The following is a 49,552-nucleotide window of genomic DNA, read 5'->3' on the forward strand; positions in this document are numbered from 1 at the left end:
AGACAGCTCAAAACTGGCTCGAAGCCTTCGCCGTCTACCACAATTCACGCCAAACTTAACGCGACCGTGGAATAACGGCGTCTCGGGGGCATCCCCCCGGACCGCGGCGACCGATTCCCGCCTTCGTTCGTCAGGAGTCGGGCGGTTTCGCGGGCCCTCGCCTACTCGCCGAACCGCGTTTTCAGCGCCGTGCGGTCGATCTTCGAGGGCCCCGAGGTGGGCATCTCGTCGACGAACGCCAGCTGCTTCGGGACCGCGTAGCGGGCGACGCGCGAGGCGAGGTGCGACTCGACCTCGTCGAGCGTGAGCGACTCGTCGCCGACGAGGATCGCCTTCCCGACCGTCCCCCACCGCTCGCTCGGGACGCCGATCACGACCGCCTCCTCGATATCGGGGTGATCGGTGAGCGCGTCCTCGACGCGGGGCGGGTAGACGTTCTCGCCGCCGGAGACGAACATGTTCTTCTTGCGCCCCTCGATGTGGTAGTAGCCGTCCTCGTCGACGCGCGCGAGGTCGCCGGTCGACACCCAGTCGCCGAAGGTCGCCGCCGTCTCTTCGGGCTCGTTCCAGTAGCGGTCGGCCGCTGCCGGGCCCGCGAGTTCGAGTTCGCCGACCGCCCCGTCGGGAACGGGGCCGTCCGCGTCGACGACGCGCGCGTCGACCGCGAGCGCCGGGACGCCGACGCTGCCGGTCTTCTCCGGCGGGAAGTCGTCGGGCATCGCGAAGTTGTTCGGCCCGCACTCGGTGAGTCCGTACCCCTGTGATATCTCCACGCCGCGGTCGCGCCACGCCGCGATGACGCTCTCGCGGCAGGGGCCGCCGCCGCTCTTCACGAACCGGAGCGAGGAGAGGTCGGTGTCGTCCCAGTCGTCGTGGCGAGCCATCATCCGCAACACCGCGGGGACCGCGACGAGCGTCGTCGCGGACTCGCGCTCGATGTCGCGCAGGACCCGCTCCGGGTCGACCTCGGGACTCAACAGGATGCGACCGCCAATCTGGAAGACCGGCAGCGTGATGACGTTCCACCCGCCGGTGTGGAACATCGGGAACACCATCGGCGTCACGTCGTCCGCGCGGAGCCCCCACGCGGTGATCGTGTTGAACGCGTTCCACCGGATCGCGCCGTGGCTGATCACGGTCTCTTTCGGCGTCCCCGTCGAGCCCCCGGTGTGTAAGAGGAGGTGCGGGTCGGCTAGCGAGACGTCCGCGGTCTCGACGGGCGAACCGTCCGCGGGGAGGTCCTGGGTGTACGGCCGCCACGCGTCGTCGCCGTCCGTCGGGATCGCTCGGACCGCCGGCTCCACGTCGGCCCGCTCCAACGCGTCGACGACGTCGCCCTCGAACGGCGTCTCGACGAGGAGCAACTCGGGACCGGCGGTCCCCAACACGGCGGCGAGGTCGCGCTCCGCGAGTCGATGGGAGAGGGGCGCCAACACGGCACCGACCTTGCCCGTCGCGAAGAACAGGTCGACCAGTTCGACGCGGTTCCGCGAGACGACGGCGACCCGATCGCCGGCCTCCACTCCGGCGTCCCGGAGGAACCGCGCGGTCCGGTTGGCGCGTTCGTCCAACTCGGCGTAGGTGTACTCGGCGTTCGCCGCGGTGTCGGTGACGGCGACGCGATCCGGGGAGAGCTCGGCGCGCCGGGCGGACAGCGATCCCACCCACTCGTAGCCGCGGTCGCCGTGCGGGTGCGGTCGCCGGTCGGATTCGGCGTCGGAACCGTCGTCGCGGCCGTCGGCCCGCGGGTCGTTCTCGGTCGCCATCTCAGGCGACCTCGCCGAGGAACGTCCGGACGCGGTCGTTGACGCGCTCGCGCTCCTCGATGAAGAAGAGGTGCGGCCCGTCCTCGATCCGCTCGACCGTCGCATGCGGGAGGTGCTCGGCGAGCAGCGCGGCGTTCTCGACCGGGAGAACGCGGTCCGCCGTGCCGTGGAGGACGAGCGTCGGCACGCTTAGTTCGCCGAGCCGGTCGGTCGCGTCGAACGCCGCCACCGCGCCCGCCTGCGCCTCCCGGCCCGTCGGCGTCGCGTCGCCGGCCAGCCGCCAGTCGACGATGCGGTCGACGAGGTCCGGTTCGCGCTCGTAGAACCCCTCGGAGACGGCCGGCTCCATCAGGTACCGAATCCGCTCCCGCGGACCGACATCTTCCGGAGGGGAGAAGATGTGCTCTTGGACCTCCGGGGGCGTCTGCGCCGCGTCATCCCCGCCCGGAGAGGTACACAGTAGCGTCAGCGAGGCGACCCGGTCGTCGGCCAGCGCGAGCTCCTGCGCGATCATCCCGCCCATCGACGCGCCGCAGACGTGGACCGCGTCGATCCCGTGGTCGTCGAGGACCGCGCTCGCGTCCGCCGCCATCTCGGACGCGGTGTAGGGGCCGTCCGGCACGTCCGAGTCGCCGGTGCCGCGGTTGTCCGGCCTGAGAACCTCGTAGTCGTCGGCCAGCGCGTCGGTGAGCCACCGCCACATCCACCGGCCGTACCCGAGCCCTTCGAGCAGTAGTACCGTCGGCCCCGCCGGGTCCCCGTCGACGGCGTAATCGATCGTCACGCCGTCGCGTGTCACAGTTGGCATGAACAGAGAGACCACGCCGCCCTCCATCAACCCGGGTGTTAACTTTTCAACCGTGCCGGGGGTCGCGGGGGTATCGGACCGCCGGACGGGTCCGATCTCCCGGCCGGCACGCACACTCAAGTTCCTCCCTCGTGACGGCCAGGGCATGGACACCGCGAACTTCCTCTTCGTCTCCGCCGACGCCGCACTTATCACCGATCTGGCCTGGCAAGTTCACCGCGAAGGCCACGAGGTGAGATACTACATCGAGGCCGAGAGCGACCAGGAGATCGGCGACGGGTTCGTCCCCAAGACGGACGACTGGCGCGCAGAAGTGGATTGGGCGGACGTCATCATCTTCGACGATATCTGGGTCGGTTCCGACGTCGGCACGGGTGAACTCGCCGAGGAGCTCCGTGGGAAAGGGAAAGCCGTCGTCGGCGGGACGCCGAACACCGATCACCTCGAAGAGGACCGCGGCTACGCGATGGAGGTCCTCGAAGAACACGGCGTGAACACTGTCGAACACCATATCTTCGACAGTTTCGACGCAGGGATACAACACGTCCAGGAGAACCCCGCCCCGTATGTCATCAAACCGCTCGGCGAAGTCCAGAACGTCAAGCGCTTACTGTACGTTGGAAACGAGGACGACGGAAGCGACGTCGTAGACGTGTTGAGGGCGTACAAGAAAGCGTGGGGTCACCGGATGAAGGGCTTCCAGCTACAGCGCAAAGTAGCGGGCGTCGAAATCGCCATCTGCGGGTTCTTCAACGGGAACGAGTTCATTGACCGGGTCAACTTTAATTTTGAGCATAAGAAATTATTCCCGGGCAACATCGGCCCCTCGACCGGCGAGATGGGGACCTCGATGTTCTGGGCGGGCCAGAACAAACTGTTCAAAGAGACCTTCGGAAAGATCGAGGGCTGGCTCGCCGACGAGGGCTACGTCGGAAGCATCGACATCAACTGTATCGTCAACGAGAGCGGCATCTATCCCTTGGAGTTCACGCCGCGGTTCGGGTACCCGACCATCGCCCTCCAAGAGGAGTCGATCGAGTCGTCGACGGCGGAGTTCTTCTACGACCTCGCCCACGGGAACGACCCCGACCCGACGGTCCACGGCGGCTACCAGATCGCCGTCAGAGTCGTCCTCCCGCCGTTCCCGTTCGACGACGAGAAGACGTACGACGAGAACTCGCGGAACGCGGCGGTCGTCTTCCAGACGGAGAGCCGGGAGGGGAGCCACGCGAGCGGCGAGCGCGTGACGTCGTCGGGGGTCGCCCCTGACGGAATTCATCTGGAGGACACGAAGCAGGTCGACGGGCAGTGGCGCGTCGCGGGCGAGAGCGGGATGCCCATCGTCGTCACCGGGAAAGGCGAGACGATGGGGGCGGCGCGCGAGCAGGCGTACGGTCGCATCGACGACGTCGTGATGCCGAACATGTACTACCGCGACGACATCGGCGAGCGCTGGGTCGACGGCGACGGCGACCGCCTCCAGGCGTGGGGGTACCTCGGTCCCTGACGATCGGGACGGAGCGATCGCGTCTGCGACACCGAGCACGCCCTCCACGACTTTTTAACGGCCCGGACCACTACTCCGAGTATGCCGAAGTATTCGACGGGCGGCGGCGGCGGCGGCGACGACGGCGACGCGTGCGAGCTCTGCGGTCGCGAGACCGCGCAGCTCCAGAAGGCGACGGTCGCCGGCGCGAAGCTGCTCGTGTGTTCGAACTGCCGGCCCCACGACGACGCCGGGAACGCCCCGAGCGGGGGCGACGCTCGCGGCGGAAACACGGGCGGCAGCCCCGGTGGCGCCGGTTCCGGGTCGAGCCCGACCGAGAGCCGCAAGAAGGAGCTCGCACGCAAGCAGGCGGAGATGTACGACTCCGCGACCGGCGACTCGAAGCACTGGGAGGAGGAGGGAACGAACTACGAGGCCGACCGCCTCCCCTACCTCGTCTCCGGCTACGGCGACGTCGTCACCGAGGCGCGGCAGGACGCCGGGCTGACGGTCGAGGAGGTGGCGGCCGAGTTGGAGGTCGACGAGGACGACCTCCACGCGGTCGAGGACGGCCGGGCCGCGACCGCCAACGTTGGCGGGTCCGTCGTCCGCGCGCTCGAAGAGCGGTTCGGGGTCACCCTCGTCGACGAGTGACTTCGACCCGGCGCGCGCGGCCGGGGCGAGCGCGTGACCGTCGAACCGAGCGTCCGCTCGACGGGTCCGGCGAGTCGAAACGACCAATCCGTCGGGCGACGAGGGTCCGGCAATGAAGGCCATCAAGGACAGCGTCCACGGCCACGTCCGGCTGGGCGACCTCGCCGCCGAGCTCGTGGACACGCCCGCCTTCCAGCGGCTGCGACACATCAAACAGCTGTCCACGGTGCGGCTCGTCTACCCCTCCGCGAACCACACCAGGTTCGAACACAGCCTCGGCGTCTACCACCTCGCGCGCAGCGCGATAGACGGGCTCGGAGTCGACGACGACACCGCCGCGCACGTCCGCGCCGCGGCGATGCTCCACGACGTGGGACACGGCCCCTACGGCCACCAGACCGAGGGGATCATCCGGCGCGCCACCGGGCGCGACCACGACGACGTCGGGTGGCTGCTCACCGACGCCGACCGCGAGGTGTGCCAGGTGCTGGAGCGCAACGGGCTCGATCCCGAGCGCGTCGCGTCGCTGATCGACGGGAAGGGGGCGCTCGGCCCGCTCGTCTCCGGCGAACTCGACGTGGACCGCATGGACTACCTCGTGCGCGACGCCCACCACACCGGCGTCCCGTACGGCACCGTCGACACCGGTCGGCTCGTGAACGAGCTCCGGCTCGTCGACGAGGCGGGGAGCGGCGCGGCCGACCTCGTCCTGGAGGAGGGGAACGTCGCGACCGCCGAGAGCCTGCTCGTCGCCCGCTCGCTGATGAACGCGGTCGTCTACCGCCACCACGTCTCTCGGGTCGCGGGCGCCATGCTGGAGCGCGCCTGCGAGCGCTACCTCGACCGCACGGAGACGGACGCCGAGGCGTTCCGTCGGATGGCGGACCACGACCTCCTCGTCGAACTCCGCGAGCGGATCCCGGCGCTCGGCGAGCGCATCGAGCGGCGAGACCTCTACAAGCGCGCCGTCTGGGCCGGTATCGGCGACGTGCCGACCGGGACGGTCGACGCGGGGCGCGCGGAGGAGCGCGCGGCCGAACGCGAGATCGCCGACGCCGTCGGCGTCGACCGCGACGCGGTGATCGTCGACATCCCCTCGCGGCCGACGCTCAAGGAGTCGGGGTCGACCGTCGTCGTCGACGGCGTCCCGCAGCGGTTAGAGGACGCCTCCGAGCTCGTCACCGGCCTCCGAGCAGCGGAGCGCCGTCGCTGGACGCTCGGGGTCTACTGCCCGGAACCCCACGTCGACGCCGTCGCGAGCGCGGCGCGAGACGTCCTCGGACTCCGGGCCCTGGGCCGGCCGTCCGCCTGATCGCCGGGGTCGTCCGCGTCGCCCTCGCGGCCGCTCCGAGTTACTCTCCGTCCGGTCCCGGCACGGTCAACACCGGCCGGTCAGCGTTCAACACGAGCGCCTGCGTCGTGCTGCCGAAGACGGCCTTCCCGGCCGGGCTGCGCTTCCGGCCGGACACGCAGATCGCGTCGGCGTCGACGTCGGCCGCCGCGGCGATCAGTTCGTCGGCGGGGTCGCCGCTGGCCTCGTAATGGACGCAGGTGACGCCCGCGTCCTCTAAGAGCTCGCGGGCGCGCCGCACCGTCCCGAGCTGGTGGACCGACGCGCCTTCCGGATTGTCTCGGAACACGTGACAGAGGTGTGCTCTGACCTGCTCGGCGGCGGCCGGGAGATCGATGAGGGCCTCGGCCTGTGCGATCGCCCGCGGCTCGTCGTCGAGTCCGATTCCGACTAACACGTCGTACATACCCGACGGTTCGCGGAGCCGAGGTATAAATCGCAGCACCGGTTCGCGGGCCGCGAGACCGAGGCTTCGGCGCGCTCGACTCACAGCCTTTTATCTCGTGACGCCGAAGGCGCACGCATGATCACGGTCAAGGACACCGTCCACGACCACATCGAGATCGACGGTGTCGCCGCGGACCTCGTCGACACCCCCGCCGTCCAGCGCCTCCGCCACGTCAAACAGCTCGGTACGGTCCAGCTCGTCTACCCCTCCGCGAACCACACTCGGTTCGAGCACAGCCTCGGCGTCTACCACCTCGCGAGCCGCGCGCTCGACCACCTCGGGATCGAGGGGAAACGCGCCGACCGCATCGAGGCGGCCGCGATGCTCCACGACGTGGGGCACGGCCCCTTCAGCCACAACCTCGAATCGCTCACGCACCGACTGACCGGGAAGTACCACGACGACGTAGACGAGCTGCTCGCGACCGGCGCGGTCGGCGAGGTGTTACGCGACCACGACCTCGACCCGAACCGGATCGCGCGGCTCGTCGCCGGCGAGGGGACCTACGGCCCGCTGATCTCCGGCGAGCTCGACGTGGATCGCATGGACTACCTCGTGCGCGACGCCTACCACACCGGCGTCCCGTACGGGACCATCGACACGGAGCGGTTCGTCCGCGAACTGGCGTTCGTCGACCCGGGCTCGAACGGGGACGACGCCGCGGACGGGGTCGAGGTCGACGGCTCGTCGGAGCGCGCCCTCCAACTGGTCCTAGACGAGGGGAACGTCCAGACCGCTGAGAGCCTGCTGCTCGCCCGCGCGCTGATGAATCCCGTCGTCTACACGCACCACGTCGCGCGCATCTCGAAGGCGATGTTGCGCCGGGGCGCGGTCGACCTCCTCGACGCGACCGCGACGACGGCGTCGGAGCTGCGGCGCATGGACGACCACGACTTCCTCGCGGCGCTCCGGGACTGCGGGGAGACCGCCGAGCTCTCCCGCCGGTACGACGAGCGCGACCTGTACAAGCTGGCGGTGTGGGCCGAGTACGGGGACGTGCCCGAGCGCGTCCACGACGCGGACCGTGCGGCCGAGACCGCGCTCGAACGCGAGATAGCCGAGGAGGCGGGCGTCGCGCGCGACCACGTGATCCTCGACGTGCCGCCCGAGCCGACGATGCGCGAGTCGACCGCGCGCGTCACCGTCAACGGACAGATCCGCCGCCTCGAACGGCAGTCCCCGCTCGTCTCCGCGCTTCGGACCGCCCAGCGGAACCAGTGGCGCCTCGGCGTGTACGCGCCCGCCCCCGCGACCGATCGCGTCGGCCGAGCCGCGGCGGACGTGCTCGGGCTCGATCCCGACGGTCTCGTGACCGAAGTGCGCGGCGCGATGCCGACGACCCTCGACGAGTTCTGACGGCCACCCGGACGGAGCGCCGTCGTCGACGCGTTCCCGTGAGATTTTAACCCCGGCTGGCGAGCCTCAGACATGCATCTCGAAGGGACCATTCTGGTCGGTCCCGACTTCGAGCCGGTCGAGGGCCGGGTCGTCGTCGCGGACGGCGAGATCCTCCGGATCGAAGAGACGGCCGTCGACGGCGACGACGTGATCCTTCCCGCGTTCGTCAACGCGCACACGCACATCGGCGACTCCATCGCCAAGGAGGCGGGCGAGGGGCTCTCGCTCGACGACCTCGTCGCGCCGCCGGACGGACTGAAACACCGGCTCCTCCGAGCGGCGGACCACGACGAGAAGGTGGCCGCGATGGCCCGTACCCTCCGGTACATGGAGTCGACGGGGACGGGCACGTTCCTCGAGTTCCGCGAGGGCGGCGTCGAGGGCGTCTCCGCGCTCCGCGACGCGCTCGCGGGCGAGGGAGTGGAGTTCGACGAGCGCGCGATCGACGCGGTCGTGTTCGGCCGCGACGACCCGGACGTGCTCTCCGTCGCGGACGGGTACGGTGCGTCCGGCGCCCGCGACGCCGACTTCGACGCGGTCCGGACGGAGGCGCGCGACGCCGGCAAGCTGTTCGGCATCCACGCCGGCGAGCGCGACGCCGACGACATCAACGCCGCGATGGACCTCGACCCCGACTTCCTCGTCCACATGGTCCACGCCGAACCGATCCACCTCGAACGGCTCGCCGACCGGGAGACGCCGGTCGTCGTCTGTCCCCGCTCGAACCTCGTGACGAACGTCGGCGTTCCGTCGATCCGCGAACTCTCCGAGCGGACGACCGTCGCGCTCGGCACCGACAACGTGATGACAGACTCGCCGTCGATGTTCCGCGAGATGGAGTTCGCGGCGAAGCTCTCCGATCTCCCCGCCCGAGCGATACTGCGCATGGCGACGGTCAACGGGGCGGAGATAGCCGGCGCGAACCGCGGCGTGGTCGAGCCCGGGGCCGACGCCGACCTGCTCGTCTTAGACGGCGACTCCGACAACCTCAGCGGGGCGCGAGACCTCGTCCGCGCCGTCGTCAGGCGCGCCGGACAGGCCGACGTCTCGCGGGTCGTCATCGGCGGCGAGTCGGTCGTCCCCCGCGACGACTGAGTCGCGCTCCGGCCTTCCGCCGCGACTCCTCGCTCGCTCCGCTCTCCGCCCGATTTCGCGCCACGCCGACGGGATGAAATGGCCTCCGAGCGTACGACCGACCGATGACGACGCTCTCGCTGCTCGCCGGAGTCGCGCTGGGACCGATCGTCGGCCTCGTCGCGACGCTCGCGATGGATCGGGTGATGCCTCGGCTCCCCGAGGGGACGACGGCCCCGAAGGTCGCCGCGGGCGTGCTCACGGACACGCCGGTCGACGACGCCCCGGAGCGGCTGGCGACGTGGGTCCACTACGTCGCCGGCGGCGGTTCGGGCCTGCTGTTCGTCGGACTGGTCGCCGCGACCGGATCGCTGCTCGGCCTCGGTTCCCTCGCGGCCGTCGCGGTCGCCGGCGTCGCACAGCTCGCGCTGATGGTCGGCTTCTTCGCGTTCGTCCCGCTCCCCCGCGCCTCGGGCCTCCCGCGTCAGCGGCTCGGGACGATCCGGCGCGACTGGGCGATTTCGGCGGCGACGTACGTCCTCGTCGCGGCCGTCATCGTCGCCGTCGCGACCGGGGTCTAGCTCGCGCTCGCGGCTGGAGAGAAACGGTTTAGTCGCTGGCTGCGGCCCAATGGAGTATGCACGCCATCACTCGATCCGGCTGGATCGAGGTCATTTCGGGGTCGATGTTCTCCGGCAAAACCGAAGAGCTGCTCCGCCGCCTCCGGCGGTCGGAGATCGCCGGTCAGTCCGTCGCCGTCTACACGCCCGCAGTCGACGACCGCTACGGCGAGACGACGATCGGGAGCCACACGGGGCGGCAGTGGGAGGCGACAGTGGTCGACAACGAGGGCGACGGACCCTTCGAGGTGCTCGACGACGACCCGGCCGAGGTCGTCGCGGTCGACGAGGCGAACTTCTTCTCCGACGCCCTCGTCGAGGTGTGTAACGAGCTCGCGGACCGCGGTAGCCGGGTGATCGTCTCGGGCACCGACCAGACCTTCCGCGGCGAGCCGTTCGAGCCGCTCCCCCAGCTCATGGCGACCGCCGAGTACGTCGACAAGCTTCAGGCCATCTGCTCGGTCTGTGGGGAGCCCGCCTCCCGGAACCAACGACTCATCGAGGGCGAGCCCGCGCACGTCGACGACCCGACGATCCTCGTCGGCGCCGAGGAGTCCTACGAGGCCCGGTGTCGGGACTGTCACGTCCTCCTGACCGGAGACAGGCCCGAAGAAGAGCGACCGTTCGAGCGTCCGGACCCGGACCCCGCGAACGACTGACCGCCCGCCGACTCCCTCTTCTCACGATTCCGCCTCTCGTCCGTAACGCCCGCTAGGCCGGAGTCTCCGTCGCGTCCGCCTCGTCGGCTTCCGACTCCTCGTCGCTCGCGGTCGCGAGTCGGAACAACCCGACGAGCGCGCCCGCCGCGACGAGCGCCCCTTCCGCCTTCGCGGCCGCGTACACCCAGTCCCGAGGCTCCGCCTCGCCGGCGTTTCGGTAGAGCGCGCGCGTCCAGAGGGCGACGGCGCGACGCGGCGCGACGGCCTCGATCAGTCCGCCGATTCCGGCCACCAACAGCAGTAGCGCTTTCATGTCGGCCCTTCGACGGCGACCCTCAAAAGCGGACCGGGGAGTCCGCCCCGTCGACGCCGCTCGGTTCGACCCCGGGAACCGGTCTCAGTCGTCGCCCACCGGCTCCGCGGCGTCGAGGTAGCGGCCACAGGTGGCGGCCGCCCACTCGCGGACCGCCGGCGCGTCGGACCACAGCAGCGCGGCGATCCCGTCTCCGTCGACTAGCCCGACGACCGCCCGGTCGTCGGCGAGGGCGACCGTCACGGGCGACTCCCCGTCGTGACGGTACGCCTCGATCCCGCGCTCGACGAGGAGCCGCCGCACGACCGGACCGGCCGGCCCCGAAAGGCGGTCGCTCGCGGCGTCGGTGAACACGACGCGGAGGTCTCTGGGGGCGTCTCCGTCGCCGTCCGCGGCCTCGACGACCCCGCTCAGCCGTCGGGCGAGACCGGCGTCGAGTCGCGGAACGACGGCGACGACCGCTTCGGCGTCGCCGACGACCTCGGCCAGTCGCTCAGTGAGGTCCGCGTCGACCGGAGCGACCGCGTCGCCGCTCGCCGTCTCGTTCGCGCGCTCGACGACCTCCGTCTGACCGTCGAGGGCAGCGAGGTCCGCGTCGACGGCGCTCGCCACGAGCGATCGGAGGGCCGCCGCGGGCGACCGCGTGTCGTCGGTCACGGTCGCCGTTGGAGGGGGCCGGGCGTAAACGTCAGGGACGTGCCGCTCGCAGACGGCGTATGGACGAGACGCCTCCCGCCGAGCGCCTGTCGGGGCTCCTCGGCGACCGCGACGAGACGCTCGCGACCGCGGAGTCGCTCACTGGCGGGCTGGTCGGGTCGCGAGTGACCGACGTGCCGGGCGCCAGCGCCTACTTCGACCGCGGGTTCGTGACGTACACTTACGACGCCAAACGCGAGCTGCTCGGCGTCTCTCGCGAGTCGCTCGACGCGCACGGCGCCGTGAGCGACCCGGTGGTCAGCGAGATGGCGGCCGGCGCGCGCGACCGAGGGGACACGGACTGGGCTGTCGCGACGACCGGTATCGCCGGACCGACGGGCGGGACCGACGAGAAACCCGTCGGGCTGGTCTACGTCGGCGTCGCCCACGCCGCTCCGTGGGGCACCGGGGACTCATTCGTCCGGACCGAGCGAGTCGTGCTCGACGGCGACCGCGACGCGGTGAAGCGCGGTGCGGCCGAGACCGCGCTTGACGCCCTCGTCCGTGCCATCGAGCGCGTCGACGACGCGGCGTCGACGGACTGAGCGCGAACCGGGTCGCGGAACGGCGCTCGAAGTGTGCGAGGTGTTATCACTCGCCTCCGCGTAGCGAGGGCATGATCGACCGCGTCCTGGTGGCGATGGACGACTCCGACCTCGCGGAGCGAGCGCTGCGCTACGCGCTCGACGCGCACGGAGACGACGCGGCCCTGACCGTGATCCACGTCGTCGGCGGTCCGTCGCCGATGATGGGAGCGGCGGTCGGGCTCGCGCTGTCCGACGACTCGGACGAGGAGATGCGTAAGGCGGCCGCACCCGTGTTCGAGCGGGCCCGCGAGATCGCCGCCGAGCACGACGTGACCGTCGAGACGGTCGTCGAGGTCGGCCGGCCCGCTCGGGGCATCCTCGATCACGCCGAGGAGTTCGACGCGGTCGTCCTCGGCACGCACAGCGGGTCGCTCGCGGACCGGCTGCTCGTCGGGAACGTGGCGAAAACGGTGTTCGATCGCTCGCCCGTGCCGGTCACGGTCGTGCGGTGAGGCTCGGCCGACGCGGCCTCCGCGTTCCTCACTCGATGTAGGCGTTGCCGATGACGGCGACGACCAGCGCGGCGAGGACGATCCACGTCAGCGGCTCGACCGCGAGCAGTCGGATCGGCCGGGCGACCGACCCGTCGAGGCCGAAGAGGTAGCCGCCGGCGAACACTATCGCGAACGCGAGCGCACCGACGATTCCGGCCACGCCAAGCAGCGCGGTGTCCGACGAGTCCATGCGCCCGAGTCCGCGCGGGACGTACATAAACGGATCTCTGACCGGCGCCCGGCGCCGCGCAGGTCAGTCCTCGCCCGAGTCCGGCGCTCCCGACGCCTCGATCCGCTCTTCGTACTTCGCGAGCGACTCGTCCAGTGCCTCCCCGGCGTCGACGTCGAGCGAGTCGGCGAGCGCGAAGAGCGCGAAGAGCGCGTCTCCGAGTTCGTCGTCGCTGACGGCGATCCGGTCCGGGTGCGCGCCGTAGCCGGTCGACTCCGCGGCGTCTTTCGCCACTTCGCCGAGTTCGGAGACGACGTCGAGGAGGCGGTACTCCGGCGGGGCGTCGAGGTCGTGGTCGTCGACGAACGCGGCGACGGTTCGTTGTTCGTCCATCGCGGGCGACTGCTCTACGGCACGGTAAATGCGTGGCGGATCAGTGAGTTCACGCCGTCGTAAACGCCCCGGCCAGACGGAAAGAGACGAGACGGGTCAGAGAGCCAGGGCAGGGATGTGGGAATTATGTTTACAATCCCTCCGCTCCACCAGCGTGTATGTCGACGCAGGATCCCCGGGACGCGGTCGAAGGGCTCCGAAAGCGGATTCGCGAGCGCGAACGCGACGTCACTGACGAGGACGCCGAGGCGCTGCTCACCTTCTCCGACCAGCTGGACTTGATGAAGAGCGAGTACTCCGACTACCGACACCTCAAGCTCCTCCGGCACTGTACGCGGATGGCCGAGGCGACCGACCAGCTCGCCGAGGCCGCCCACGATCGCGACGCGGCCGAGACTGTCGTCCGCTGGATCAACCGGCAGTACGACAACGAGGAGACGAACCGGGACTACCGGAGCGCTGTCCGTGTCTTCGCGAAGCGCGTCCGTCGCCTCGACGAGTCGCCCGAGAGCGTCGCGTGGATCCCGACCGGTACCTCGAGCACCTACGACCCGACGCCGAGCGAGCGCGACCTCCTCTTGTTCGAGGAGGACGTCAAACCGATGGTCGACGCCTGCCGGAACACCCGGGACGCGGCGTGTATCATGCTCCAGTTCGAGGCGGGGCTCCGCGGCGGCGAGCTCCAGTCGCTCACCATCGGCGACATCGTCGACGGCGAACACTCGCTCGCCGTCCACGTCGACGGCAAGGAGGGCGAACGCGTCGTCCACCTGGTCGTCTCCGTCCCGTACATCAACAAGTGGCTGAACGACCACCCCGCCGGTGACGACCCTGACGCCCCGATGTGGTCGCACCTTTCGAAGCCCGAGCCCCAGAGCTACACCAGCTACCTGAGCAACTTCAAGGAGCCGAAGAAGCGGATCGACCTCTCGAAGGAGGTCACCCCGACCAACTTCCGTCGGTCTAACACGCGGTGGCTCGTCCTCCAGGGCATGAGCCAGTCGCGGATCGAGGACCGACAGGGCCGGAAGCGCGGCTCCGAGGCGACCCAGCGCTACATGGCTCGGTTCGGCGAGGAGTCGAACGAGCGCGCCTACGCGTCGATGCATGGACTCGACGTCGAGGAGGACCCCGACGGTGACGACCACGCGCCGCTCACCTGCCCGCGGTGTGACCGGGAGACGCCCCGGGACAAGGAGTGGTGCGTCTGGTGTCACCAGGCGCTCTCGCCCGAGGCCGCCGAGCGCGTCGAGGAGGTCGACGAGGCCATGTTCGAGTCCGGGGTCGAGACTGACGACCCGCAGGTCGCCGAGGACCTCCGGACGGTCAACCGACGGATCACGGCACCGGTCAAGCATCTGATGGCCGACGACGAGTGACTCAGGCATCGGCCTCAGCCTCCTCGAGTCGGTCGAGTGCGTTCTTCGCGTGCGGTGCGATCGGAAGCTCCGTCTCGGCAAGCCGCTCTAGTTCCGGCTGAAGCTCTCGGATCACCTCGATCGGCGCGTCGCCCGCGCTCAGGTCGGTACCATCTTCTGCTGTGGTCGTGCTCATCGGGCTTCCTCCAGGTTCTCCGCCTCGATTCCGGACCGGTAGTCGGTCCCGTACTGTGCGTCGACGGCGGCCGCGATGGCCACGCCGTGGATATTGGTGATGTGCGCCGGCGCGAGCCCGTAGCACGTCGTCAGCGTGTCCTCGCGGCGGAAGACGACGACCGCCGACTGCGCGTCGTACCGCGCCTCGTCGTGGCGCGGGACTGGCGCCGCGTCCGGCACCTCGACGCGAAGCCCGCGGTTCCACGAGCCGATCACACTGGCAGTCGGCCCGGACCCGCGGATCCGCAGCATCCGATTGGCGTGGTCGGTCGGGTCGGCCGCGTACTTCGAGCTCACAGCACCACCTCGAACGTGAGAACCACTGCGAGGGCGCCGGCGAGCCCCAGCGTGAGCCATCGGAAAGCCCACACGTGCGGCTCGCTCATCGCCCCACCTCGCTCGGGTCGCGCCCGGCGACGATCACGTCGTGGATCGTCTGGAGCGTCTCCTTGTTCCAGTCTCTACGGACGCCCGGCGCGTCGATGTCAAGCGCGCGTTCGAGGACATCCGTCGTCCCGCCCCGCGTGAGCTGCTCGATCCACTCGCGCCGGTCGAGGTCCTCGCGCTCGTCGACGGCCGTCGGCTGGTAGTCGACAGTCTCGCAGACCGCGGCGAGCACGTCGCGCATCCAGCCAACCGTCGTGTTGGCTCGCTCCCACCGGACGCCGTCACGATTGACCATCTCGTACCGAGTGCCGTCGGCGTCAGTTTCTCGCGTGATCTCGCGGACGAGGTTGGGCTTCTGGAGCTGTCGCGACCGACGCGTGTCGGCCTCGCCAGCGACACGGGTGAACACCCACTTCACGGGCGAGGTGTCGCGCCACTTCGAGACCTCGAGGTCTGCGAGGAACCCGTCGGGTGTGTCTCCGCGCAGGTGCGCGCCGAGCGTCTTGCCGATCTCCTGGATGCGGACGTCGGTCGCGCTGTTCGCGATGGAGCGCGACGAGACGATCCGCTTGTCGGCCACATGCTCGGCGACGTACTGCTCGATGGCGTCGAGAGCGGCCTCGCTACCGCCGTAGGCCTTACCTTCGTAATCGTTCTTCTGCCCGACCCCGTTGTCTTCGAGGACCTGATCGGCGGTGGTGCCGCCGTCGGTGCGTGCGACTCTGTCTCCGACTTGATCGCGGCTCATGATGCGAGATGCTCACCCCGTTCGTAGCCGCAGCCGGGACACCGCCACCAGACGTGATCGCCGTCGCCAACGTCGTCCATGTCGTCACCGCAACCCTGACACGAGCGATCAGTTTCTCCGTCGTCTCCAGCAACGTCGGCCATCAGAGGACCACCCCGCCGAGGTACGCACCGAAGGCGATTGCGACGGTGACCAGTGCGACGACCAACAGCGCGTAAACGACGAGCATGGCCGGCGTCACTTCGATGTAGCCGAGCACCTCGTCACTCGGCATCGTCCACCTCCTCGAGGACGTAGGTCGTCCCGTCGTCGTGTGCGAGGATCGCGTCCCCGTTGCGCTCCAGGAGCTCGGCGGTCTCGCGCTCGACGTGGTCGACGACGCGGAACTGCGTGGCGCTCACGCGGTCTCCCCTCGGTTCTGGTACTGCCGCCACGTGTCGTCGCCCTCGGGCCGAGTTTCCTGCTCTTGCTGCTGGCCGACGAGCTGGTAGTAGCTCGCCTCCGCAATGCGCCCGACAGGGTTCACCTGTGCGACACGCCAGAGGCGCCGGTACGGGCGGCCGTTGTACTCTCCGGCCATCCACACCTCATCACCGGTGACGAGGAGGTCGTACTGCTTGCCCGACTGCGGGCTCGTCCGAACCGTGATCGTTCGGGTCTCGAAGTCTTCGCCCAGCGGCGCCGTCCAGGACACAGGGTCGTCGACGTCGACGACACACCACGGCTTCGACCAGGAGTTGCCATCCTCGGTGACGAGTTCGACCTTCTCGCCGAGCCCAACATCGAGGGCATCCGCGACAGGGTCGCTCGCGAGCGGGTCCTCCTCGTGTTCGTCGGCCTCGCTCACCACACTCTCGGTCGCGTTGAAGTCGACCTCGCGCGGCTCGACGTCGTCGCCCGCGACGCGCTCGGCCGTCTCCTGGAGCAGGTCGACGCGCGTCTCGGAGACGTACGGGATGTCCGTGAGCGTCTTCCTCTCGGTGATGAGGATGTCTGCGACGGTCTCGATGCCGTTGTCGTCAAGGCGCCGAGCGACCGACTCGCCGAGCCCGTCGACGTGGTCAGCGAGGGTGACGACGTCGGTCCTCGCGTTGAGGTCCTCACTCGCCATCGTCACCACCAGTCCTCATCTTCGAGGTGCTTCGTGAACGTGTACACGCCCTCGATGACGTGCGGCGGGTACACTTCGAGCTGATACTGACTCTTGTAGACTGCCTTCACGTGGCCGCCGGGCAGGAACTCGACCCGGTCGGCAGAGTGCGGGTCGCGCTCGTCGGTGAAGTGGATCTCCGCGCCGTTCGGGAGGACGTGGCCCTCACTCGGCATCGGCGCTCACCTCTTGGTCTTCGGTCTCGTGAGCGTCGCCGAGCGTGCCTTGGAACTCCTCGGGCAGGCTCGCGAACGGGAGGATCTCCGAGTTGATGAACGCCGCGTACATCCCGGCCATGTCGCCGCCGTCGAACAGCGCGACGTAGCCGGTCTCGGAGACGACGCCGCGGACGTACTCGCCGTCCCACCAGTACTCGAAGCCGAGCATCGTCGTCGCCCGGCTCCCGCCCGTGTCCGCGAGGTGGGCAGCGTCGTGGTACTTGATAGTCGACTCCTCGGCGTCGTCGTCAGCGTCGAGGCTCCGCGTCTGCGTGGTGTTCCACGCGTTCGCCTTCGGGTAGTCGCTCACGTACTCGGCGAAGCCGTCGACGTCGATCTCGGCGCGGTGGATGATCGTCCCTTTCGCGATGCCGAGCGTGTCGAACAGCCAGTCGCCGTCCGAGCGGTTGACGCCGACCCATCCCTCGGTGAGGTCGGCGATCCACTCGCAGTAGACGTCCTCGCGACCTTCGGCCGTCTCGGTGACGATCCCAGTTTCGGTGACGTAGATGTCTTCGCGCTCGGTGTCGATCTTGTTGGCGGCATCGCCGGCGTAGACCGTGGTGCCGTCGAGACGTTCGTACGCCGTCGCGTCGATCGCCGGGTACGTACTCTGCTCGACGTGACCTTCGATCGTCGGGTCGGCGATCTCGTCGCGGGCGAGCCCGAGGATGGTCGCGCGCATCAGCGCTCACCCTGCCCCCACGACTGCCACTCGTTGAGGATCTCCACCGCCGCGTCGGTCAGTGCGTAGTTGTTCGTCCGCTTGTCGAGGGCGCTCTTCGCGACGAGGTCCGCCTCGACGAGCGTATCGAGGTTCGGGTACAGCCGGCCGTGGTTAACCTCCGTCCCATACAGCGCCTCGAGTTGGCGCTTGATACGGAGTCCGTACGCCTCCTGGTCCTCCTCGTTGGCTAAGGTCTGGAGGATGTCCCGCTGGAACGCGGTCAGGGCTGCGAACTCGCGCAGCTGCTCGCGTGTCTCGTGGTCGGCGTCGATACGTCCTGCGTCGTTGGAGCCATCTTGAATAGGCCCCGTGTCTGAACTACTCATGGGTCTTCCGTTAATCCCCTCGTGAGAGGGGCTCGCTGGGGGACCCGGCCGTCGGCGTTCCAGCGCCGGCGGGTTTTGCTCCCGCGAAGGCCAGGTCAACCTGTGATTAGGCCACCCATTACAAATAGTTTCTCCCTAATAGGGAGATTATACTCTACTTACGGGAATAGTTAAACCGGAGTAGAGTGTATCAACACCCACACCGCTAGAGATATGGGGGTCAGTACTCGAACCGCGTGTGTGCGACAGCGCGCGGACTGGATGAAGCCGGTCGACGATCAGATCCTGGAGTTGATGCGGGATGAGGGCAACCTTACTCCGCGTGCGGTCGACGACTTCGGGGTCGCCGTGAGCGATTACGCCGGTGATCGGTTCTCTGTCCTCCGCCGCTACGGACTTGTTGAGCGGATCTCGCGCGGCCTCTACCGTCTCACCGATGACGGCCGTGCCTACCTGGACGAGGAGCTCGACGCGGCCGAGCTCGAGCCGGTCGAGTAGCCTCACGCGACACGCACCTCCTCGAACGGGAGCTCGATACGGTTCTTCTGGTCGATGATCGTGTAGTAGCGACCGCTCTCGTACTCCGGCGTCCGATCGCAGGGGACACACCAGAAGCTCTCCTCTCGATGCTTCCACCGGATGTGACCGCGCGGACAGGTGTAGCGCCACCGACCAGGCCCCGACCGGTCGATCTCGACGGGCATCAGCACACCCGCAGTCCGGGGGCCGCCTTCTTGATCGCCGGGCCGAGCCACCGCGGCGGCGACCGACTCGGTGTGTTCTGAAGCTCACCGTACTCGTTGAAGGTGAGCGTCCACGCCTCGCTGTCGTGTTCGACCTCGACGATCGTCCCGTCGTCGTGCTCGTCGACCGCGACCGAGACGTCGACGTCGTCAGCGTCGAAGCCGAGTTCGGTGATGTCGACCGTCGTCCGTGTGCGGGTAGCCTGTGAGGGCATACCTCAGCCGACGGGTGGATGAACGGTAAAAGGGGGCCGTACTTCCGGGGCTATTAGTCCGAGGCCTAGCCCGCTACTCTGCCGACGGGGGTCTGATTATCAGTTCTCCCCCTGGTTGGTGTTCTGATATTGCTGAGTTAATTTCGTCGTCATAGTTGATGAGGTGGTTATAGTCAAGAGTCGTCAGATAACCGCTTCCTCCGTTCTCCGACCAATTTGAGGCATCAGCTACAACTTGGCAATCATCCTCATTGCCAATCGCTGATGATAAGGAGAACAACAGCTCCAAATTATTGGATCGTGGAGTTATTTGATCAATACGATTCTCGATGAACTCTTTCCGTTTGCTGATCTCTCTCTGCCGTTCACGCAACCTGCTTAGTACCGTTGTACGATCAACATCCTCGAACGCATCTTGGATATCATCAAAAGTACCTCGATCGTTAGAGCTGAGATCGGCTTCGTCGAATTCTTCTAGCTCACCGCCTGAGATGAGGTAATCAACGACATCAGCATACAGCTTCGCTTTTCGCTCGGGGACTTCGTTAAATTCTGACTCAACCTTGGAGCTAATTATGACTTGTAACTCCTCGTTCATAATTAGGTCTCTAGAGCCTCTGTCGCCATCAGGAAGGACAAAATCGACTAGTACGGATGTGTCAAAGAATATGTCTGGTGGAATTGAGGACCCGTTGAGCGACATTATTAGTCAGAGATATACTCCCGCTCTAGCTGATTTAAAGAGTCATCGAGTGTGCCATCGTGGTCAGGGAAACCAGTGTGATCGGGTAGTAGCCCGCGCTCAACGACACGCTCCCTGAAATTCGCGATCTCCTCGTCGTACTCATTAAGATGACGTTCTAACTCCCTTGCCCTCTCTAAGCGGAGTTCATCAGCCTCTGGGCCCATAGCTGTCTCCTGAGAAATAACGAGACCAGGTACCTTCCAAGCATCATAGTAGTGGGTATTCTGGGCATCCTTGAACGCTGAAAGGTGTTCCTCAGTCAGATCACGAACATCAAGTTTTGACAGTTGGAGATACATATCCTCAAGAACATCTGTGAACTGACGGAAATACGGAATCGTCTCTTTTAGATCCTCGTCAGCACCCATCGAGAGGTGAATCTCAGAGACTATTTTCTGGACCTCAGCGTAGTGATCTGGCGCACTAATTCTCTGTTCCTGACCAAATGCAGATAGGCCTGCCTGAGCAGTCCCGCCGCCACTAGATTCGACGTATTCCTGTAGCTGAGAGATGGTTTTTCTGAGAAGCGTTCTCAACGACAGACTGTGCTTGTAGACCTGAGCAAATCTCGTGGGTGAGTACTCCTCGTAGAAATCGCCCAAGAACGACGTGCGGCTCTCAAAAAGGACATCCTGTGCGAGGTTGAACTCTCTCTTGAAGTATCCAGCATATTTCCGCACATCGGCTTCAGCCGAGTACGACCGCTGGCTGTCGATAAACTGGGCATTGTCGATTGTGTCCGGAGAGACTGTCTCATATTTCCCTTCGTAATTTGTCGCAGACACGTCCGGACTTTTACACTTAGCACCAGCAAGATACCAGCTATAGGTGATAGGAATATCAAATTCGTCAGCGGCCATATAGACCAACTTCTGGATTTTCACCTCGCCGAAGTTGGTTGCCTTCTCATGTTCAATTGAGTCAGACTCAGCTACGGCTAGCGCGAGGCCTTCCAGAATCTTATCGATCTCCTCACGCTCAGCCGCACTCATCACTTACCAAATCTCTTGCTCCAAGAATCAAAGTACTTCTGGAAGACAAATCAACCAGTGTTGTTTACGATCTGTATCCGGACCACTAAGCTTGGTTAACTGGAGGAATTGAAGTAATGGTATGACATGATTCGAGGGATGAATCGACGGCAGAGTACAACCATCGGTGATCAAGCCGCTCCCGCTCGACAAGGTCGTACGCGCGGAGCTTGTCGAGTTTGTTTCGTCGGTCGCGACGGCTGATGGGCGTCCGCTCTCGGTTCGCGTACACGCGCTCCTCGACCGCCTCGTATCGCTGGTTTAGCTCGCGACCGGTAATCTCGCCAGCGTCGCGAATCAGTTCGTAGAGGACGCGATGGTGGAATGGGAGTGAGTGAAGGTTTGCTTCCCGGATGCTCGACCGAGCGCGCTCGTAGGCGTCGTCGACATCGGCGTCGTGTATACGTCCGTGTTCGCGTTCGACCGCGATCTCGGCGGCCGCGCACAGCGTCTGGATGCCCTCGCGAGCGACGCCGGCGACGTCGTCGGCGATCGTCTCCAGCTGCGCGCGTGTGACCACGTTGTCGACGAGCCCGACACGCGCCCGGTCGCGAAGGATGTCCGCGAGTTCGTCGACGCCGAATCGGTCGAGTTCGATCCGCCCGCCGTGGAGGTACTGGCGGACGCCCGAGTCGGCACGAGCGAGCCAATCGTCTGGCTCGTGGCAGATCACCACGACCTCGACACCGGGGACGGCGGTCAGCTGGCCGACCGCATCTGTCCCGGCGACGTCGTCGGCCTCGTCGAGCAGGAGGAAGAGCTCATCGCTCCCGAGCGTCTCCCGGAGTCGATCCGAGAGCTCATCGTTCGGCGCGTTGTCGGCGACGGTCCCGCCGGCGCCGCGGATAGCCATGCGGAAGAGCTCGCCCGTGGTCGTGCCGAGCGCTTGGATCCACGCCCAGCGCGTGCCGAACTCGCGAGCGAACTCCTCGAGGACGGTTCGCCCGAGCGCTGTCTTCCCGACACCACTCGGACCCGCCAGCAACGCGCCCTGATCGTGGTCGGAGCGCGCTCGGTGGAGGAGCCGGATGAGCTCCTGGACATGCGCCTCGCGATGCCGGAGGTCGGGTGGCGGGGTCTCGTCGTCGAAGACTTCCGGACGACGTATCATACTGGTGACTGCTGACGCGGAGTGGGGTAATAAAGCGGGGCCTCGCTTCCGGGGTGGAACTGAAAGTGTCCCACCGGTCGATACACCTGGTGCCGCGGTGCTATCAGTTAGAGCTTCTGTGTCTGTGAGGCATCAACAGGGCCAGTTGTCGGCTTATCTGATCGGGACTGTCCATCACGCAACTGGAGGTATGCCGCGGCGATGATCGCGTAGTAGGGGAGGAAAAACACTGCCGAGAAGACGACAATGACGAGATCGGCCGCAACCGAGAGGCCAGCGAGGGTTAACAGGGGCGCGATGGCGCCGATAACCCCACCGAACAGCGCGGACGCAAACACGAGGACACCGAGCTGAAGTCGAGAGCCACGAGCTAACCCCCAACTTCGCTTCAGGGAGCTGATCACGCCTTCATCTTCGACAGCGACAACGAAGATGAAAAACAGGAACGAGGCGGCCAAGAACAGCCCTGGGATCAGGAAGAAAACCGATCCAATCATGACCATAATTGTGACGAGTACTCCGCCGACCAGTGCGATAACGGAGGCGCGGCCGAGTCGCTTCGTCACCGAAGCGGGGAACGACCCGGCCTCGCTGAGCGGTTGCGCAAACGTCCGTGACAAGACGACGAAATACGCCGAACTCAGGAGAACAAGTACGCCCAGCGCCGCAAGTGCGATCTCGCCTGAGATCGGAAGTACGAGCCCGACGTTGCTGCGAAATTCGGTTGCTACCTCAGGAGGAAGAAATCCGAGGATCGCTGTATTAACCATTGTTTGTGTTCCGATCTGGATGGCAAGGAGCCCGAGGAAGAGGACTCCACCAGTCCGGGTGAAGATACGCCGAATACCGTCGCTAACCGCATGGCTAAGTTGGAGGGCCATACCTGCGAACGATCCTACGGTCGTCTAATAAAATAACCGAAATAAGCGCGTGAGCTACCGAACGAACTGGTCTCGGTAGTACTGCGAGACGACGTCACGCTGCGGGCAGTCGCGGTCGTGCGGCAGGTTGTCGATCGTCGTCTGGTGGCCGTCGGGACCGTCGATACGGACGCGAGCCTCGCACTCGGTACACTCGATGAACTTCGGCTCGGTAATCGCGAGCCCGTCGACGCTCGGCGGACTACCCGAGGGAACGATGCGGAAGTGTGTCTCCCGGTCAGCGAACGAGCGCAGGCTCATCGCGAGCCCTCCGCGCTCTCTTCCTGGTCGTCGACGCGAAGCCACCCGGCAGCGCGCTCGAACACCTTCGCGGCGCCAAGGTGTCGGAGAATGCGCCCGACCGCTGCGCTCGACCGACTGGAGGCTCGCCGACTACGGGCAGCCTCCTCGAGGATGTCCGCCGCGAGAGTTCGAAGGCCGCGCATCTCAGGGCCCCTCCGTGACGGTCACCGCGGCACGATGCTCGTCGTCGATCACCAGCTCGGACAGCGCCTCGCCGCCACAGGGCGCCCACTCACCCTCCTCGTCATCCCACCGGTCGACGTGCCGCTCGGCGTGCCACGGTTCTCCCGGAACGCGCTCGTAGCGGACGCGCCGACGCTCACCCGATTCGGTCTCGTAGGCGATCGTCGGGAGGCCCTCATTCGACATCGTCCACCTCCCGATCCTCAACCAGTGACCACCGCGGATCGCTCGTCAGCGCCTCGACCGTCGACACCATCTCGGCGCCGAACGCCGGCGTCCGCGGGTGGGAGTTCCCGGTCGAGACGGTGAGCTCGACGTAGTCGTCTTCCACGCGGTCGACCACGGTGGTGAAGCGCGGCTGCGGCTCCCACAGTGGGACGTCGTGCGGCTCGGGCACGTCCTCAGGGTCGGCCCGGGACTCGTCGCAGCGCCACGTCTGGCCGGCCTCGACGACACCTGCGCGCTCGACGAGGTTAGGCATCGTCGTCCTCCTGGACGTCGTCGACGGCGTGGTCGTAGAACGCTGCGTCGAGGTACGGGATCTCATCGCCAAGGCCGACCACCTCTCCGGGCTCGTAGCCGGTGAGATCCGGTGCCCAGCCGATCTCCTGACACCACGTGGCGATCGCGTACTTCGCGACGGCCTCCTGGTCGCCGTCCCACGCGCCGTCGTACCGCTTGCCCTCCAAAAGTAGCATCACGAGGTAGTCGATCGGGTTGTTGATGTTCAGCAGCTCACCGTCGACGGCGAGCCGGATTGAACTCCGGTCGGCGCTCGACGCGGGGATGTCGTCGTCCTCCTCAGCCTGCCGAAGCTGCTCGGCGACCGACGAGGCGTGACCCATCTCGTCTTCCGTCACGCCTCCAACACCTCCGTCCGACCGTCGGCCGTGGCGATGCGCGGGCTCGCTGCGAGGTGCTGGCCCAGCTGCTCGTCGATCGCCGACCGGTCGACCCAGCCCGGGATCGGCACGGCGCCGCGGGCGTAGTCGACACGGCGCTGGTGCTTACAGCGGGCGCCCCGGTGGAGCGCGTCCGGGCAGTCGCACGTCTCCGCGATCGCGTCGACGGTGTACGTCCCGGTCGGCGTAACGACGAGGAACTCCTCGTCGCGGAGGTCCTGCTCGAGCCGCTCGTCGAGGACGGTCATACTCTCGGTGAGCGCCTTCGCCGCCCGCTGGTCGAACGTTCCAGGGCCGGTGGTGGCGTCGACAGCGTCGGCCTTAGACATCGCCGACCTCCATGTCGCCCCACGCCTGCTCGACGGGTAGATGCATCAGCCGCGCGCTGGGGAAGTCGTAGGTCTTCCCGGGCTTGTGCGCGTTCTGCGGGTTGCCGTCGACGTACACGCACTCGTAGACGGCGTTTTCGACGTCGATCCCGGGCAGGTACGCGTGCATCTTGTACGTCGCGAGGTCGTACCCTTCGGCCTCGTAGTGCGCCTCGAGGTCGTCGTACTTCTGCTGGCGGACGAACACGGCCTGCCGGGTGACGATGTCGATCGCGACGCCGCCCGAAACGGGCTCGGTCCGGACGTTCGCGAGTGCGTCGGCGACGCGCTCCTCGTACGAAGGCTCGGCGTCGTCGAAGTCGGCGTCGACAGCGCCCTCAGGCATCGGTGGTCACCCCCTCTGCCTCGTCGAGCATCTTCGCGACCGTACACGTCGGGCAGTCGCGATCGGGCGCCCAGACGAAGATATTCCCACAGTTCACGCAGTACACAGACTCGTCGAGGTGATCCGATTCACTCGGGAGCTCCTTCGACGATCCGTTGAAGTCCGGTTTCCGCATCACGCGCTCACCTCCTCGGCCTCGAGCAGCTCGTCGACATCAGGCAGTGCGTCGCCGTAGTCCACGCCGGCGCGCTCGGCCGCGTTCGTGTTCACCGAGAGCCACTCCCGAGCCTCGGCGTGGGCCGCTCGGACTTCTTCTTCGTCGTGGATGTCGAGCCACGCTGCGTCGGCCTCGGTCGCGACCTCCTCGCAGAGCTCGGCCACGCGCTCGCGAGCACGCTTCTCGATCGCCCAAATGAGCTTGCCGACCGACGTCTCCATGGCGGTCGAGACTGGGTCCGACTCGTCGAGGCTCTCTTCGCGGATCTCTAGCGCCTCCTCGGCGTCGGCGCAGGCGGCGGCAAGCGCGTTCAGCTGCTCGTCTTCGGCGAAGTGGTCGTGGACAACGTCGCCGAGCAGCGAGTCGAAGCCCGACACGTAGGGCGACTGGTGCTTCGAAAGCTCCTTGCGAGCAGTGCGACTGAGGCGCGACATCAGGCGCTCACCTCCTGGTGCCGCTGGAGGACGTCGCCGAAGCGCGAGACCATCGCGACGGTCGGCTCGGGGTGGCCGTCGACGGCGGCGGTGTCGACCGCGTCGATGTCGGCCCACTCGCCCTCGTCGACGTAGTACCGGCGTTCGTACGCGACCTGTGCGTCGGCGCTCATGTACAGGACCGTGGCGCCGGTCGCGAAGCCGAGGTCGTCGTCGTTGTAGTCGATGACGCCGTTGACGCGAGCGACGGCGTAGCAGCGGACCTCGCCGTCGGCGGGCTCGACGTCAGGCTGGTTCATCTGGCTGATCGCTGCCTCCGAGATCGCTCGCGGGCCTTCCAGGTCGTGAAAGTCCGGAGCGCTACCGTTTTGGGATTGGGTTGTGTTTGCGGACATGCTGTCGTTAGTGGACAGCACGGTCAGGGGTGCTCCAACACCCCGGGCCACCTTCTGAGGCGACCACTCCCGTGCTTCCTACCTCATACTCTATTCGCTGTCCACTTATAGTTAACGTATTGTAGTCTATAATACGGTGCGTCTTGCCGTAAGTTACTTACTGCTATCGCTACATTGTAGGGATATGGCTACGTCAGTCACAGGTGTGCTAACGCCCGCTGATCTCAATGATACCGATAACGCCGTTCTTGACGTCCTCCGCGGGGGCCGGGTGACCCCACAGTACGCGGCTGAGGAACTGGACGTTTCCCGGACATACGCGAGCGAGCGGCTGAAGCGGCTCGTCGAACACGGCCACGTAGAGAAGGTCGCACCGGGGCTCTACGAGCTGGTAGAGGATCCTCGAGACATCGAGGGTGCCCGTGAGATGATCTCTGGTATTGAGAAGGAGGTCAAAAAGGCCGAGCAGGGTTCTGCCGACAGAGATGTTGAGAACCTCCGAGACCTCAAGCAGCGGATCGAGTCGGAGCTTGAGAGGAGGCTCGATGAAATCGACGAGGGGAACGATGCCTGACGCCGAGACAGAGACGTTCGAGGGGTACCTCATCCTCGACTGGCGTTCGGGTGAGCAGCGCCAGCGGAAGACCGAGCCGGCGGACCTCGCGCCACACCAGCTCGCGATCCCCTACTCGATCGACGTCGACGTCCCCGAGGTGACCGTGCCGACGATCGAGGCCGCGATCGAGGTGCCCGAGGCCGAGGTCGAGCAGTCGATCGTCGAGGAGACGCGTGAGCTCGCCGACGACTTCGAGCAGGGCGACGCGTAGCCTGCGGCATCTCTCTGAAAGCCGCGTTGTTGGGACAAGGAGAATCGGATGCTCCAGGCCCCGGCGCTGGGGTTTATATGCGTTTTCAGTACCCCTCTATTCTCGTCGTCGGTTGAAGAGCCGGCGAGTGGTCGATATGAATGCTGAAACACTAATCGAGGCGTTTCGAATAGCCATCGTAATTATCGTTGCCGTCTGGGTCGTAGTCCAGGTGGCGGCGATTCTCTACTAAGGCCACTGGGGGCGTTGACCCCCCCTCCTCCGGCTTATTTCACTGCGCTCAGTACAAGATCACCAGTATCTGGAGCAATGTCCAAACACTGATGATAGTCACGACTGCTGTCCCGAACAGATCTACCGCTTTTTCGACGTTCATAGCTTACTTCGCCGGTTGATTCCGGCGACAAGTGAGCCGATGCCAGATTTGCTATTATAAACCCTCGTGCCGGAGGCTGCGGTCAGCCATGATTCCCAATTCTTCACCACTATGACACAGTGCTATAGAATGTTTTTCTCTATCCGATTGAGAATAATCACATGATGTGGTGGCTATACGCGAAGAAGTCTGTAGAGTCATTAGAGATTCAAACAATGAATATCACATTTCTGTCTTTTTGTATTTAACACAGTCTTGAGACAGGACATATGGTTGGTGAACACTTTATTATTCTAACCTCCTTGTGAGGTTATGCGTCCGGTACCACAACCCCCAGAAATAGTTCGCCAGCAGCTCCGCGATGTCAACCACATCCACGTCGATGATGAAAGTGCCATCGACGTGCCTTGGGCCAACCTTCAGCACGAACTCGAGATAGTGCGTGACGATCCTGCGGTTGAGACAATCTTCAAGACAGAATACTGGGAGGCAATATCAGTTGATGCGCGTCTCGCAGAGGTCGTGTATCAACAAGTCGGTGTCGACGATGAGGAAGTGCGCAGAGCTCTCAGTTACTGCCACACACTCGCGATGCCGGAGTGGATGGACTACAGCCATGGAGGCCGACCAAGAAGGGACTCATTTGTTATCCCGGCGTGATTAGAGAGCTCTATGACCGAGACCTTCGACGTCGAGTGCCCGGGCTGCGGCGAGACGAAGGGGCCGATCACAACCCATCCCGGTACCGTCGGCATCCACTGCTCGTGTGGCGTCTCCTCGAGTGTCGACATCGAAGCGCAAGAGATCGGCGACTGGTGGGAGCGGTAATGTCCCACGTCCACCCCGAACCGGAGGTTCATATGTAAAGGCGGCCAAGCGGGGTTAGAGGTCGTGTCAGAGCGGTCTCAAGTGGCCGTTACGGCTGCGAGCGCAGGGCTTCACTGCGCTATAGAAACCACCCTGAAGCCGCTCAACCATGAGCGAAGCCACAAAAGCGACAACCGTCATCTGTTGCACCGTCTTGGTCTTGGCGGGCCATGCGGAAGGTGCTGTTCTGATGACGGTTGTCGTCACGAACTACGTCGAGTAACCTCGACGAGTGTTCCCTTTTTTGATCAGGCTGTTAGCCTGACCGCTTATGGAGACGCACCTTCGTCTGTCATGGTCTCCGGCTGAATTTAGGATACTGTATCCCATTAACCTTTCCATCAGCAAAAAACAGGGGTTAGAAGCATCGAGAGGCCCTAAAGAACCGTTTGCGAATCAGGTTGAGATTACAGAGTGCCTATCGCTTGGCTTCTTGGGTCGAACCGCTCATCGCTCGCGAACAGCGACACGATCTCCCTCACACCGCGGTCAGCATCCCACCCGTCGCCGCGGTAGTGCCGCACGGGCTGTCGCCAGGGCGACCGCTCGTAGTGTGCCCACAGCCTCGTCCCCCCGTCAGCCGTCGGCGTGAGCCGGACGTGGTAATGCCAGACGCCGAGGAAGCCCTGCGGCCGGTAAGCGTAGGAGCCGACTTCCCACACGCGCTCACCGTCGACGACGTCGTACTGGATCGACGCGAGCGTCGCCGGCCAGACGCGCTCCATCGACCGGAGCTCCTTACGAACCTCGGCCGGCGCCGCGTCGATCGTCCCGACGAGTGTCCGGGTGTTGAGCTGGAGCCCTGTCTTCTCGGGAAGCGCGTCGGCCGCGGCCTCCAGGTCGACGTCGACGTGGTCGTCGACGACGTTGAGCTCCTCGTCGAGGTCGCCGTCGGCGAGCCGGTCCACGATCGGCAACACTCGACGTCGGAAGCGCCAGAGGTCGGGCCACCGGCCGAGGTACCGCCGCGCAGCGAGCAGCAGTACGAGCGCGACGAGCGGAACGACGATCGGTCCCCAGAGGTCGGCAGTCGCGATGGGGTCGGCAGCGATGCGTCTCAGGGTGTTGAACACGTGGTGTAGCATTGTCACTGATTGCCGGAATGCGAGAAGATCAAAACGTATTCAATAATCGAACGATGGAACGGCGATAGGGACAGAACGTCCCTGCTGGAGGCGGGACCATACCCACAACCTCCCACCACTCCTCTGACAGCCCCGCCTCTTTCCGCGATTGCGTCTAAGGTTTAGGTGACGAGTAGAACTCGTGATTTCGGGCGCGTAGCAGTTTCTGGTCTGCCCACCGCGATATATGACAACTTATTAAAATTACGGAGCTATGTAAACTAATGAATGTCAAACTCGTCTAGCAAGCCTGATTGGCTCAAAAACACAGATGAGAAAGTTCTCCTGCTCCCCCCATACTGGGCTATTACGCTGGCCGATTTTGTGATAACATTCACCAGTATACTAATAGGTACGACCGTCGCGTTCGGAGTCACTGTCGTAGGTCTTGAGGAACACGTTAACCTAATTCGGGGAGAGTACCTATTTGAGGCGGGCATTGTCCTCTTCGCTTTCGTATGTGGCTTTGTTGTGAAATTACAGTATCAAAAATACTCGTATCGCCGTGATCACGACGAGGATTAGACAGAATCAGCGAGCGCCTCGTAGTCGTCGCGAAGGTCGTCGACGATCTCCCCAGCCGTCCGCCGGTTCTCCAACCGGTATTCGCGCTCCGACGTCGACGACCGCTCGACTCCACGGATCTCCTGGGCGCCTTCAGGCAGCCGGGGATGCGAGATCGCCTCGACGAGCGGCACGTCCGGCGCCGGCTCGACGAGTGTGAGCGTCGCCTCGACTTGCGCCTCTTGGACGTCCTTCAGGATGGAGAGCGCCAGCTGGTCGCACTCTCGGTCTGAGGTCGCCCCGGGGATCTTCCGCTCAACCGTCCGCGCCTCCGAGGGGTCGACCGTGGGCGTCGTCGCCTCGCCGCGGTAGCGGAACTCGTAGTCGGCGCCGTACGTAGTTCCCTTCGACATGTCGCCACCGTCGAGGATGGCGATGCCACCGACGTCCCACTCCATCCGGTAGTCCTCGCCGCGCTCGTAGACAGTGTCGTCATCCAAGTCGTAGATGCGCTCGGAGTCCGGCACGATCCAGGGATCGCCGAGCCCGGTGAGCGAGCTGCTCTCTCCCTGCGAGAACTCCTCGCCCTCTCGCCCCTTCGACCGTCCGAATACGACCACGCGCTCGTAGGCGTCTTCGATGGTGGTGCGCTTCTCCAGCCTCGTCGCCGGCGCCGCCGAGTCCCGCGTCCGCTGACCGATCTGCGTCCACTCGATGATGATGCCGGTCGGATCGTGCGGGTCGGCGTTGGGGTCACGCCGCGCCTCCCACACCATCCGGCCGTCGTCGGCGATCGACGCGAGCACGTTCTCGAGGCGGTCCCGATACTGCTTGTCGAAAAGGACCGGCGTGTCTTCGAGGTCGGCCCGAAGTTCGATCTCGTCGACGGACTGCCCGGCGTCGTTCTGCGCCGGCGACGTCGTCGGGTCCGAACTGTACCCTGACAGCGTCACGCGAGCGCGGATCTGCTGCGTGGCAGACGCGAAGTCACCAGCGACGGACTCAGCGTTCTGCGCCTCGATCCAGTTGTCACCCTGGTCGTTCGAGATCGCGACGGCCTGACCGCTCTCGGTGTTCGACATCTGGACCGAGAGCGTGCCGGCGATGACCTGCTCGACGCTCGCGATGTCGTCGAAGACAACGTCCACCGTCCCCGGGTACTCGCCCGGCCCCTGGAGGATCTCATCCTGCGGCGTGTCGTCAAACAGGAACGAGTCGCGGTCGTCGGCGACGTGGGCGCAGTCGACGTAGACCGAGTCCGACCCCGAGGCGGTGACCGAGATGGTCACCGTGTGAAGTCCCGGCGCGAGCGCGCTGTCCGGGTTGAGATTGGACACGTTTCGCCAGTCGAGGTCGAACTTATCAGCCGACGCAGCGAGGGCATCCGACGGGTACGATTCCACGGTGGCGCCGTCAAGCGTGATGTCGAACGCCGGGTTGCCTCCGTTGATCACGGCCTCCAGCTGCGAGAACTGGAGCTGTCCCGTGGGGATCTCGTGGTCGTTCCGGAACGTGAACTCGTAGCCGTCGCCGGGGACTTCGAGCCGGATAGCCTGGTTGCCCGACCACGCGCCGTCGTTGCCCTCCTGATCGGCGAGGTAGATCGTGGCGTTCGTGTCTGTGTCCTCCGCCTCGACGAACCATCCTGTCTGGTGCCGAGAGATGCCGTCGAGCTGCGTCACTTTGATCGGATCGGAGGGCGCGAGGGGGTTCAGGAGGTCGTCCTCGAGCGAGCTCCCGGACCCCGCGAGCATCAACACGTCCGAGCGCGTGTCGGTCGCCGGGTCGTCGACGTTGCTCGCGTACTCGGTGTGGACGTCGATCAGCTCCTCGCCGGCAAGGTGATTCTCCTTCTCGTCGTACTGGATGTCGTCGGTGTACTCGTCGAGTTGCGACGCCCCCGTTCCCTCGAGGACGGTGCGCGAGCCGCCGTCACCGGTGACCGTCCGTGTCCCCTCCAGCGTGTCGATCGGGAGTTGCGTCCCGTCGATCCACACCCACATCGGTTGGCCCTTCAGCGACTCCCAGCGGTCGGACTCGGGCACCGTGATCTCGACCAAGGGGCGCTGATTGACGTCGGGCGACCAGTCGTAGTCGACGACCGTCGGCGTGAGCGGGGCCGTTCGCTCCGGTGTTTCGATCTGGACGTACGGCCCCGACGTCGGGGCACGGACGCGGGAGAGGCCGATGTCGGGCGTCGACGCCGTGTCCGCCTCGCTCTCCGCACTCGCGTGCTCTGTAAACGGCCGGACCCGGTAGCGATATTCCGTGTCCGGCTGGACCGTGTCGTCCACGTAGGTTTCGGCATCGACGCCGGCGTCGTCGATGACGCGCTCTGGCCACCAGTCGCCGTCCGGGCCGCGCCGCTCGCGGATAACCTCCTGGCCGGACTCGTTGTCGGCGTTGTCAGTCCATGAGAGCTCGATCGTGGTCTCGGCGGCGGCTGTCGCGACGAGCGCAGTCGCCCCCGGGAAGATCGTCACTATCGAGACCGTCGACGTCCACGCACCCGTGCGGTGTTCGGTCTCGGTCCGTGCTCTGATTTCGTACTCCTCGCCGTCCTCGCGCCCGACGAACTCCATCGTGAGCGTGTCGAACGCCCCGACGAACTCGCCGAACCCGGTCGCGTTTGAGTCCCACGACGACTGCCCCGTCTCGCGAATCTGGATGCGGACGGAGCCGTTGTTCGTCGTGGCGCTCTCGCGGTCGACGGCGACCTCGTCCTCGACGCCGTTGCCTAGGTTGGGCTGGTCCTCGTCGGGTAGCGTGGTGGTGAACGTCGATGGCATCTATTGGTCCTCCGTCTCGGCGTGGGTGGTCTGCGCGACGACGCGGCTCTCGTACGCCTCCCCGTTCAGCAGACCGTCGACGGTCTCCGACTCCGTGGTATTGCTAACCGTCGCGTACGTCTGCCATGCGGACGCACCCGCCTCGCGGTACTCAACGCGCGTTGAGCCGTTGTTGTGGGTCGCACTCCACGCGTACTCGACAGTAGCGTCCCCCACAGCAGGGTGCGCGAGGTTGGTTGGTGCGGGCAGGACCGTAACGGCCGTGGCGGTGCCGGACTGCGCGCTCGCGTGGTCGGTGGAACGAGTGAGTCGGTAGGTGTACTGCTCGCCGTCGGGCAGCCCGGCGTCCGTGTACAATGTCAACGCGAGATCGGACACCGTCGCGATCGTCGACCACGTCGAGCCGCCGTCGTCCGATCGTTCGATGGTCATCGTACCATCCGTCGAGTTGTCGGGGAGCGTGTACTCGAGAGTCAACTCCCGCAGAACGGTGTCGTCGATCGCGTCCAGCGTCGGATCTGGGAGTGTCGTGGTACCGGAGTCCTCATTCGTCGGCTGCGAGTCCGTTCCCGAGTAGACCGCCCGAACGCGGTAGTAGTACGCCTCGCCGTTCTCCAGCCCGGCATCGGTGTACGAGACGCCAGCCGCGGTCCCGACCGGCGCATAGTCCGAGACGACGCTCCCGCTCGACTCGGCGCGCAGCACCTCGTACTCGACCGCGTCTCGCACGCCGGTCCACGAGAGGTCAATCTCGGACTCCCTGACGGCGTCGACGGTTAACGAGCGCGGGTCTGTGTAGACGGTGTCGGTGTAGGACCAGTCCGACGCGCCAGCGCTGTTATTCGCCCGGACGCGGAAGCGGTGGCTGTTCGTCGACGGCGACGCGGAGTAGGAATATGTCATCGTCGCACTACTTACGTTCGCGACCTGCGTGTACGAGCCGCCGTCCTCGCTGACCTGTATGTCGTAGTCTGCGGGGTCGCCCGCCGACGTGTTTTCGGTCCATGTCAGGTCGATCGTGTCGTCGCCGGTGACAGACTGCGTCAGATTGTTTGGCGGTTCGGGGGCCTGTGTGTACGATATTATGACTTCTTGGCTGGTCGAACCGCCGCGCTGGTTCGTCTGGACGGTAGTCAGCCCGTCGTCGTAGTTGCTCCCACCGCCACCGCCTCCGCCGTCGCCGGAGTTTTCGGACCCGCCGCCACCGCCGTACCACCCGCCGCCGCCTCCTCCGCCCTCTATGTACCCGTCGCCACCCGAACCGAAACTACCACTCTCGGCGTTGAAGCCGCCGCCGCCACCAGAGGTTTGCGTCCCACCGCTGCCTGCCGTTTCCGAAGCGTTGTTTGCCGCCCCTCCGTCCTGACCCGTATCAGCCCCCCCGTCGCCGCCGGAAGCGGCCTGACCCCCGCCGCCCTGTGCCCCCGCACCGGCGCCGACTGCTATTCTGTCGTTAAGTCCCGTCCCACCAAAACGAACGTCTGCTGAACCGCCGCCGTCACCGCCCCCTCCCGCACCCAGTCCGCCGTCGTCGTTTATACGAACGTAAAGCGTATTTCCCGGAGAGACGTTTAGCGTTCCTTTCACAACACCGCCGGTTCCGCGAAGGAAACCAAATGGTCCGTTCCCCTGACCCCCCCGGCATTCAATTGTGACTTCGTTGACGTTCGACGGAACCGTGAACGTCCCGTCGGCGGTGAACGTCTGCGACGCCATCTACAGTCTCACCTCCTCCCTCGCAACAAGCCCCTGCTCGACGCCAGTATCCACGACGCTCGTCGACGCGATCGGGTCGAGCAGTGCCTCCAAATCAGGGGGGATTGCCTCACTCACGCTCCCGGGGATCCACACCTCCAGCGACTCGCGGCCGCGCTCCAGCTCGACGTCGACGGCATAGACGTCGCCGGCGTTGGTCCCGGCGACGGCCTCGAACTCGATCTGTGCGGCGACGCGTGCCTGCCCGATGTCCATCAGGTCGACGTCGGCGGGCTGCCAGTCGGTCGCGAGGTCCGCGTCGTAGGAGGGCAGGTCGACGGCGGTCCAGGTGTCGGCGCCGGCGTCGTACGTCTCGGTCTCGAGGGCGGCCGTGGCGTCGGCGGTGGTCGGCTCGTCGATGGTGAGGCGGAGCAGGCCGTTCTCGATGACGATGGCGCCGGCGAAGTCGTGACTCGTCGAGAACACGCGCCCCCACGCGACGACGTCGTCGGCGTCGAGAATGGAGTCGTGCCCGTACGTGTCCCACACGCCGGCGTCGACGTCGCCCTGGAGCTGGTAGTCGAGGTCGTAGAGGTAGACCGGGTCGTCGATCGCCTCGGCAGTCGCATCGTACTGATCGACGGCGCCGTGCTTCGCTTCGACCGTCGCGACCGGCGTCGGGCGCTCGCGCTGCGTCGGCTGGGACGTCGAGTCGACGATGCGGACGCGCCGGGCGTCAGCCGGGATGCCGACGATCGCGTCGGTGTCGTTCCCGAACGGGTGGCCCGGGTCGGGCTGGCTCGGCGACGTCTCCACGGTGATCGTCTGCTCCTTCTGCGTGCCCTTCTTTGTGAGGTTCGCTCCGACAGAGATCGCGCCGGCGGCCTGCGGCATCGCCGGTTCGTCGTCGACGAGCTCCGCCGTGTAGTACGCGTCCGAGGGCTGGGACTCCTCGACCGCGGCGAACGGTGCGGCCTCGATGTCGTTCGACGAGAGGATCTCTCGGAGCTCTCGGGCCATGCGCTCGGCGTACTTGCCCCGGTAGTCGACGTCGAGGCGGATGTCCGAGGCTTCGCCGGAGAGGCGCTCCACGCGCCCACTCCCACCGAGCACGCCCTGCCGGGAGAGGCGCGCCCGGGAAGCGTCGAGGCGGTTGCTCGCGATGCTGCTCTCCGAGATCTCGCTGCGGTAGTAGCGGCGAGTCATCGGGTATCCCTCGCGACGGCGTCGATCGGGTCGCCGGCGTCGATCGCCTCGACGCAGGTGATCGATCCCGAGAAGGTGGACATCGACTGCCCCGGGAAGTCGGCGCCGGGGTTCTCGAAAACGACCTGGAGCGGGTCGTACACGCCGCCCTCGCGATGCTGTCCGAACCGGAGCGTCGCCGGGCCGTCACCGAAGATACCGGCGCCGGGGAAGAGCTCACCACTCACGGAGGAGACACGCGTGTTCCGCAGCCACCAGAAGAGGCACGCGATCTGTCGCGTCGGGTGTTCGCCCGTGGCGTCGCTCTTCTCGAAGTTGCTGGGATCGCCCGTGTCGCCCCACTGGAGCGGGTTATCGTTCGGGCCGGTCGCGCCCTCCCAGGAGTTGAAGTCGATGGTGACGGCGAACTGCGAGCTCCCGAGGTTGATGAAGAGGTCCTTGTTGATCGGCGCGTCGACGAACTCATCTATCGTCCCGTCGACGAGCGCGAGCAGCGCCGACCCGGGCGTCGCCCTGATCTCGGTGCGCTGCTCTTGGCTCACGCTGAGGCCCTCCTCGCCGCCGGTGAACATCTCGAAGCGAGCGGTGCGACGTCCGGTGCCGTCGGGGTCGCCCTCGATCGAGATCGAGGCGATACGGTCGGCTACTGGTAGGTCGGTCATGGGATATGAATGGAATCGACGCGGTCCGCTGGGCGAACCTCTTTATCAGCGCGCTACGACGTCGCCGATATGGCGATCGGGAAACACCCGCGAGAGTGGGTCGTAGAAACGATGGGGCTTTTCGGCTCCATCGTTGCTGGCGTTACTGCGTACTCTCGCGGAGACCTGATGCTGGGTATTGCGGGGGGATTAATTCTTATCCTGACACTCTATGTGACGCAAATTCGAAGGTCAGAGTCCATCAGCGTACGCGACCGCTGATCTCTTGGTTGAACTTGCGGAGCGCCTCGCGCTTCGCCTCTTCGGCAGCACGCTCGATCTCCTGACGCGTCGCCCCGTCGACAGTGACGTTGGACTCGACGCGGATGTCGTTTCGCTGTTGGGGGTTGTCGTCGTCGGTGGTGTTCCCGTCGAGGAGACTACCGATTGCCTCCTCGATACGACTCGCCGCGTCTTGGAGAGCTTTCCCCTGGGCCTGACGTCCCTCTGCTGAGAACACAGATCCGGAGAACTTGTCTTCCGGAATTTCAGAGAGGTTTGCCCAGTCCGGCGTTCGCTGATTTATTGCCTGTCGCCGTTGGTTCAGCGCACCTGGATCAGTAACTCCTACGCTTTCGGGCGTGAGGAACGCGCCTCCGGAAGCCGCTGAACCGGCTGCCGAGCCACCAATATTTTGGATAGCCTTGATGCCAGCAAACCCAGCAGCAGCAGACGCTCCTCCAAGCAGGGCTTCTGGCAGGCCGATTGAACTACTGACCTCGTCAGCTGCGGGCTTGGTTGACAGCCCTGGAGACGTGGTCGGGCCTGCCCGTGGCGGCCCATCCTGGATCTGCTGGATGTCGTCAGGAGGCGCCGGCGCGCCGTCCGGGCTCGACGTCCCGCCGGGCTGCGGGTCGCTCGCCGGCGCCGACGTCGGGTCCGCGATCGGCACCGGATCAGGCTGCTCGACGGGCAGCGGATCCGGCTGCTCGATCGGCACTGGGTCGGGTTCGACGACATCGAGCGGGTGCCAGTCCGGCTCGGGAACACGCGGCGGCAGCCAGCCCGGCGGCTCCAGCTTGGGGAGCTCCGGCCACGAGAAGCTCGAGAGCACGCTCGAGAGCGCGCCCACGCCGAGCAGGGCCCCAGCGCCGAGGATGGCCGCCCCGCCACCGAGCAGGCCGCCAGCGCTGCGAGCAGCCCGGTCGAAGTTGCCCTCTTCTTGGGCGTCGACCAGCTCCTCGAGGAGCCTGTTCCGTTCACGAGAGAGCGAGTGCTGCTCGCGCCACTCGTCTGCCGCCCCGCCGCCTCCGGAGCCGCCCCCGCCGCCGCTGACGCTCGCCTGGACGTCCATCGGGACCGACGACAGCGCCTCCTCGACGTCGGCCTTGGCCTCGGTGAGCGACCGGTCGTCGATGATGACCTCGACGGTGTTCTGCGTCTCGAACTCAGTCACCGTCGGTCACCTCGATGGGCGGGTTCTGGAGGTAGGGGAACGCGGTCATGAGAAGCTCGACATCCTCCCAGCTGAACTCGTCGAACTGTGCGGGCGAGAACCCGCAGTACATCAGGATGGCTCGTCCGAGGTAGGTTCGTCCGGCGCGTCCCCCTTCTTGGCCGCGACACGCTCGGAGTAGCTCTTCCGATGCCCGTTTCCCAAGGTGTTCTCCTCGGTGACGCGGTTGGAAATCCACTCCGCGAGGTACGGCGACGGGGTGTCCCGGACGGCTGCGATGCGGTCCTGAAGTTCGGCACCGGCGTCGAGGAACGGTGCCTCGACGAGGCCGGCGCCGGCCCAGTAGTTGTCGAGCATCGCCTCGACGTCGACGTCGCGACCGGCGCGCTCGGCCTGGTCCTTCGCACGACTGATCAGGCCGGTGAGTTCCGCCTTCTCCCCGGGCGTGAACGCGCGGATCGACCACGTCGCGTCGGGGCCGTACTCGTCGAGCGCCTCCTCAAGGGCGAACATCTGCTGTTCGACCTCGCCGGCGAGCTGCTTGGCCTCCGTCGACGTGATCTCGCCGGCGACCTCGGCCTCCGCGATGGAGTCGAGCCGGTCGCCGAGGCGGTCGGCCTCCTCTTCCAGGTCGAGCTCGATGACGTCGCGGGGCATCACTTGGCCTCCGCGGCCGCGGCCTCGGCGACCGCTGTCAGCCGGTCGATGGTGAGGTCGTTGCCGTCGGTGAGGTCCTCCTCGGCGTTTCCGATGCTCTCCCACGAGTAGGTGGAGTGGGTGATCCCCTCCATCGGGAAGCGCAGGGCGTTCGCACCGGGAGACTCGAACGCGAGCTCGCCGTCGGCCGCTCCGTCGACCGTCGTCGCCGGGCCGTCAGCAGAGCCGAGCCCGAGCTCCAGCAGGTCGCTGTCCATGACGACCGAGTTGAGGTTCAGCGTCGGCTCGGGGTTGCCGATCACAGCGGCGACAGGCTCGCGTACCCACTCGCGCTGCGGGCGGGCGCCGTTCGAGACCGACAGCGTCGCCGACTGCGGCCGGGCGATCTCCGTCGACGTCGGGATATTGATCGACCCGCCGTGGAAGATGAGCGGCGTCCCGTCCACCTTCGGCTGCGTGCCGGGCGTGAACGACGTGTTCGGTGTCTCGCTGGCATAGAAGCCAGTCAGGGAGACGCCCACAGGGTCGCCGATGGAGATGTCGAGCTCCATCTGGTTGAAGACGACACCCGAGAGCGCACGTTCCGCGAAGCCGTTGACGAGGTCGGCGCCGACGTACCATCGCGCCGACTGCATCTCGCCCTGAACGAACTCCCACGTATAGCTGTAGGGTTCCGACGACTCGCCGCCGGCGGTCGGTGGCTGACCGAACACCTGGTTGAGGAACCACGGGTCGACCGCCTCGAACGACAGCGAGAACGCGCCGTCGAAGACGCCCTCAACCGTCTCCTCCGTCTCGTTGCTCCAGTTGCGCTGCCGGGTCTCGTCGTTGTCGAACTCCAGCGTGTCGATCGTCCCGTTCCGCCCTGGTGTCTTGTACTGCGAGTCCGACGGCGAGCCGCCGTAGTCGCCGACCGGCTCGTGGACGAACGCGACGTCGACGTTACCGCCGCTGGTCATCTGTACCTCCGCCTCCGTCAGTCGTGTTGGTTGTGAGTGTCATGGTGGATCAGCTGTCTGCGAAGCCCGTCAAGCGGACGTCGACGCGGTAGTCGTAGAAGTCGGCGTAGTCGCGACTCCGGTTCGTCCCGTTCTCCAGAAACACGGTGTGGTAGCCGCGCCCAGCGACCGCCGGATGCTCGTCCGCTGCCTGGAGCGCGTCCCGCACCAACCGGTAGAAGGTGGTGAAGTCGATGCCGTCCTCGCCGTCCGGGTCGACGTGTCCGTGTTCGCGACAGGTCAGCCCCTCGACGCGCAGCGAGACGATCGCCTCGGCGTTGTACTCGTCGCCGAACCCGCCGTGCGACTCGTCGTCGTCGACGAGCGCGGCGCTGATGTAGTTCGACTTCTTGAGGTCGCCCTTCCGCTTCCGGATGCCGGCGCCGTCGTAGATGTCCGACTCGTTGCGGTCGACGCGACGGATAGGCACGGCGCCGTCGGGGACGTCGGCCACGGCACCCCAGGCGAGCGGCGTGCCATCCGTGATCGACGCGATGGTGTCGAACACCCACTGCGTCTCGGGCGCCGTCACGACGCCACCTCGCGCCGTAGCCAGTCGAGTGCGTGTCGGGCGAAGCGCGTCTCGCGAACGCCGGCGACCTCGACCTCCGGGAGGAACACGCGGTAGCCGCCACCCTCACGCTCGTACTCCTCGGCGACCCAGTCGGGCGGGTTGTGGCGATCCTCCCAGATGAACGAGAGGATCGGGTCGCCCTCGATCGTGTGGTCGGACGTCCCCCACTCGAGGTAGGGTGCCGCCTCGTGGTCCCAGCCGAACCGGATCGTGAAGTGCCGGTCGGACTGTTCGATGATCTCCGGGCCCTGGAGCGAGTCGATGACTGACTCGATGCGGTAGTCGAACTCGCGGGCGTACTCGCGAAGGCGCTCGTGAGCTGCCTCGATGGCGCCCGAGATGAACCCGTCGTTGCCGAGGTACTGCGCAGCGGCCTCGTCGAGCGCGGCCTCGGCGGCAGCGTCTTCCCAGCTCATCAGTCGCCCTCGCTGGTGCCGCTCCGGAGCTCGCGGAACGCCCGGACGTTCTCGGGGCCGATGACGTACACGACCGTGCCACCCCACGCGAGGATGAGCGCGCTGAGCAGCGCGGCGCCGACGTCGGTGCCGACGGTGAGCGCCCAGGCCGGGAAGCCGAGCCCGTAGACGAGCACCCAGATCGTCGACAGCCAGCGCCACCGGTAGTCGGTCTCGGTGGTGACCGCGCCGTCGTCGACGTCGTCGGTAGTGTTGCTAGTCATGATTGTAATCATGATTCGGCGTACTCTTTTTCAGAGTAGCACCCGTATTTCGTGTATGAACGAGGATTTGGAGGAGATCGGTGGCGCCGTGCTCGTGGGTGTGACTGTACTCGCCGTCCTCGACAGACTGGTTGCCGCGAGGCCTGAAGTCGCCGGGTTTCTGGGCTTAGTTGCAGCCGCCACGGTGGTAGCAATAGCAATCTTGCTGTCGCGGCCGACGTTCTGAGTCGGTCACTCATCGGTACACTTCGAGCAGCTCGTCGGCCTTCTCTCGCATCGCGTCGGCCTTCGTCTCGATATTGTACACGCTCGCGTTGCTCGGGATCTCGATGACGGCTTCCTCGGCGAGCTCGGCGCCGGCGCGCAACGCGACCGCTCGTCGAACGTTGCTCGGGATGCCCTCGTGTCCGTAGCTGAACTCCGCGTAGACCGCGTTCGCCCAGGCGTCGAGGACGTACTCGTCGTCATCGTCCTCCTTGAGGAAGTTCGTCGTGTCGAGGTAGAGCCGCGACCAGCCGCCGTTGTTGACACGCAGGTAGTAGTCCTCCCCCGACGGCGGCCACGACCCTTCGGTGTAGTCGTCGCTCGCCACCCAGTCCTCGTAGGTGCCGTCCTCGGTCCGGACGTGGAGCGCTGCGATCGACTCAGCGTCGCGTCGGTCGAGGTCGATCTTCGCGTAGTCGCCCTGCGACGTCTTCGGCGTGGCAGGCTCACCGACGAGCTGGGCGGCGCCGGTCGGGAAGTCGTACTCGTCGTCCCGTGTCTTCGGCGCCGTCGGGATCGTGACAGCGTCGGCCTCGGTGAGGATGTCGGCCCCGTCGGCGGCGTACCAGTGTCGCTTGAGCGACTTCTCCAGCGGCTCGGTCTCCGCCGTGATCGCGTCGACGGCGATCCGCTGGTCCTGTGGGATGTCGCCCGGGAGGTCGGCCTTCCGCAGGGCTCGGCGGACATCCTCGAGCGTACAGTAGCCGACCTCGCTCATCAGTTACGCCTCCAGCTCGGCGCGACGCTCGCCGACAGCGTCTTGGACGGTCGTCGCCGACTCCGCCTCGGCGATCGCGTCCAGGTGCTCGTCGTGCTCGCCGGCGCGAACCTGCTCCGCGCGCTCTTGGTAGTGATGCTCGTGGGTCCACTCGTCGACGTCGAAGCCCTCGCTCTCGGCCGACTCTTCGGATTCGTCGAGCGTGTCGACGGTGTCCTCGCTGGCGATCTCGGGCTCGTCGATCGTCTCGTCGCCCTCCACGCGAGCGAACTCGTCTTTCTCGCAGAGGTAGTCGGCGAGGTCCTCCTCGACCTCGACGACGTCACCTTCCTCGAAGAGGTGACCGCTCGTGCGGTAGCGGCCACCACCGTTGTAGTGAACGTACGGCATTCAGATCACTCCGCGATGCCGGTGATCACGACGGCCGCCTCGGGCGCCTCGACGGCGAAGTCGTCACGAACTCGCATGAAGTAGCGGGCGAACAGGTCGTTCTCCGCGACCTTGTCCGTGTCCGTCAGCACGCGGATCTCGACGTCGTCGTAGAGGCCGTAGATGAAGTTCTCCGGGTGAGTGAACACCGCGGTGTCCTTGGGCCAGTTGGCGACGCCGACGACGTCGTAGTCGAACGGCGTGGCGTCGCTGTCGCCCATCAGGACGGCCGCGCCCAGCGGGTCGTTCCGCTCGGCGAGGTCGTTGTGGTAGTTCTGGAGCTGGTCGAGGTTCATGTAGAACCGCGGATCGGTCCGCCCCGAGCGCAGGTACTTGTTCGGCATCGCCAGAATCGACTGGTTGAACAGTGCCGTGTTCACCGCGACGGGGTCGCCAGCTCCGTCCGTGTGGTCGTAGGTGTTGACGTCGGCGTCGTTCTGGAGGATCTTCAGCCAGCCGTCGTTCTGGTTCAGGAAGGCGTCGGCAGACGCCTCGTCGCCGTTGATCGCGAGGTCCTGCGTGTCGATGGCGAACTGTCGCGCCAGCATGTCGAGGATGATCTCGTCGACGTTGTCGACGGTGTCGTCGACGGCCTCGCGCGTCAGGTCGTACGAGATGGTTGCCTTCTCGACGTCCATCAGGACCTGCGAGGTGTCGACCGTCGCGTTGCCGGCGTCGCCCTGGCCTTCGTCAGCGCCGCGGCGCTGTCGCTCGCCGACCGAGATCTTCGGGATCGCCATCTTCTGGCGCGGGAGGTCCTCGGTGCGGCCGTCCTCGAGCATCGTGGCGGTGTCCTGAACAGCCTGGTAGAACTGTTCAAAAAGGTCGCGAGGCAGCACACCGCCGGCGACATCGGTCGTGTCGAACTTCGCAGCCGCGCTTTCGTTCTTCTCCCGGGTCCGGTCGATCGTGCCGTTGGTGTCAGTAGAACTCATCAGTTACCACCCGCCTTCCGCGGGTCGAGGGTGAAGCCGCTGTTCTTGCCGCCGTTCTCGTCGCCGCCCTTCTCCGTCCCGCCGAGCTGCTGGCTCTCGGTGGTGCCAGTCTGCTTCGAGATCGCGTCGATGCGCTCGGCGTTCTTGTCCTGGTTCTCCTTGAGGCGCTTCGCCCACTCCGGGGCGTCCTCAAAGGGGTCGTCGTCACCGGGGTCGACGTCCTTCTCCTCGAGGGCCTCGTCGATCCGCTTGCTGTTCTCCTGCTGTCCGTTCCGCAGCTCCTTCGCCCACTCGGGGGCGTCGTCGAACGGGTCGTCGTTGGTGTCGTCACTCATGGTGTCAGTGTCGTCGGCGGACTTCGAGCCGCCGTCGTCATCGGCCGGTGAGTCGCCACCGGCAGCGTCCTTGTTGTCCTGTTCGTCGTCGACGTCGTCGCCACCGACCGCCTTCGCGTCGGGGCGGCCGTTCGTCCCACCACTCAGGGTGAGGATGTCGACGAGCGTCTTCGCGGCCTCGGTCAGCCGGCTCTTCGTCCCCGGCTGGTTGGACCCTTCTACCTCGACCGCCCGGCTGAGAAGTTGCCACAGGCGCTCGGCGGCTTCCTCGGAGTGCCCGCGGGCGAGCGCCTCTTCCATGAAGCCGTCGGGGTCGCCGAGGTAGTCGTCGAGGCGCTTCTCCGCAGCGCTGGCTGCCTTCGCCTGCGCTTGAAGGATCTGCGCGTCGGGGACCGCGGGGATGTCGACCGCAGACACCTCGCGGATGAGGCCGTCGACGAGCTCGTAGATGGACTCATCGCCCAGCTCTTCGGGGACCTCGACGTCGTCGAGGTCGTCCTGCTCGTACGGGCCGCCCCAGTCGACCTGGACGGCGCCGATCGAGTAGCCCGAGATGATGTCGTCTTGAATGAGGCCCCAGAGCTCCTCATCTTCGATGGCCCACTCCTGGACCCAGGCGCCGGCGTCGACGGTCTCGCCGCCGATCTCCTCGGCCTCGTCGAGGACCTCGTTGCGCTGGAGGTCCATCCACGAGTCCGGGAAGACTGCGTGCATCACGCCGCCGCCGGCCTGGCCTGCCTCGTAGAAGGTGCCGAACTGGTCGGCGAACGACCGGAGCGTGTCCTCGCGGACGAAGTCGTTCTGGAGGTCGGCCTTGTCCGGGACCATCACGATACCGGCCGCGACCTGCTCGTCGTCCTCGTCATCCTTGGTGACGAACTCGACGTCCTTCTCGAACGCCGTGCCTCCCGCCTGCTTCACCGAGGGCATCTGTCAGCCCTCATCGTCGTCGGCGGCGTCAGCGTCGGCGTCCTTCGTCTTGTCGAGCTCCTTGGCACGACCGGTTCCGAGGACGCCGCGCTTCTCGCCGCGCTCTGTGTTCTTGTCGCTCATGGTGTCGTTCTCGTAGAATCGCTCCCGGTCGTACCTCGCTTGCGTGGGGAGTCGGGCGCTCCCACGCTAACGGTCATCGGCAGTTCGTCAGTAGTTATTTATCAAATCACGAGTGTTTATTGAACGGAATGAAGTTCCGCAAAGCGATCATCGTGTTTGAGGATGACGACTGGGATGAGGGTCCGAACAAGCATCCGCACTCTGAGGTCGAGATTCACGAGAATGGATGGGTAAGTGCTGAAGTCATTGAGGAGGATACGGATTCAAAGACAACCGCATACTATTCTCCTGATAAGGTACACGCTGTTTACCCAGAGTAATTTGCCCGCACACCTTTCTCGGAGTGGGTGATTGAGATTTAGATCTCGCTGGGGACGTCGTCGGGGACGTCACCTGGGTCGGGCGTCGGCCCCTCAGGCAGCCGCTCGTGGTTGTTGGTGATCTCGAGATAGCCGTACTCCAGCCGGATGTTCGCGTAGTGGTACGACCCCGCCGACGGCGCATTAACGAGGTCGTTCCACACGGTCACCGGGACGTCGACGTACACGTACAGTGAGTTCTGGCCATCCGGTCGCTTGAACGAGAGGAACAGCTCTCGTTCGCCGAAGTCGTAGAGCCCCTCGTCGAGGTTCGAACTGTTGAACGTCGTCTGCTCGATCGGGTCCTTGTCGACATCGATGTCGACGCTCGCCCGCTCCCCGATCTTGTTATCCTCTGGCGGCGCCGCCTTCGCTCGCATTGCCTCTGACTTATCGCCGTCGGTGCCGCTGGCGTCGAACTGGGCCTCGAACTCGGAGAGCGTCATCTCGCCGCGCTCGTCGTCGAACGGCTCCAGCCCGAGCTCCTCCCGGGCCTCGTTGACGGTGCCGACGCCGGCGAGGCGCATCGCCCGGACGCGCTGTTCGGCCATCTGTGCCTCCTCCTGCGGCTGGTCGGCGCCGTGGAGCTCGAAGTCGATCGTCCAGTCGTCGACGCCAAGCGCCTGCTGGTGGAGGATGGTGTAGAGCCGGGACTCGAACTTCGCCTGCTCCGGCGCGATGACGTCGGTCGCGAATTCTCGGACCTGCTCCTTGGAGTTGGCCCGGTTCGACGTCGACGTCACGTTGATGAGGATCGGCGGCACCTCGTGGACCTTCGCGATCTCGTGCTCGTTCCGCTCGCGGAATGCCTGGAACTCCATGTCGAGATCCTCCCGCGAGCCGATGGGCTGGAGTTCGATCTCGACGTCCTTCGGGTCGCCGCCCTGGAGCGGGTTGTCCTCCTCGAACTCAAACTCGTCGACCTCGAGGATGGCTGTCCGGTACCGACTGCCCTTGAGATTGTCCATCAGCCCGCGGAGCTCCTCCTTGGAATCCTCGGTGAGTGTCCCGCCCGTCACCTGGATGGCGTAGTACGGGATACCGAGGTTGTCGAAGACGTCGTGGTTCCACTCCTTCGCCGCCTGGTCGGCGCCCATCGTCTGCATCGCGGCGACCCAGTCCGGGACGCCGTAGTACAGACTCAGTGGGCTGGGATTCGGGATGAAGATGAGCTCGTTTGCCGGCCCGTTCGGGAGGTCGCCAGCGTCGCTCGCAACCTCGCCCGTCTCCTTGTCGACGAACGTCGGGTCGTCGCCATACCGGTCGCCAGCCTCGCCGAAGTACCGACGTCGGCCCTGGCGGATCTGGACGTAGCCGTGGCCGCTCTCGATGATGTCGTCGGCGTCCTCACGCTCCTCAACCGTCGTCTTCCGGACTCGGACAGTCGCCGCCGGGACGTGTGCGAGGCCGATCGGCGTGCCGTCTCCCTCGACGAGGATCTCCAGCGACGTCCACCCAATGCCGTGGTAGTCCTGGCGTCCGAGTTCGAGTACTTCTTCGGGCGTCGACATCGCCGTGCCCTCCGGGCCGATTTGCCACCGCGAGTCGGAGCCGTACCAGAAGTCGCGAACGCTCTGGTACGCCTCGCCGTCCTCGTTGGGCGAATCCGCGCTCGGGTGCGGGGTGATGTCGAACCCGTAGCCCGCCTCGTACCGTGCCTTCTTGCGGATACACGCCTGGTGCGTTTCGTTGAGCTCTTGGAACGCCGCCAGCGTCTCGGGGTTGTACGGCGGCTGGATGCCGCGTCCGACATCGGTGGCGATGTGCCGCTCGTCCAGCTGCGTCGTCTCCTCAGCCTTGTCCATCGTCGACTGGTTGCCCAGCGTGTCGACAGACAGGGCGACTTGGTCGTCGACGTCGTCGGTAGTGTCGTCAGTCATGCTAGAGGTAGCTCACTCCGTTGGTGTCGTCCTCGCCGTCGCCGTCGACGTCGTCGGTGTCATCCTGCCCGTACTCGAACCGGCGCAGGCCCTGCTCGGCCATGTACCACGCCGCGATGAGGTCGGGGGTGTGGCCGGAGAGGCGACCGTCGTCGAGCTCGAGTGAGAGCGCCGCCTGGATCCAGTCTTCGGTGGCGTCGTGCCCGCGGTAGAACTGGATGCCACCGTTCTCGACGAGGTTCCGCAGCCGCGGGATGCCGTTCTCCCACGAGTGCTTTTTCCCCGACGTCGAGATCCCGGTGACCTTCGCGCGGAGCTCTGGCGAGAACTCGATGGCGTCGTTGACGACGTACTGCTGCATCCCGTTGTCCTCGATGACGATGAGCGCAGGATCGTACCGGCGGTCGTACTCCTGGAGGCGTGCCTTGATCGCCGACGGCGACATGCCTTGCTCGGCGTGCGTGTCGAGGAGCACGCGCTCACCGGACCGCCGGAGCAGCTGGACGACGAAGGCCGCGTCGTCGCCGGTGGGGCTCTGGGCCGGGTCGTGGCCGACGACGATCGCCTCGCCGCCCCCGGCGCGGTACTTCCGCGGCGGCTCGCGCCCACGGATCGAGCACCCGCCCTGGTCGACGTCCAGATCGACGTCGCCGGACTGGATGAGGTTCCCCGAGCCACCGATGAAGGTGAGGCAGTACTCCCGCCAGAAGCGGAAGTCCGCCATCTCCGAACGCTTCTCGGCGAGCCACTGCGGGCCACGGGCCTCGGGCCACAGCACGTGGATCGTCTCGTCGGGGTTCCACGGGTCAGTGACCTCGGAGTAGTACTTCTCGGGCGGCCTGCGGACGTCGAGGTCGTCGTCGGTCGCGTTGCCCTGCTCCCAGTATTCGAGGACAGCCGGGAACTCGGCGACCGAGTAGGCCGACAGCGAGCGGTAGTGCTGGTACTGGTCGTTCTGCCGCTTCCGCGTCCCGATGAGCACGGTCCGGCCGTCGTCCTTCACACCGGGGGCCGCGGACCCTTCGATCCACTCGCGGACGTCTTCAGGAGAGCCGTCCCCGCGAGCCTTGATGAGGTCGTCGAGGACGAGGAGGTGCGCGCGGTCGCCGTCGATTCCGCCGTCGAGCCACGTCGCGACAAGCGTCGACCCGTTGCCGAACTCCTTCAGGTCGATCGTGTCGGTCGGGCGGCGCCCCTCTTGGAGGTTCGTCAGCCATGGGTTCCGCTCGACGAACCGGTTGAGTTCGAGGTCCGTCTTCTTCTTCGTCATCCCTTTGTTGTTCATCGCCCAGATGACGCGGAACCCAGGGTCGTACTCCAGGCGGAGGAGGATGTAGCAGAGGACGGTCGTCGTCTTCAGCCCGTCCCGGTGGCAGTTGAGGACGAGTTTCCGTTCCTGGTCGAGGAGGCGCAGCCACTCACCGTGGTGCTCGCCGAGGAGGTGGTAGTCGTCACGCTCGGCCCGCATGTAGCCACGGCACATCTCGTTCGCGGCGTCGAGGAGCGTCGTCGGCGTCTCGGGATCGAACGGGTTCAGGAACTCGCGCTTGCCCGCCGGGTCGTCGCCGGTGACGATGTCAGCGATGATGTCGTCGGTGGCGCTCATGCCGACTCACGCTCCTGGAGTTCGCGGATCGCCTCGAGGGCGATCTCCTTGTCCGCCTCGCCGAGCTCGTGCGTCGTCGTCTGGTTGACGTCGGCCTCGACCTCGCGCTTCTCCGTCTTCTTGTAGTCGAACGAGCTCGCGAGGAGGAACTTCGCCATCGACGAGTCGACGTCCTCGTCGCGAAGGCCGCCTTCGATGAGTTCTGACTCGCCTCGTGCGCGGGCGCGCTCGAAGCTGCTCCGGAAATCCGGGTGCGCTTCCAGGTAGCGATCGAGTTGCGCCCACGACGAGACGCCGGCCGCACGGGCACAGCCGCGCTCCGACTTCCCCTCACGGGCCGCCTCGAGGATGGCCTCGTGGTCGTCCTCGCCGATGGCGAAGTCGCGTCCCTGGGGGTTCTCGACGTCGTCGTCATCCGAGCCGTGGGTGGGGATCCAGCAGGAGCCGTCGTCGCCAGCAGGGTTCTGGCACGGCTGGTCGTCGGTGGTGTCGGCGCCGCACAGCTCGGTGTCGTCGGTCATGGTGTCGTACAGGTCAGGCAGTCAGGGTCGTCGCACGTCTCGCGGTGGGGCGTCTCCTCGTCGGCGATAGTCTCGATACACTCCCAGCAGTGGTCGCGGAACCAGCCCCGGTTGTCTTTGTTCTCGACCGGGTCGCCGCACCGGTCGCAGGTAGCCATCAGTCCTCGGTGTCGGACTCGGTCTGGATCTCGTTGTACGCCTGGAGGAGCGCAAGGTAGTCGCCGAGCTCGAGCCCGTTGTACGCGCCGACCACGGAGAGCGCGAAGAGCGTGATCACCGTCGGATCGCCGCCGAGGTACAGCGCGTAGATCCAGCCGGCGATGAGGCCGACGTTGACGACGATCGCCCGGATGATTTTGAGGGCCTTCAGCATCGGTAGCTTCTCATCGTCCTCTTGGAGCGTGGTCTTGTACTCGTCGACGACATCGTCCCGGCAGTACCAGGGCCGAGCAGGTGCGTGTGTCTTCATGAGACATCCATCAGAGGAACGCAGTCGCAGGGTCTCGCCGAAGCGAAGCTCGCACCACACTCCGGGCACTGGTCGGTCGTCGAACGATGAGGTCTCTGGTCGGGCATCTGGAGTGGAAACGGAGGGGTGTGTCAATACGTCTCGAAGGGCGACGCCGGGGATCGAACCCGGCACGGGGTAGGCCCGTCTCAGGCTTGGGTCTCGCCTGAGCCCATAGGGCCGTCCGTGACCACGCCAGTGGCGTCGCAAGGCGGTCGGACTTGTGGGTTTGCTCGTGACAGCACGTCCGCCGCAGCTCACACGATCGTCGTCGGGACGACGGTACTGCCGACCGCTCGTGGGACTCAACACTCCCTCGGGCGCGTGACCTGGCCTCGCAGTGAAAAGCTACGATGCCACGCCCTCGGGAGATGGATCGACTCGGATTCGAACCGAGGCATGCCAGCGCTTCAGGCCGGTGCTCTCCCAGACTGAGCTATCGATCCAACCGCTCGGCGTCGGACTCCGCCACTCGGTACTCGAGACCGTCGACGTCGACCGTCAGGAACCCGTCGGGGCCGGAGACGTCGCCCGCGGGCTCGAAGTCGGTCGCTGTGCCCTCGAGTTCGCG

Annotated in this window: 71 protein-coding genes and 1 tRNA gene (1 of these 72 cut by a window edge); 18 read left to right on the forward strand and 54 right to left on the reverse strand. The window is 65.9% G+C overall.

Going from position 1 to position 49,552, the window contains the following annotated elements; translation table 11 throughout:
• Positions 1 to 161: 161 nt before the first annotated feature.
• A complete protein-coding gene (locus ABDZ89_RS06540) occupies positions 162 to 1,766 on the reverse strand; it encodes an AMP-binding protein (protein WP_343777628.1) in 1,605 nt (534 codons plus the stop codon).
• Between the two features lies 1 nt (position 1,767).
• Positions 1,768 to 2,574 (reverse strand): alpha/beta fold hydrolase, encoded by an 807-nt coding sequence (locus ABDZ89_RS06545; protein ID WP_343777630.1) that lies wholly within the window; start codon positions 2,572 to 2,574, stop codon positions 1,768 to 1,770.
• 145 nt (positions 2,575 to 2,719) lie between these two features.
• Here ABDZ89_RS06545 and ABDZ89_RS06550 point away from each other — a divergent pair, with 145 nt between their 5' ends.
• The 3 genes from ABDZ89_RS06550 to ABDZ89_RS06560 all read left to right on the forward strand — a co-directional run bounded on the left by ABDZ89_RS06550 (position 2,720) and on the right by ABDZ89_RS06560 (position 6,026).
• Positions 2,720 to 4,081, forward strand: a complete 1,362-nt coding sequence (locus ABDZ89_RS06550) for a phosphoribosylamine--glycine ligase (protein ID WP_343777632.1) — start codon at positions 2,720 to 2,722, stop codon at positions 4,079 to 4,081.
• Between the two features lie 81 nt (positions 4,082 to 4,162).
• Positions 4,163 to 4,714 carry a helix-turn-helix domain-containing protein gene (locus ABDZ89_RS06555; RefSeq protein ID WP_343777634.1) on the forward strand — a complete coding sequence of 184 codons (552 nt, stop codon included), beginning with the start codon at positions 4,163 to 4,165 and terminating at the stop codon, positions 4,712 to 4,714.
• Positions 4,715 to 4,826: 112 nt separating this feature from the next.
• On the forward strand, positions 4,827 to 6,026 hold the full coding sequence (locus ABDZ89_RS06560; RefSeq protein ID WP_343777636.1) for an HD domain-containing protein: 1,200 nt from the start codon (positions 4,827 to 4,829) through the stop codon (positions 6,024 to 6,026).
• A 40-nt stretch (positions 6,027 to 6,066) separates the two neighbouring features.
• On the opposite strand, the gene ABDZ89_RS06565 is transcribed toward ABDZ89_RS06560, so the two are convergent.
• Entirely contained in the window at positions 6,067 to 6,471 is a 405-nt protein-coding gene (locus ABDZ89_RS06565) for a universal stress protein (RefSeq protein WP_343777638.1), read from the reverse strand.
• Positions 6,472 to 6,588: 117 nt separating this feature from the next.
• Between ABDZ89_RS06565 and ABDZ89_RS06570 the strand changes: the two genes are divergently transcribed.
• From ABDZ89_RS06570 to ABDZ89_RS06585, 4 genes are all read left to right on the forward strand, one after another.
• A complete protein-coding gene (locus ABDZ89_RS06570; RefSeq protein ID WP_343777640.1) occupies positions 6,589 to 7,869 on the forward strand; it encodes an HD domain-containing protein in 1,281 nt (426 codons plus the stop codon).
• 72 nt (positions 7,870 to 7,941) lie between these two features.
• A complete protein-coding gene (locus ABDZ89_RS06575; RefSeq protein WP_343777642.1) occupies positions 7,942 to 9,006 on the forward strand; it encodes an amidohydrolase family protein in 1,065 nt (354 codons plus the stop codon).
• 104 nt (positions 9,007 to 9,110) lie between these two features.
• Positions 9,111 to 9,566, forward strand: a complete 456-nt coding sequence (locus tag ABDZ89_RS06580) for a hypothetical protein (protein ID WP_343777644.1) — start codon at positions 9,111 to 9,113, stop codon at positions 9,564 to 9,566.
• A 56-nt stretch (positions 9,567 to 9,622) separates the two neighbouring features.
• Entirely contained in the window at positions 9,623 to 10,264 is a 642-nt protein-coding gene (locus ABDZ89_RS06585) for a thymidine kinase (protein WP_343777646.1), read from the forward strand.
• 52 nt (positions 10,265 to 10,316) lie between these two features.
• Here the strand turns inward: ABDZ89_RS06585 and ABDZ89_RS06590 are convergent, their stop codons facing one another.
• Both ABDZ89_RS06590 and ABDZ89_RS06595 read right to left on the reverse strand, forming a co-directional pair.
• Positions 10,317 to 10,577, reverse strand: a complete 261-nt coding sequence (locus ABDZ89_RS06590; protein WP_343777648.1) for a hypothetical protein — start codon at positions 10,575 to 10,577, stop codon at positions 10,317 to 10,319.
• An 84-nt stretch (positions 10,578 to 10,661) separates the two neighbouring features.
• Positions 10,662 to 11,234, reverse strand: coding sequence for a transcriptional regulator FilR1 domain-containing protein (locus ABDZ89_RS06595; protein ID WP_343777650.1), 573 nt, complete (start codon positions 11,232 to 11,234; stop codon positions 10,662 to 10,664).
• Between the two features lie 59 nt (positions 11,235 to 11,293).
• On the opposite strand from ABDZ89_RS06595, the gene ABDZ89_RS06600 reads away from it, so the two are divergent.
• Together ABDZ89_RS06600 and ABDZ89_RS06605 are read left to right on the forward strand one after the other, a co-directional pair.
• Positions 11,294 to 11,818: a CinA family protein gene (locus ABDZ89_RS06600; protein ID WP_343777651.1), complete on the forward strand. Its 525-nt coding sequence runs from the start codon at positions 11,294 to 11,296 to the stop codon at positions 11,816 to 11,818.
• A 71-nt stretch (positions 11,819 to 11,889) separates the two neighbouring features.
• A complete protein-coding gene (locus tag ABDZ89_RS06605; RefSeq protein WP_343777654.1) occupies positions 11,890 to 12,312 on the forward strand; it encodes a universal stress protein in 423 nt (140 codons plus the stop codon).
• 28 nt (positions 12,313 to 12,340) lie between these two features.
• Here the strand turns inward: ABDZ89_RS06605 and ABDZ89_RS06610 are convergent, their stop codons facing one another.
• Positions 12,341 to 12,544, reverse strand: coding sequence for a hypothetical protein (locus ABDZ89_RS06610; RefSeq protein ID WP_343777655.1), 204 nt, complete (start codon positions 12,542 to 12,544; stop codon positions 12,341 to 12,343).
• 63 nt (positions 12,545 to 12,607) lie between these two features.
• Positions 12,608 to 12,916 (reverse strand): MazG nucleotide pyrophosphohydrolase domain-containing protein, encoded by a 309-nt coding sequence (locus ABDZ89_RS06615; RefSeq protein ID WP_343777656.1) that lies wholly within the window; start codon positions 12,914 to 12,916, stop codon positions 12,608 to 12,610.
• A gap of 158 nt (positions 12,917 to 13,074) precedes the next feature.
• Here ABDZ89_RS06615 and ABDZ89_RS06620 point away from each other — a divergent pair, with 158 nt between their 5' ends.
• Entirely contained in the window at positions 13,075 to 14,295 is a 1,221-nt protein-coding gene (locus ABDZ89_RS06620; protein ID WP_343777657.1) for a tyrosine-type recombinase/integrase, read from the forward strand.
• A gap of 1 nt (position 14,296) precedes the next feature.
• Here the strand turns inward: ABDZ89_RS06620 and ABDZ89_RS06625 are convergent, their stop codons facing one another.
• The 10 genes from ABDZ89_RS06625 to ABDZ89_RS06670 all read right to left on the reverse strand — a co-directional run bounded on the left by ABDZ89_RS06625 (position 14,297) and on the right by ABDZ89_RS06670 (position 18,067).
• Entirely contained in the window at positions 14,297 to 14,470 is a 174-nt protein-coding gene (locus ABDZ89_RS06625) for a hypothetical protein (RefSeq protein ID WP_343777658.1), read from the reverse strand.
• Positions 14,467 to 14,808, reverse strand: coding sequence for a hypothetical protein (locus ABDZ89_RS06630; RefSeq protein WP_343777659.1), 342 nt, complete (start codon positions 14,806 to 14,808; stop codon positions 14,467 to 14,469). Before ABDZ89_RS06630 ends, ABDZ89_RS06625 begins: the two co-directional genes overlap by 4 nt.
• Positions 14,809 to 14,893: 85 nt before the next feature.
• Entirely contained in the window at positions 14,894 to 15,646 is a 753-nt protein-coding gene (locus tag ABDZ89_RS06635; RefSeq protein ID WP_343777660.1) for a hypothetical protein, read from the reverse strand.
• Positions 15,643 to 15,789 (reverse strand): hypothetical protein, encoded by a 147-nt coding sequence (locus tag ABDZ89_RS06640; protein ID WP_343777662.1) that lies wholly within the window; start codon positions 15,787 to 15,789, stop codon positions 15,643 to 15,645. The genes ABDZ89_RS06635 and ABDZ89_RS06640 overlap by 4 nt, the downstream gene beginning before the upstream one ends.
• Positions 15,789 to 15,920, reverse strand: a complete 132-nt coding sequence (locus ABDZ89_RS06645; protein WP_343777664.1) for a hypothetical protein — start codon at positions 15,918 to 15,920, stop codon at positions 15,789 to 15,791. The genes ABDZ89_RS06640 and ABDZ89_RS06645 overlap by 1 nt, the downstream gene beginning before the upstream one ends.
• Entirely contained in the window at positions 15,910 to 16,047 is a 138-nt protein-coding gene (locus tag ABDZ89_RS06650) for a hypothetical protein (RefSeq protein WP_343777666.1), read from the reverse strand. Before ABDZ89_RS06650 ends, ABDZ89_RS06645 begins: the two co-directional genes overlap by 11 nt.
• Entirely contained in the window at positions 16,044 to 16,757 is a 714-nt protein-coding gene (locus tag ABDZ89_RS06655; RefSeq protein ID WP_343777668.1) for a helix-hairpin-helix domain-containing protein, read from the reverse strand. The genes ABDZ89_RS06650 and ABDZ89_RS06655 overlap by 4 nt, the downstream gene beginning before the upstream one ends.
• A gap of 2 nt (positions 16,758 to 16,759) precedes the next feature.
• The gene (locus ABDZ89_RS06660; protein WP_343777670.1) at positions 16,760 to 16,972 is read right to left on the reverse strand and encodes a hypothetical protein; all 213 of its coding nucleotides are present in this window, start codon (positions 16,970 to 16,972) and stop codon (positions 16,760 to 16,762) included.
• Positions 16,962 to 17,699: a hypothetical protein gene (locus tag ABDZ89_RS06665; RefSeq protein ID WP_343777671.1), complete on the reverse strand. Its 738-nt coding sequence runs from the start codon at positions 17,697 to 17,699 to the stop codon at positions 16,962 to 16,964. Before ABDZ89_RS06665 ends, ABDZ89_RS06660 begins: the two co-directional genes overlap by 11 nt.
• The gene (locus tag ABDZ89_RS06670; protein ID WP_343777672.1) at positions 17,699 to 18,067 is read right to left on the reverse strand and encodes a PadR family transcriptional regulator; all 369 of its coding nucleotides are present in this window, start codon (positions 18,065 to 18,067) and stop codon (positions 17,699 to 17,701) included. Before ABDZ89_RS06670 ends, ABDZ89_RS06665 begins: the two co-directional genes overlap by 1 nt.
• 261 nt (positions 18,068 to 18,328) lie before the next feature.
• Between ABDZ89_RS06670 and ABDZ89_RS06675 the strand changes: the two genes are divergently transcribed.
• Positions 18,329 to 18,565, forward strand: coding sequence for an ArsR family transcriptional regulator (locus ABDZ89_RS06675; RefSeq protein ID WP_343777899.1), 237 nt, complete (start codon positions 18,329 to 18,331; stop codon positions 18,563 to 18,565).
• A gap of 2 nt (positions 18,566 to 18,567) precedes the next feature.
• Here ABDZ89_RS06675 and ABDZ89_RS06680 read toward each other — a convergent pair whose 3' ends face one another.
• From ABDZ89_RS06680 to ABDZ89_RS06750, 15 genes are all read right to left on the reverse strand, one after another.
• Positions 18,568 to 18,771, reverse strand: a complete 204-nt coding sequence (locus ABDZ89_RS06680; protein ID WP_343777673.1) for a hypothetical protein — start codon at positions 18,769 to 18,771, stop codon at positions 18,568 to 18,570.
• Positions 18,771 to 19,025 (reverse strand): hypothetical protein, encoded by a 255-nt coding sequence (locus ABDZ89_RS06685; RefSeq protein WP_343777674.1) that lies wholly within the window; start codon positions 19,023 to 19,025, stop codon positions 18,771 to 18,773. The genes ABDZ89_RS06680 and ABDZ89_RS06685 overlap by 1 nt, the downstream gene beginning before the upstream one ends.
• Positions 19,026 to 19,098: 73 nt before the next feature.
• Entirely contained in the window at positions 19,099 to 19,728 is a 630-nt protein-coding gene (locus ABDZ89_RS06690) for a DUF8169 family protein (RefSeq protein WP_343777676.1), read from the reverse strand.
• A 2-nt stretch (positions 19,729 to 19,730) separates the two neighbouring features.
• Positions 19,731 to 20,762 (reverse strand): DUF8098 family protein, encoded by a 1,032-nt coding sequence (locus tag ABDZ89_RS06695; protein WP_343777678.1) that lies wholly within the window; start codon positions 20,760 to 20,762, stop codon positions 19,731 to 19,733.
• Positions 20,763 to 20,847: 85 nt separating this feature from the next.
• Complete coding sequence (locus ABDZ89_RS06700; RefSeq protein WP_343777680.1) at positions 20,848 to 21,912, reverse strand: Cdc6/Cdc18 family protein; 1,065 nt, start codon at positions 21,910 to 21,912, stop codon at positions 20,848 to 20,850.
• A 107-nt stretch (positions 21,913 to 22,019) separates the two neighbouring features.
• Positions 22,020 to 22,793, reverse strand: a complete 774-nt coding sequence (locus ABDZ89_RS06705; protein WP_343777682.1) for a DUF7847 domain-containing protein — start codon at positions 22,791 to 22,793, stop codon at positions 22,020 to 22,022.
• Between the two features lie 54 nt (positions 22,794 to 22,847).
• Complete coding sequence (locus ABDZ89_RS06710; protein ID WP_343777684.1) at positions 22,848 to 23,093, reverse strand: hypothetical protein; 246 nt, start codon at positions 23,091 to 23,093, stop codon at positions 22,848 to 22,850.
• Positions 23,094 to 23,279: 186 nt separating this feature from the next.
• On the reverse strand, positions 23,280 to 23,504 hold the full coding sequence (locus tag ABDZ89_RS06715; protein ID WP_343777686.1) for a hypothetical protein: 225 nt from the start codon (positions 23,502 to 23,504) through the stop codon (positions 23,280 to 23,282).
• Positions 23,494 to 23,799, reverse strand: a complete 306-nt coding sequence (locus ABDZ89_RS06720; RefSeq protein ID WP_343777690.1) for an SNF2/RAD54 family helicase — start codon at positions 23,797 to 23,799, stop codon at positions 23,494 to 23,496. The genes ABDZ89_RS06715 and ABDZ89_RS06720 overlap by 11 nt, the downstream gene beginning before the upstream one ends.
• Positions 23,792 to 24,178 carry a hypothetical protein gene (locus ABDZ89_RS06725; protein WP_343777691.1) on the reverse strand — a complete coding sequence of 129 codons (387 nt, stop codon included), beginning with the start codon at positions 24,176 to 24,178 and terminating at the stop codon, positions 23,792 to 23,794. The genes ABDZ89_RS06720 and ABDZ89_RS06725 overlap by 8 nt, the downstream gene beginning before the upstream one ends.
• Positions 24,175 to 24,549 (reverse strand): hypothetical protein, encoded by a 375-nt coding sequence (locus ABDZ89_RS06730; RefSeq protein ID WP_343777693.1) that lies wholly within the window; start codon positions 24,547 to 24,549, stop codon positions 24,175 to 24,177. Before ABDZ89_RS06730 ends, ABDZ89_RS06725 begins: the two co-directional genes overlap by 4 nt.
• Positions 24,542 to 24,934 (reverse strand): hypothetical protein, encoded by a 393-nt coding sequence (locus ABDZ89_RS06735; RefSeq protein WP_343777695.1) that lies wholly within the window; start codon positions 24,932 to 24,934, stop codon positions 24,542 to 24,544. Before ABDZ89_RS06735 ends, ABDZ89_RS06730 begins: the two co-directional genes overlap by 8 nt.
• The gene (locus ABDZ89_RS06740; RefSeq protein ID WP_343777696.1) at positions 24,927 to 25,109 is read right to left on the reverse strand and encodes a hypothetical protein; all 183 of its coding nucleotides are present in this window, start codon (positions 25,107 to 25,109) and stop codon (positions 24,927 to 24,929) included. Before ABDZ89_RS06740 ends, ABDZ89_RS06735 begins: the two co-directional genes overlap by 8 nt.
• Positions 25,109 to 25,585 (reverse strand): hypothetical protein, encoded by a 477-nt coding sequence (locus ABDZ89_RS06745; RefSeq protein ID WP_343777697.1) that lies wholly within the window; start codon positions 25,583 to 25,585, stop codon positions 25,109 to 25,111. Before ABDZ89_RS06745 ends, ABDZ89_RS06740 begins: the two co-directional genes overlap by 1 nt.
• Positions 25,585 to 25,884: a hypothetical protein gene (locus ABDZ89_RS06750; protein WP_343777698.1), complete on the reverse strand. Its 300-nt coding sequence runs from the start codon at positions 25,882 to 25,884 to the stop codon at positions 25,585 to 25,587. Before ABDZ89_RS06750 ends, ABDZ89_RS06745 begins: the two co-directional genes overlap by 1 nt.
• 280 nt (positions 25,885 to 26,164) lie before the next feature.
• Between ABDZ89_RS06750 and ABDZ89_RS06755 the strand changes: the two genes are divergently transcribed.
• The 4 genes from ABDZ89_RS06755 to ABDZ89_RS06770 all read left to right on the forward strand — a co-directional run bounded on the left by ABDZ89_RS06755 (position 26,165) and on the right by ABDZ89_RS06770 (position 28,011).
• Complete coding sequence (locus ABDZ89_RS06755; RefSeq protein ID WP_343777700.1) at positions 26,165 to 26,554, forward strand: helix-turn-helix transcriptional regulator; 390 nt, start codon at positions 26,165 to 26,167, stop codon at positions 26,552 to 26,554.
• On the forward strand, positions 26,547 to 26,807 hold the full coding sequence (locus tag ABDZ89_RS06760) for a hypothetical protein (protein ID WP_343777701.1): 261 nt from the start codon (positions 26,547 to 26,549) through the stop codon (positions 26,805 to 26,807). The genes ABDZ89_RS06755 and ABDZ89_RS06760 overlap by 8 nt, the downstream gene beginning before the upstream one ends.
• Positions 26,808 to 27,495: 688 nt before the next feature.
• On the forward strand, positions 27,496 to 27,843 hold the full coding sequence (locus tag ABDZ89_RS06765; protein ID WP_343777702.1) for a hypothetical protein: 348 nt from the start codon (positions 27,496 to 27,498) through the stop codon (positions 27,841 to 27,843).
• A gap of 12 nt (positions 27,844 to 27,855) precedes the next feature.
• On the forward strand, positions 27,856 to 28,011 hold the full coding sequence (locus tag ABDZ89_RS06770) for a hypothetical protein (RefSeq protein ID WP_343777703.1): 156 nt from the start codon (positions 27,856 to 27,858) through the stop codon (positions 28,009 to 28,011).
• A 446-nt stretch (positions 28,012 to 28,457) separates the two neighbouring features.
• Here the strand turns inward: ABDZ89_RS06770 and ABDZ89_RS06775 are convergent, their stop codons facing one another.
• The gene (locus ABDZ89_RS06775; RefSeq protein WP_343777704.1) at positions 28,458 to 29,135 is read right to left on the reverse strand and encodes a hypothetical protein; all 678 of its coding nucleotides are present in this window, start codon (positions 29,133 to 29,135) and stop codon (positions 28,458 to 28,460) included.
• 267 nt (positions 29,136 to 29,402) lie between these two features.
• Here ABDZ89_RS06775 and ABDZ89_RS06780 point away from each other — a divergent pair, with 267 nt between their 5' ends.
• Positions 29,403 to 29,699, forward strand: a complete 297-nt coding sequence (locus ABDZ89_RS06780) for a hypothetical protein (protein ID WP_343777706.1) — start codon at positions 29,403 to 29,405, stop codon at positions 29,697 to 29,699.
• Here the strand turns inward: ABDZ89_RS06780 and ABDZ89_RS06785 are convergent.
• From ABDZ89_RS06785 to ABDZ89_RS06830, 10 genes are all read right to left on the reverse strand, one after another.
• Positions 29,696 to 32,467, reverse strand: coding sequence for a fibronectin type III domain-containing protein (locus ABDZ89_RS06785; RefSeq protein WP_343777709.1), 2,772 nt, complete (start codon positions 32,465 to 32,467; stop codon positions 29,696 to 29,698). The two genes, ABDZ89_RS06780 and ABDZ89_RS06785, sit on opposite strands and share 4 nt — an antisense overlap.
• Positions 32,468 to 34,183, reverse strand: a complete 1,716-nt coding sequence (locus tag ABDZ89_RS06790) for a fibronectin type III domain-containing protein (protein WP_343777711.1) — start codon at positions 34,181 to 34,183, stop codon at positions 32,468 to 32,470.
• Complete coding sequence (locus ABDZ89_RS06795) at positions 34,184 to 35,368, reverse strand: hypothetical protein (protein ID WP_343777712.1); 1,185 nt, start codon at positions 35,366 to 35,368, stop codon at positions 34,184 to 34,186.
• Entirely contained in the window at positions 35,365 to 36,030 is a 666-nt protein-coding gene (locus ABDZ89_RS06800; protein ID WP_343777714.1) for a hypothetical protein, read from the reverse strand. The genes ABDZ89_RS06795 and ABDZ89_RS06800 overlap by 4 nt, the downstream gene beginning before the upstream one ends.
• Before the next feature lie 241 nt (positions 36,031 to 36,271).
• Positions 36,272 to 37,465 carry an MSCRAMM family adhesin gene (locus ABDZ89_RS06805; RefSeq protein ID WP_343777716.1) on the reverse strand — a complete coding sequence of 398 codons (1,194 nt, stop codon included), beginning with the start codon at positions 37,463 to 37,465 and terminating at the stop codon, positions 36,272 to 36,274.
• A gap of 111 nt (positions 37,466 to 37,576) precedes the next feature.
• Positions 37,577 to 38,122: a hypothetical protein gene (locus tag ABDZ89_RS06810; protein ID WP_343777717.1), complete on the reverse strand. Its 546-nt coding sequence runs from the start codon at positions 38,120 to 38,122 to the stop codon at positions 37,577 to 37,579.
• Complete coding sequence (locus ABDZ89_RS06815) at positions 38,122 to 39,081, reverse strand: phage tail tube protein (RefSeq protein ID WP_343777719.1); 960 nt, start codon at positions 39,079 to 39,081, stop codon at positions 38,122 to 38,124. Before ABDZ89_RS06815 ends, ABDZ89_RS06810 begins: the two co-directional genes overlap by 1 nt.
• A gap of 49 nt (positions 39,082 to 39,130) precedes the next feature.
• Positions 39,131 to 39,652 carry a hypothetical protein gene (locus ABDZ89_RS06820; protein ID WP_343777721.1) on the reverse strand — a complete coding sequence of 174 codons (522 nt, stop codon included), beginning with the start codon at positions 39,650 to 39,652 and terminating at the stop codon, positions 39,131 to 39,133.
• Positions 39,649 to 40,110 (reverse strand): hypothetical protein, encoded by a 462-nt coding sequence (locus ABDZ89_RS06825; protein ID WP_343777722.1) that lies wholly within the window; start codon positions 40,108 to 40,110, stop codon positions 39,649 to 39,651. Before ABDZ89_RS06825 ends, ABDZ89_RS06820 begins: the two co-directional genes overlap by 4 nt.
• Positions 40,110 to 40,373 (reverse strand): hypothetical protein, encoded by a 264-nt coding sequence (locus ABDZ89_RS06830; RefSeq protein ID WP_343777724.1) that lies wholly within the window; start codon positions 40,371 to 40,373, stop codon positions 40,110 to 40,112. The genes ABDZ89_RS06825 and ABDZ89_RS06830 overlap by 1 nt, the downstream gene beginning before the upstream one ends.
• Before the next feature lie 55 nt (positions 40,374 to 40,428).
• Here ABDZ89_RS06830 and ABDZ89_RS06835 point away from each other — a divergent pair, with 55 nt between their 5' ends.
• Positions 40,429 to 40,599 (forward strand): hypothetical protein, encoded by a 171-nt coding sequence (locus tag ABDZ89_RS06835; RefSeq protein ID WP_343777726.1) that lies wholly within the window; start codon positions 40,429 to 40,431, stop codon positions 40,597 to 40,599.
• Positions 40,600 to 40,608: 9 nt separating this feature from the next.
• Here the strand turns inward: ABDZ89_RS06835 and ABDZ89_RS06840 are convergent, their stop codons facing one another.
• From ABDZ89_RS06840 to ABDZ89_RS06855, 4 genes are read right to left on the reverse strand one after another with little or no spacing between them, the layout of a single operon-like run.
• Positions 40,609 to 41,355 (reverse strand): hypothetical protein, encoded by a 747-nt coding sequence (locus tag ABDZ89_RS06840; protein WP_343777727.1) that lies wholly within the window; start codon positions 41,353 to 41,355, stop codon positions 40,609 to 40,611.
• Positions 41,356 to 41,358: 3 nt separating this feature from the next.
• Positions 41,359 to 41,745 carry a hypothetical protein gene (locus ABDZ89_RS06845; RefSeq protein WP_343777729.1) on the reverse strand — a complete coding sequence of 129 codons (387 nt, stop codon included), beginning with the start codon at positions 41,743 to 41,745 and terminating at the stop codon, positions 41,359 to 41,361.
• Between the two features lie 5 nt (positions 41,746 to 41,750).
• On the reverse strand, positions 41,751 to 42,719 hold the full coding sequence (locus tag ABDZ89_RS06850) for a phage major capsid family protein (protein WP_343777730.1): 969 nt from the start codon (positions 42,717 to 42,719) through the stop codon (positions 41,751 to 41,753).
• Entirely contained in the window at positions 42,719 to 43,984 is a 1,266-nt protein-coding gene (locus ABDZ89_RS06855) for an XkdF-like putative serine protease domain-containing protein (RefSeq protein ID WP_343777732.1), read from the reverse strand. The genes ABDZ89_RS06850 and ABDZ89_RS06855 overlap by 1 nt, the downstream gene beginning before the upstream one ends.
• A gap of 251 nt (positions 43,985 to 44,235) precedes the next feature.
• Between ABDZ89_RS06855 and ABDZ89_RS06860 the strand changes: the two genes are divergently transcribed.
• The gene (locus ABDZ89_RS06860; protein ID WP_343777734.1) at positions 44,236 to 44,427 is read left to right on the forward strand and encodes a hypothetical protein; all 192 of its coding nucleotides are present in this window, start codon (positions 44,236 to 44,238) and stop codon (positions 44,425 to 44,427) included.
• Positions 44,428 to 44,465: 38 nt separating this feature from the next.
• Here ABDZ89_RS06860 and ABDZ89_RS06865 read toward each other — a convergent pair whose 3' ends face one another.
• From ABDZ89_RS06865 to ABDZ89_RS06895, 7 genes are all read right to left on the reverse strand, one after another.
• On the reverse strand, positions 44,466 to 46,346 hold the full coding sequence (locus ABDZ89_RS06865) for a phage portal protein (protein ID WP_343777736.1): 1,881 nt from the start codon (positions 46,344 to 46,346) through the stop codon (positions 44,466 to 44,468).
• 1 nt (position 46,347) lies between these two features.
• Positions 46,348 to 47,952 (reverse strand): phage terminase large subunit family protein, encoded by a 1,605-nt coding sequence (locus ABDZ89_RS06870; protein ID WP_343777737.1) that lies wholly within the window; start codon positions 47,950 to 47,952, stop codon positions 46,348 to 46,350.
• Positions 47,949 to 48,473: a hypothetical protein gene (locus tag ABDZ89_RS06875; protein WP_343777739.1), complete on the reverse strand. Its 525-nt coding sequence runs from the start codon at positions 48,471 to 48,473 to the stop codon at positions 47,949 to 47,951. Before ABDZ89_RS06875 ends, ABDZ89_RS06870 begins: the two co-directional genes overlap by 4 nt.
• Positions 48,470 to 48,631 (reverse strand): hypothetical protein, encoded by a 162-nt coding sequence (locus tag ABDZ89_RS06880; RefSeq protein ID WP_343777741.1) that lies wholly within the window; start codon positions 48,629 to 48,631, stop codon positions 48,470 to 48,472. Before ABDZ89_RS06880 ends, ABDZ89_RS06875 begins: the two co-directional genes overlap by 4 nt.
• Positions 48,631 to 48,942, reverse strand: a complete 312-nt coding sequence (locus tag ABDZ89_RS06885) for a hypothetical protein (protein ID WP_343777742.1) — start codon at positions 48,940 to 48,942, stop codon at positions 48,631 to 48,633. The genes ABDZ89_RS06880 and ABDZ89_RS06885 overlap by 1 nt, the downstream gene beginning before the upstream one ends.
• Before the next feature lie 411 nt (positions 48,943 to 49,353).
• Positions 49,354 to 49,427, reverse strand: a tRNA-Phe gene (locus ABDZ89_RS06890).
• A protein-coding gene (locus ABDZ89_RS06895; RefSeq protein WP_343777743.1) for a hypothetical protein crosses the window boundary here: on the reverse strand, positions 49,418 to 49,552 show its 3' portion. The gene runs 45 nt beyond the window's last position; 135 of the gene's 180 nt are visible here — the last part of the coding sequence; its start codon lies off the right edge, out of view; its stop codon occupies positions 49,418 to 49,420. Before ABDZ89_RS06895 ends, ABDZ89_RS06890 begins: the two co-directional genes overlap by 10 nt.

The sequence above is a fragment of the Halorubrum ejinorense genome (genome assembly GCF_039522565.1).
GTDB classification, from domain to species: domain Archaea; phylum Halobacteriota; class Halobacteria; order Halobacteriales; family Haloferacaceae; genus Halorubrum; species Halorubrum ejinorense.

Excerpts from the sequence above, each read along its gene's own strand:
- ABDZ89_RS06675 (WP_343777899.1), top strand. The coding sequence starts at position 18,329 with ATGAAGCCGGTCGACGATCAGATCCTGGAGTTGATGCGGGATGAGGGC.
- ABDZ89_RS06835 (WP_343777726.1), top strand. The coding sequence starts at position 40,429 with ATGAACGAGGATTTGGAGGAGATCGGTGGCGCCGTGCTCGTGGGTGTG.
- ABDZ89_RS06775 (WP_343777704.1), bottom strand. The coding sequence starts at position 29,135 with ATGCTACACCACGTGTTCAACACCCTGAGACGCATCGCTGCCGACCCC.
- ABDZ89_RS06750 (WP_343777698.1), bottom strand. The coding sequence starts at position 25,884 with ATGAACCAGCCTGACGTCGAGCCCGCCGACGGCGAGGTCCGCTGCTAC.
- ABDZ89_RS06635 (WP_343777660.1), bottom strand. The coding sequence starts at position 15,646 with ATGAGCCGCGATCAAGTCGGAGACAGAGTCGCACGCACCGACGGCGGC.
- ABDZ89_RS06625 (WP_343777658.1), bottom strand. The coding sequence starts at position 14,470 with ATGAGCACGACCACAGCAGAAGATGGTACCGACCTGAGCGCGGGCGAC.
- ABDZ89_RS06590 (WP_343777648.1), bottom strand. The coding sequence starts at position 10,577 with ATGAAAGCGCTACTGCTGTTGGTGGCCGGAATCGGCGGACTGATCGAG.
- ABDZ89_RS06575 (WP_343777642.1), top strand. The coding sequence starts at position 7,942 with ATGCATCTCGAAGGGACCATTCTGGTCGGTCCCGACTTCGAGCCGGTC.
- ABDZ89_RS06815 (WP_343777719.1), bottom strand. The coding sequence starts at position 39,081 with ATGACCAGCGGCGGTAACGTCGACGTCGCGTTCGTCCACGAGCCGGTC.
- ABDZ89_RS06800 (WP_343777714.1), bottom strand. The coding sequence starts at position 36,030 with ATGACCGACCTACCAGTAGCCGACCGTATCGCCTCGATCTCGATCGAG.
- ABDZ89_RS06610 (WP_343777655.1), bottom strand. The coding sequence starts at position 12,544 with ATGGACTCGTCGGACACCGCGCTGCTTGGCGTGGCCGGAATCGTCGGT.
- ABDZ89_RS06865 (WP_343777736.1), bottom strand. The coding sequence starts at position 46,346 with ATGACTGACGACACTACCGACGACGTCGACGACCAAGTCGCCCTGTCT.
- ABDZ89_RS06760 (WP_343777701.1), top strand. The coding sequence starts at position 26,547 with ATGCCTGACGCCGAGACAGAGACGTTCGAGGGGTACCTCATCCTCGAC.
- ABDZ89_RS06730 (WP_343777693.1), bottom strand. The coding sequence starts at position 24,549 with ATGTCTAAGGCCGACGCTGTCGACGCCACCACCGGCCCTGGAACGTTC.
- ABDZ89_RS06655 (WP_343777668.1), bottom strand. The coding sequence starts at position 16,757 with ATGGCGAGTGAGGACCTCAACGCGAGGACCGACGTCGTCACCCTCGCT.
- ABDZ89_RS06735 (WP_343777695.1), bottom strand. The coding sequence starts at position 24,934 with ATGCCTGAGGGCGCTGTCGACGCCGACTTCGACGACGCCGAGCCTTCG.
- ABDZ89_RS06825 (WP_343777722.1), bottom strand. The coding sequence starts at position 40,110 with ATGAGCTGGGAAGACGCTGCCGCCGAGGCCGCGCTCGACGAGGCCGCT.
- ABDZ89_RS06695 (WP_343777678.1), bottom strand. The coding sequence starts at position 20,762 with ATGAGTGCGGCTGAGCGTGAGGAGATCGATAAGATTCTGGAAGGCCTC.
- ABDZ89_RS06640 (WP_343777662.1), bottom strand. The coding sequence starts at position 15,789 with ATGGCCGACGTTGCTGGAGACGACGGAGAAACTGATCGCTCGTGTCAG.
- ABDZ89_RS06880 (WP_343777741.1), bottom strand. The coding sequence starts at position 48,631 with ATGGCTACCTGCGACCGGTGCGGCGACCCGGTCGAGAACAAAGACAAC.
- ABDZ89_RS06710 (WP_343777684.1), bottom strand. The coding sequence starts at position 23,093 with ATGAGCCTGCGCTCGTTCGCTGACCGGGAGACACACTTCCGCATCGTT.
- ABDZ89_RS06660 (WP_343777670.1), bottom strand. The coding sequence starts at position 16,972 with ATGCCGAGTGAGGGCCACGTCCTCCCGAACGGCGCGGAGATCCACTTC.
- ABDZ89_RS06600 (WP_343777651.1), top strand. The coding sequence starts at position 11,294 with ATGGACGAGACGCCTCCCGCCGAGCGCCTGTCGGGGCTCCTCGGCGAC.
- ABDZ89_RS06645 (WP_343777664.1), bottom strand. The coding sequence starts at position 15,920 with ATGCCGAGTGACGAGGTGCTCGGCTACATCGAAGTGACGCCGGCCATG.
- ABDZ89_RS06785 (WP_343777709.1), bottom strand. The coding sequence starts at position 32,467 with ATGCCATCGACGTTCACCACCACGCTACCCGACGAGGACCAGCCCAAC.
- ABDZ89_RS06605 (WP_343777654.1), top strand. The coding sequence starts at position 11,890 with ATGATCGACCGCGTCCTGGTGGCGATGGACGACTCCGACCTCGCGGAG.
- ABDZ89_RS06885 (WP_343777742.1), bottom strand. The coding sequence starts at position 48,942 with ATGAAGACACACGCACCTGCTCGGCCCTGGTACTGCCGGGACGATGTC.
- ABDZ89_RS06860 (WP_343777734.1), top strand. The coding sequence starts at position 44,236 with ATGAAGTTCCGCAAAGCGATCATCGTGTTTGAGGATGACGACTGGGAT.
- ABDZ89_RS06705 (WP_343777682.1), bottom strand. The coding sequence starts at position 22,793 with ATGGCCCTCCAACTTAGCCATGCGGTTAGCGACGGTATTCGGCGTATC.
- ABDZ89_RS06790 (WP_343777711.1), bottom strand. The coding sequence starts at position 34,183 with ATGGCGTCGCAGACGTTCACCGCCGACGGGACGTTCACGGTTCCGTCG.
- ABDZ89_RS06700 (WP_343777680.1), bottom strand. The coding sequence starts at position 21,912 with ATGATACGTCGTCCGGAAGTCTTCGACGACGAGACCCCGCCACCCGAC.
- ABDZ89_RS06545 (WP_343777630.1), bottom strand. The coding sequence starts at position 2,574 with ATGCCAACTGTGACACGCGACGGCGTGACGATCGATTACGCCGTCGAC.
- ABDZ89_RS06845 (WP_343777729.1), bottom strand. The coding sequence starts at position 41,745 with ATGCCGTACGTTCACTACAACGGTGGTGGCCGCTACCGCACGAGCGGT.
- ABDZ89_RS06615 (WP_343777656.1), bottom strand. The coding sequence starts at position 12,916 with ATGGACGAACAACGAACCGTCGCCGCGTTCGTCGACGACCACGACCTC.
- ABDZ89_RS06665 (WP_343777671.1), bottom strand. The coding sequence starts at position 17,699 with ATGCGCGCGACCATCCTCGGGCTCGCCCGCGACGAGATCGCCGACCCG.
- ABDZ89_RS06780 (WP_343777706.1), top strand. The coding sequence starts at position 29,403 with ATGTCAAACTCGTCTAGCAAGCCTGATTGGCTCAAAAACACAGATGAG.
- ABDZ89_RS06550 (WP_343777632.1), top strand. The coding sequence starts at position 2,720 with ATGGACACCGCGAACTTCCTCTTCGTCTCCGCCGACGCCGCACTTATC.
- ABDZ89_RS06810 (WP_343777717.1), bottom strand. The coding sequence starts at position 38,122 with ATGCCCCGCGACGTCATCGAGCTCGACCTGGAAGAGGAGGCCGACCGC.
- ABDZ89_RS06720 (WP_343777690.1), bottom strand. The coding sequence starts at position 23,799 with ATGCCTAACCTCGTCGAGCGCGCAGGTGTCGTCGAGGCCGGCCAGACG.
- ABDZ89_RS06715 (WP_343777686.1), bottom strand. The coding sequence starts at position 23,504 with ATGTCGAATGAGGGCCTCCCGACGATCGCCTACGAGACCGAATCGGGT.
- ABDZ89_RS06570 (WP_343777640.1), top strand. The coding sequence starts at position 6,589 with ATGATCACGGTCAAGGACACCGTCCACGACCACATCGAGATCGACGGT.
- ABDZ89_RS06855 (WP_343777732.1), bottom strand. The coding sequence starts at position 43,984 with ATGCCCTCGGTGAAGCAGGCGGGAGGCACGGCGTTCGAGAAGGACGTC.
- ABDZ89_RS06690 (WP_343777676.1), bottom strand. The coding sequence starts at position 19,728 with ATGTCGCTCAACGGGTCCTCAATTCCACCAGACATATTCTTTGACACA.
- ABDZ89_RS06870 (WP_343777737.1), bottom strand. The coding sequence starts at position 47,952 with ATGAGCGCCACCGACGACATCATCGCTGACATCGTCACCGGCGACGAC.
- ABDZ89_RS06680 (WP_343777673.1), bottom strand. The coding sequence starts at position 18,771 with ATGCCCGTCGAGATCGACCGGTCGGGGCCTGGTCGGTGGCGCTACACC.
- ABDZ89_RS06565 (WP_343777638.1), bottom strand. The coding sequence starts at position 6,471 with ATGTACGACGTGTTAGTCGGAATCGGACTCGACGACGAGCCGCGGGCG.
- ABDZ89_RS06875 (WP_343777739.1), bottom strand. The coding sequence starts at position 48,473 with ATGACCGACGACACCGAGCTGTGCGGCGCCGACACCACCGACGACCAG.
- ABDZ89_RS06755 (WP_343777700.1), top strand. The coding sequence starts at position 26,165 with ATGGCTACGTCAGTCACAGGTGTGCTAACGCCCGCTGATCTCAATGAT.
- ABDZ89_RS06555 (WP_343777634.1), top strand. The coding sequence starts at position 4,163 with ATGCCGAAGTATTCGACGGGCGGCGGCGGCGGCGGCGACGACGGCGAC.
- ABDZ89_RS06560 (WP_343777636.1), top strand. The coding sequence starts at position 4,827 with ATGAAGGCCATCAAGGACAGCGTCCACGGCCACGTCCGGCTGGGCGAC.
- ABDZ89_RS06740 (WP_343777696.1), bottom strand. The coding sequence starts at position 25,109 with ATGCGGAAACCGGACTTCAACGGATCGTCGAAGGAGCTCCCGAGTGAA.
- ABDZ89_RS06620 (WP_343777657.1), top strand. The coding sequence starts at position 13,075 with ATGTCGACGCAGGATCCCCGGGACGCGGTCGAAGGGCTCCGAAAGCGG.
- ABDZ89_RS06840 (WP_343777727.1), bottom strand. The coding sequence starts at position 41,355 with ATGAGCGAGGTCGGCTACTGTACGCTCGAGGATGTCCGCCGAGCCCTG.
- ABDZ89_RS06745 (WP_343777697.1), bottom strand. The coding sequence starts at position 25,585 with ATGTCGCGCCTCAGTCGCACTGCTCGCAAGGAGCTTTCGAAGCACCAG.
- ABDZ89_RS06770 (WP_343777703.1), top strand. The coding sequence starts at position 27,856 with ATGACCGAGACCTTCGACGTCGAGTGCCCGGGCTGCGGCGAGACGAAG.
- ABDZ89_RS06670 (WP_343777672.1), bottom strand. The coding sequence starts at position 18,067 with ATGAGTAGTTCAGACACGGGGCCTATTCAAGATGGCTCCAACGACGCA.
- ABDZ89_RS06685 (WP_343777674.1), bottom strand. The coding sequence starts at position 19,025 with ATGCCCTCACAGGCTACCCGCACACGGACGACGGTCGACATCACCGAA.
- ABDZ89_RS06585 (WP_343777646.1), top strand. The coding sequence starts at position 9,623 with ATGCACGCCATCACTCGATCCGGCTGGATCGAGGTCATTTCGGGGTCG.
- ABDZ89_RS06540 (WP_343777628.1), bottom strand. The coding sequence starts at position 1,766 with ATGGCGACCGAGAACGACCCGCGGGCCGACGGCCGCGACGACGGTTCC.
- ABDZ89_RS06850 (WP_343777730.1), bottom strand. The coding sequence starts at position 42,719 with ATGAGTTCTACTGACACCAACGGCACGATCGACCGGACCCGGGAGAAG.
- ABDZ89_RS06795 (WP_343777712.1), bottom strand. The coding sequence starts at position 35,368 with ATGACTCGCCGCTACTACCGCAGCGAGATCTCGGAGAGCAGCATCGCG.
- ABDZ89_RS06830 (WP_343777724.1), bottom strand. The coding sequence starts at position 40,373 with ATGACTAGCAACACTACCGACGACGTCGACGACGGCGCGGTCACCACC.
- ABDZ89_RS06580 (WP_343777644.1), top strand. The coding sequence starts at position 9,111 with ATGACGACGCTCTCGCTGCTCGCCGGAGTCGCGCTGGGACCGATCGTC.
- ABDZ89_RS06765 (WP_343777702.1), top strand. The coding sequence starts at position 27,496 with ATGCGTCCGGTACCACAACCCCCAGAAATAGTTCGCCAGCAGCTCCGC.